This is a genomic window from Vibrio sp. 1562, from assembly GCF_033340155.1.
Taxonomy (GTDB): domain Bacteria; phylum Pseudomonadota; class Gammaproteobacteria; order Enterobacterales; family Vibrionaceae; genus Vibrio; species Vibrio alginolyticus.
Genome location: NZ_JAWOVY010000013.1, coordinates 2,707 through 60,377 on the forward strand (window position 1 = coordinate 2,707; position 57,671 = coordinate 60,377).

General features: G+C 44.7%; 46 protein-coding genes, 4 tRNA genes, 1 pseudogene and 1 other annotated feature (1 of these 52 running past the window's edge). Of the genes and pseudogenes, 22 read left to right on the forward strand and 29 right to left on the reverse strand.

Translation table 11 applies throughout. The features are described 5' to 3' along the window. Window positions 1-354: 354 nt before the first annotated feature. Window positions 355-1,373: pseudogene (locus tag R7Z49_RS14430) on the reverse strand (DUF2955 domain-containing protein). A 9-nt stretch (window positions 1,374-1,382) separates the two neighbouring features. Further along, entirely contained in the window at window positions 1,383-2,447 is a 1,065-nt protein-coding gene (locus R7Z49_RS14435) for an HlyD family secretion protein (protein WP_186584828.1), read from the reverse strand. Window positions 2,448-2,546: 99 nt separating this feature from the next. Between R7Z49_RS14435 and R7Z49_RS14440 the strand changes: the two genes are divergently transcribed. Both R7Z49_RS14440 and R7Z49_RS14445 read left to right on the forward strand, forming a co-directional pair. Continuing rightward, entirely contained in the window at window positions 2,547-3,407 is an 861-nt protein-coding gene (locus tag R7Z49_RS14440; RefSeq protein WP_017634710.1) for a LysR family transcriptional regulator, read from the forward strand. A 150-nt stretch (window positions 3,408-3,557) separates the two neighbouring features. Then, window positions 3,558-4,100, forward strand: a complete 543-nt coding sequence (locus tag R7Z49_RS14445) for a hydrolase (RefSeq protein WP_005457944.1) — start codon at window positions 3,558-3,560, stop codon at window positions 4,098-4,100. 39 nt (window positions 4,101-4,139) lie between these two features. Here R7Z49_RS14445 and R7Z49_RS14450 read toward each other — a convergent pair whose 3' ends face one another. The 3 genes from R7Z49_RS14450 to R7Z49_RS14460 form a co-directional block, all read right to left on the reverse strand. Continuing rightward, window positions 4,140-5,036 (reverse strand): 1-aminocyclopropane-1-carboxylate deaminase/D-cysteine desulfhydrase, encoded by an 897-nt coding sequence (locus R7Z49_RS14450; RefSeq protein WP_086046917.1) that lies wholly within the window; start codon window positions 5,034-5,036, stop codon window positions 4,140-4,142. Between the two features lie 107 nt (window positions 5,037-5,143). After that, the gene (locus R7Z49_RS14455) at window positions 5,144-6,430 is read right to left on the reverse strand and encodes a sensor histidine kinase (protein ID WP_186584830.1); all 1,287 of its coding nucleotides are present in this window, start codon (window positions 6,428-6,430) and stop codon (window positions 5,144-5,146) included. After that, window positions 6,427-7,104 carry a response regulator transcription factor gene (locus R7Z49_RS14460; RefSeq protein ID WP_020197905.1) on the reverse strand — a complete coding sequence of 226 codons (678 nt, stop codon included), beginning with the start codon at window positions 7,102-7,104 and terminating at the stop codon, window positions 6,427-6,429. Before R7Z49_RS14460 ends, R7Z49_RS14455 begins: the two co-directional genes overlap by 4 nt. A gap of 152 nt (window positions 7,105-7,256) precedes the next feature. Here R7Z49_RS14460 and R7Z49_RS14465 point away from each other — a divergent pair, with 152 nt between their 5' ends. From R7Z49_RS14465 to R7Z49_RS14475, 3 genes are read left to right on the forward strand one after another with little or no spacing between them, the layout of a single operon-like run. Next, window positions 7,257-8,297, forward strand: a complete 1,041-nt coding sequence (locus R7Z49_RS14465) for a glycosyltransferase family 2 protein (protein ID WP_318111772.1) — start codon at window positions 7,257-7,259, stop codon at window positions 8,295-8,297. 2 nt (window positions 8,298-8,299) lie between these two features. Continuing rightward, complete coding sequence (locus tag R7Z49_RS14470) at window positions 8,300-9,706, forward strand: ArnT family glycosyltransferase (RefSeq protein WP_186584834.1); 1,407 nt, start codon at window positions 8,300-8,302, stop codon at window positions 9,704-9,706. Between the two features lie 4 nt (window positions 9,707-9,710). Beyond that, window positions 9,711-10,133, forward strand: coding sequence for a GtrA family protein (locus R7Z49_RS14475; RefSeq protein WP_186584836.1), 423 nt, complete (start codon window positions 9,711-9,713; stop codon window positions 10,131-10,133). A gap of 128 nt (window positions 10,134-10,261) precedes the next feature. Here the strand turns inward: R7Z49_RS14475 and R7Z49_RS14480 are convergent, their stop codons facing one another. The 3 genes from R7Z49_RS14480 to R7Z49_RS14490 form a co-directional block, all read right to left on the reverse strand. Beyond that, a complete protein-coding gene (locus R7Z49_RS14480; protein ID WP_054574767.1) occupies window positions 10,262-11,206 on the reverse strand; it encodes a hypothetical protein in 945 nt (314 codons plus the stop codon). A gap of 3 nt (window positions 11,207-11,209) precedes the next feature. Continuing rightward, entirely contained in the window at window positions 11,210-14,707 is a 3,498-nt protein-coding gene (locus R7Z49_RS14485; RefSeq protein ID WP_186584838.1) for a T6SS effector BTH_I2691 family protein, read from the reverse strand. 262 nt (window positions 14,708-14,969) lie between these two features. Further along, window positions 14,970-17,303, reverse strand: coding sequence for a YgiQ family radical SAM protein (locus R7Z49_RS14490; RefSeq protein ID WP_132936814.1), 2,334 nt, complete (start codon window positions 17,301-17,303; stop codon window positions 14,970-14,972). Window positions 17,304-17,728: 425 nt separating this feature from the next. Here R7Z49_RS14490 and R7Z49_RS14495 point away from each other — a divergent pair, with 425 nt between their 5' ends. The 3 genes from R7Z49_RS14495 to R7Z49_RS14505 all read left to right on the forward strand — a co-directional run bounded on the left by R7Z49_RS14495 (window position 17,729) and on the right by R7Z49_RS14505 (window position 21,335). Beyond that, window positions 17,729-20,185: an EAL domain-containing protein gene (locus tag R7Z49_RS14495; protein WP_151514980.1), complete on the forward strand. Its 2,457-nt coding sequence runs from the start codon at window positions 17,729-17,731 to the stop codon at window positions 20,183-20,185. An 86-nt stretch (window positions 20,186-20,271) separates the two neighbouring features. Further along, window positions 20,272-20,982 (forward strand): hypothetical protein, encoded by a 711-nt coding sequence (locus R7Z49_RS14500; protein ID WP_005389354.1) that lies wholly within the window; start codon window positions 20,272-20,274, stop codon window positions 20,980-20,982. A gap of 152 nt (window positions 20,983-21,134) precedes the next feature. Beyond that, window positions 21,135-21,335 carry a DUF4250 domain-containing protein gene (locus R7Z49_RS14505; protein WP_005376762.1) on the forward strand — a complete coding sequence of 67 codons (201 nt, stop codon included), beginning with the start codon at window positions 21,135-21,137 and terminating at the stop codon, window positions 21,333-21,335. Between the two features lie 21 nt (window positions 21,336-21,356). Here the strand turns inward: R7Z49_RS14505 and metR are convergent, their stop codons facing one another. Further along, the gene (gene metR, locus R7Z49_RS14510) at window positions 21,357-22,268 is read right to left on the reverse strand and encodes an HTH-type transcriptional regulator MetR (protein ID WP_005386724.1); all 912 of its coding nucleotides are present in this window, start codon (window positions 22,266-22,268) and stop codon (window positions 21,357-21,359) included. 281 nt (window positions 22,269-22,549) lie between these two features. Here metR and metE point away from each other — a divergent pair, with 281 nt between their 5' ends. Continuing rightward, complete coding sequence (gene metE, locus R7Z49_RS14515; protein ID WP_318111776.1) at window positions 22,550-24,832, forward strand: 5-methyltetrahydropteroyltriglutamate--homocysteine S-methyltransferase; 2,283 nt, start codon at window positions 22,550-22,552, stop codon at window positions 24,830-24,832. A gap of 133 nt (window positions 24,833-24,965) precedes the next feature. Here metE and R7Z49_RS14520 read toward each other — a convergent pair whose 3' ends face one another. The 8 genes from R7Z49_RS14520 to R7Z49_RS14555 form a co-directional block, all read right to left on the reverse strand. After that, window positions 24,966-25,358, reverse strand: coding sequence for a GspS/AspS pilotin family protein (locus tag R7Z49_RS14520; RefSeq protein WP_005386726.1), 393 nt, complete (start codon window positions 25,356-25,358; stop codon window positions 24,966-24,968). Window positions 25,359-25,361: 3 nt separating this feature from the next. Then, window positions 25,362-25,658 (reverse strand): YciI family protein, encoded by a 297-nt coding sequence (locus R7Z49_RS14525; protein ID WP_005386727.1) that lies wholly within the window; start codon window positions 25,656-25,658, stop codon window positions 25,362-25,364. 115 nt (window positions 25,659-25,773) lie between these two features. Next, entirely contained in the window at window positions 25,774-26,169 is a 396-nt protein-coding gene (gene yciA / locus R7Z49_RS14530) for an acyl-CoA thioester hydrolase YciA (protein WP_005376768.1), read from the reverse strand. A 225-nt stretch (window positions 26,170-26,394) separates the two neighbouring features. Further along, window positions 26,395-26,958: a septation protein A gene (locus R7Z49_RS14535; protein WP_318111778.1), complete on the reverse strand. Its 564-nt coding sequence runs from the start codon at window positions 26,956-26,958 to the stop codon at window positions 26,395-26,397. A gap of 198 nt (window positions 26,959-27,156) precedes the next feature. Further along, window positions 27,157-27,399, reverse strand: coding sequence for a hypothetical protein (locus tag R7Z49_RS14540; RefSeq protein ID WP_005376770.1), 243 nt, complete (start codon window positions 27,397-27,399; stop codon window positions 27,157-27,159). Between the two features lie 111 nt (window positions 27,400-27,510). After that, the gene (locus tag R7Z49_RS14545) at window positions 27,511-30,051 is read right to left on the reverse strand and encodes a hybrid sensor histidine kinase/response regulator (RefSeq protein WP_318111780.1); all 2,541 of its coding nucleotides are present in this window, start codon (window positions 30,049-30,051) and stop codon (window positions 27,511-27,513) included. Beyond that, window positions 30,044-31,228: an acyl-homoserine-lactone synthase gene (locus R7Z49_RS14550; protein ID WP_318111781.1), complete on the reverse strand. Its 1,185-nt coding sequence runs from the start codon at window positions 31,226-31,228 to the stop codon at window positions 30,044-30,046. The genes R7Z49_RS14545 and R7Z49_RS14550 overlap by 8 nt, the downstream gene beginning before the upstream one ends. A 156-nt stretch (window positions 31,229-31,384) precedes the next feature. After that, window positions 31,385-32,644, reverse strand: a complete 1,260-nt coding sequence (locus R7Z49_RS14555) for a dicarboxylate/amino acid:cation symporter (RefSeq protein ID WP_170897281.1) — start codon at window positions 32,642-32,644, stop codon at window positions 31,385-31,387. 543 nt (window positions 32,645-33,187) lie between these two features. On the opposite strand from R7Z49_RS14555, the gene R7Z49_RS14560 reads away from it, so the two are divergent. After that, window positions 33,188-34,729, forward strand: a complete 1,542-nt coding sequence (locus R7Z49_RS14560) for a long-chain-fatty-acid--CoA ligase (protein WP_115386163.1) — start codon at window positions 33,188-33,190, stop codon at window positions 34,727-34,729. Window positions 34,730-34,855: 126 nt separating this feature from the next. Here R7Z49_RS14560 and R7Z49_RS14565 read toward each other — a convergent pair whose 3' ends face one another. The 8 genes from R7Z49_RS14565 to R7Z49_RS14600 all read right to left on the reverse strand — a co-directional run bounded on the left by R7Z49_RS14565 (window position 34,856) and on the right by R7Z49_RS14600 (window position 42,802). After that, window positions 34,856-35,551, reverse strand: coding sequence for a Crp/Fnr family transcriptional regulator (locus tag R7Z49_RS14565; protein WP_005376777.1), 696 nt, complete (start codon window positions 35,549-35,551; stop codon window positions 34,856-34,858). A 196-nt stretch (window positions 35,552-35,747) separates the two neighbouring features. Then, the gene (gene trpA, locus R7Z49_RS14570) at window positions 35,748-36,554 is read right to left on the reverse strand and encodes a tryptophan synthase subunit alpha (protein WP_318111782.1); all 807 of its coding nucleotides are present in this window, start codon (window positions 36,552-36,554) and stop codon (window positions 35,748-35,750) included. Next, a complete protein-coding gene (trpB, locus tag R7Z49_RS14575) occupies window positions 36,554-37,744 on the reverse strand; it encodes a tryptophan synthase subunit beta (RefSeq protein ID WP_017820482.1) in 1,191 nt (396 codons plus the stop codon). Before trpB ends, trpA begins: the two co-directional genes overlap by 1 nt. Before the next feature lie 64 nt (window positions 37,745-37,808). Further along, a complete protein-coding gene (gene trpCF, locus R7Z49_RS14580) occupies window positions 37,809-39,248 on the reverse strand; it encodes a bifunctional indole-3-glycerol-phosphate synthase TrpC/phosphoribosylanthranilate isomerase TrpF (RefSeq protein WP_318111783.1) in 1,440 nt (479 codons plus the stop codon). A gap of 13 nt (window positions 39,249-39,261) precedes the next feature. After that, complete coding sequence (gene trpD / locus R7Z49_RS14585; protein ID WP_186584854.1) at window positions 39,262-40,272, reverse strand: anthranilate phosphoribosyltransferase; 1,011 nt, start codon at window positions 40,270-40,272, stop codon at window positions 39,262-39,264. Window positions 40,273-40,309: 37 nt separating this feature from the next. Continuing rightward, window positions 40,310-40,918 carry an aminodeoxychorismate/anthranilate synthase component II gene (locus R7Z49_RS14590; RefSeq protein WP_005434961.1) on the reverse strand — a complete coding sequence of 203 codons (609 nt, stop codon included), beginning with the start codon at window positions 40,916-40,918 and terminating at the stop codon, window positions 40,310-40,312. A 16-nt stretch (window positions 40,919-40,934) separates the two neighbouring features. After that, window positions 40,935-42,500, reverse strand: a complete 1,566-nt coding sequence (locus R7Z49_RS14595; RefSeq protein ID WP_258489726.1) for an anthranilate synthase component 1 — start codon at window positions 42,498-42,500, stop codon at window positions 40,935-40,937. Between the two features lie 126 nt (window positions 42,501-42,626). Next, window positions 42,627-42,730: a sequence feature (Trp leader region), on the reverse strand. After that, entirely contained in the window at window positions 42,677-42,802 is a 126-nt protein-coding gene (locus R7Z49_RS14600) for a Trp operon leader peptide (protein ID WP_132936804.1), read from the reverse strand. It overlaps the preceding feature by 54 nt. Before the next feature lie 95 nt (window positions 42,803-42,897). Here R7Z49_RS14600 and rnm point away from each other — a divergent pair, with 95 nt between their 5' ends. Together rnm and R7Z49_RS14610 are read left to right on the forward strand one after the other, a co-directional pair. Beyond that, window positions 42,898-43,755, forward strand: a complete 858-nt coding sequence (gene rnm / locus R7Z49_RS14605) for an RNase RNM (RefSeq protein ID WP_005386777.1) — start codon at window positions 42,898-42,900, stop codon at window positions 43,753-43,755. 59 nt (window positions 43,756-43,814) lie between these two features. Next, the gene (locus R7Z49_RS14610) at window positions 43,815-44,435 is read left to right on the forward strand and encodes an L-threonylcarbamoyladenylate synthase (RefSeq protein ID WP_005376791.1); all 621 of its coding nucleotides are present in this window, start codon (window positions 43,815-43,817) and stop codon (window positions 44,433-44,435) included. Between the two features lie 93 nt (window positions 44,436-44,528). On the opposite strand, the gene R7Z49_RS14615 is transcribed toward R7Z49_RS14610, so the two are convergent. Then, window positions 44,529-45,239, reverse strand: a complete 711-nt coding sequence (locus R7Z49_RS14615) for a calcium-binding protein (RefSeq protein ID WP_005376796.1) — start codon at window positions 45,237-45,239, stop codon at window positions 44,529-44,531. Between the two features lie 565 nt (window positions 45,240-45,804). Between R7Z49_RS14615 and rluB the strand changes: the two genes are divergently transcribed. After that, the gene (rluB, locus tag R7Z49_RS14620; RefSeq protein WP_005376798.1) at window positions 45,805-46,743 is read left to right on the forward strand and encodes a 23S rRNA pseudouridine(2605) synthase RluB; all 939 of its coding nucleotides are present in this window, start codon (window positions 45,805-45,807) and stop codon (window positions 46,741-46,743) included. Between the two features lie 187 nt (window positions 46,744-46,930). On the opposite strand, the gene R7Z49_RS14625 is transcribed toward rluB, so the two are convergent. Further along, the gene (locus tag R7Z49_RS14625; protein WP_005376800.1) at window positions 46,931-47,251 is read right to left on the reverse strand and encodes an HI1450 family dsDNA-mimic protein; all 321 of its coding nucleotides are present in this window, start codon (window positions 47,249-47,251) and stop codon (window positions 46,931-46,933) included. 2 nt (window positions 47,252-47,253) lie between these two features. After that, a complete protein-coding gene (gene yeiP / locus R7Z49_RS14630) occupies window positions 47,254-47,820 on the reverse strand; it encodes an elongation factor P-like protein YeiP (protein ID WP_005376801.1) in 567 nt (188 codons plus the stop codon). Window positions 47,821-48,014: 194 nt separating this feature from the next. On the opposite strand from yeiP, the gene R7Z49_RS14635 reads away from it, so the two are divergent. Next, complete coding sequence (locus tag R7Z49_RS14635; protein ID WP_258489724.1) at window positions 48,015-48,782, forward strand: nucleotidyltransferase domain-containing protein; 768 nt, start codon at window positions 48,015-48,017, stop codon at window positions 48,780-48,782. On the opposite strand, the gene R7Z49_RS14640 is transcribed toward R7Z49_RS14635, so the two are convergent. Then, the gene (locus tag R7Z49_RS14640) at window positions 48,779-51,142 is read right to left on the reverse strand and encodes a DNA polymerase II (protein WP_318111786.1); all 2,364 of its coding nucleotides are present in this window, start codon (window positions 51,140-51,142) and stop codon (window positions 48,779-48,781) included. The two genes, R7Z49_RS14635 and R7Z49_RS14640, sit on opposite strands and share 4 nt — an antisense overlap. 427 nt (window positions 51,143-51,569) lie before the next feature. Here R7Z49_RS14640 and uvrY point away from each other — a divergent pair, with 427 nt between their 5' ends. The 8 genes from uvrY to R7Z49_RS14680 all read left to right on the forward strand — a co-directional run. Next, window positions 51,570-52,214, forward strand: a complete 645-nt coding sequence (gene uvrY / locus R7Z49_RS14645) for a UvrY/SirA/GacA family response regulator transcription factor (RefSeq protein WP_005386783.1) — start codon at window positions 51,570-51,572, stop codon at window positions 52,212-52,214. A gap of 1 nt (window position 52,215) precedes the next feature. After that, window positions 52,216-54,048, forward strand: a complete 1,833-nt coding sequence (gene uvrC / locus R7Z49_RS14650) for an excinuclease ABC subunit UvrC (RefSeq protein ID WP_132936801.1) — start codon at window positions 52,216-52,218, stop codon at window positions 54,046-54,048. Between the two features lie 46 nt (window positions 54,049-54,094). Further along, window positions 54,095-54,652, forward strand: a complete 558-nt coding sequence (pgsA, locus tag R7Z49_RS14655) for a CDP-diacylglycerol--glycerol-3-phosphate 3-phosphatidyltransferase (protein ID WP_005394805.1) — start codon at window positions 54,095-54,097, stop codon at window positions 54,650-54,652. Window positions 54,653-55,115: 463 nt separating this feature from the next. Further along, window positions 55,116-55,189: transfer RNA gene (locus R7Z49_RS14660), tRNA-Cys, on the forward strand. Window positions 55,190-55,226: 37 nt separating this feature from the next. After that, window positions 55,227-55,302: transfer RNA gene (locus R7Z49_RS14665), tRNA-Gly, on the forward strand. A gap of 77 nt (window positions 55,303-55,379) precedes the next feature. Continuing rightward, window positions 55,380-55,466 (forward strand) — tRNA-Leu (locus R7Z49_RS14670). A gap of 13 nt (window positions 55,467-55,479) precedes the next feature. Continuing rightward, window positions 55,480-55,555: transfer RNA gene (locus R7Z49_RS14675), tRNA-Gly, on the forward strand. Between the two features lie 897 nt (window positions 55,556-56,452). After that, window positions 56,453-57,671, forward strand: partial view of a pyridoxal phosphate-dependent class III aminotransferase gene (locus tag R7Z49_RS14680; RefSeq protein WP_318111787.1) — the start only. 1,658 nt of this gene lie beyond the right edge of the window; the window shows 1,219 of its 2,877 coding nt (coding positions 1-1,219); its start codon is at window positions 56,453-56,455; its stop codon lies beyond the right edge, outside the window.

Genomic DNA, 57,671 nt, shown 5'->3' on the forward strand with positions numbered 1-57,671 from the left:
AGCTCGCTAGGAAATGACGATAACTTTCGCACTTCAAAGCACTCGGTGGGTAGATCCTGAATCACGCTCGTCCCTCGCTGTTCAGGATGACGGATGTTGGAAGATACATTGCTCGCCACAACCCTAGGTATTGGATCTGCTCCAAGAGAGGGTCATTCCAGCGAGTCTAGACGAGACTAGGAATCTGATTACAGCTCGCTAGGAAATGACGATAACTTTCGCACTTCAAAGCACTCGGTGGGTAGATCCTGAATCACGCTCGTCCCTCGATGTTCAGGGTGACCGTTTTAAATAAAAATGCCGCTCACAGTAAAGTGAGCGGCATACATTTCCCGTTTCCAGCCTCGGTCAGGTTTAATTCAACTCCACGTTCTTCATCTCAGGATGCTTTAGCAACATCACACGAATCCAGTGATGCACTACCCACATCACCATCGCGGTGAGTAGAACCGCGACGAAAATCGAACTGAAACGGTACAAGATCGAAAAGAACGCGTCTTTTTGTTCTGGCACCAATGAGGTCGTCAGCGGAACCGATAGGGCAGACATGGCAGAAAACGCGATAGCAGCTTTAATTTGCCCCTTGGTGAGCCACAAGCAGAATGGCCCCATGCAATGGTAAAGGCGAGCCAAAAGAGTAGCCCATGCCCATACCAACTGCCCAATATGAGCTGAACAGCCATTCCTGCGATGCAGCCTAGTGCGGTGCCGATGATGCGAATTTTTGCCATGGCGAGCGAGCCTGCTAAAGTCATTGGGGTTAGGATGATCAAAATGGAAGCTTGTGCGGATAGCGAGTCATATAAGTCCGCTACTTGGAATACGATAAATGCCGCCATCGCCACTACCCAACCCATGGCAACTTGGCTGATGTAGTCAATATCGCTTTTCACTGGAGTCGACATCTCAATGTGCTCGGCGGGGGATTTTGGCTCCGGGAACAACCAATACGCGAATGCGCAAACAAAAATATTGCTGAACGCCATCACCCACATGTTGACGTTGAACTCTTCAATATCCATGAAGTTATAGCTGGCAAAGTTCAACACAATTGAACCCACCAACAACCCCATGTAACCAAACAAATAGGTTTTCTGGTTCATCATTGCAATGCACTTGAACAGCATCATAATTCCGACGGCTACGGTCATTAATGTTGGATGAAACTGCAAGTATTCCAGCAAAAATGTGGCTTGTATGGTTGTCCACACCGCAGAGAAAAATACGGTCAATAGAGCCGAAAGATTAAAGTGGTCCATTCTGCCTAATATAAACAACGGCATCATGATGGCAAAAAATCCGTAAGACCAACCAAAGACCATGCTTAGCGCGAGCCCTAAAGAGCAGCCGAACCAAATTCGTAAGGTTTTCATTGTCGCCGCCTAGTAAATGAAGTGGAACCAGCTTGCGAGGTGAATCTGTGCTTGCGCCATCCACTGCCAGAAAATGCTGTTGTCTGGGTATAAAACAATGGTAGCGCGAGAGCCGACAAACAGTGCTGGTGGTAACTCTTCACTGCTGGTTAGGTTCACTCGTGTACGCTGTGCATCACGTACCCAGCGGTTGTTCACTTCTACTTTGGTTAGTGCGCCATTAGGCGTTTGTTGTGCGGCTGCTACACCGTAATCGCGGCTAGCTAAATCAAAGTCGTACACTGAACCTGGGTTGGCATCAAATGTGACCAAGGCGTGGAAAGTCTTGTCTACGTTCGCGACGGATTTTTCACGAAAATCAGCGGCTACCCAAAGTGATCCTGTTGGTACAAATGTCAGCAATGGCATGTTGGTGTTTGCCATCGTGCCAACTTCTAGTTGCAGGTTGGTCACGACACCATCACTGGGAGCGAGTACCGCGGTATTTGCCAAATCAAGTTGCGCCTTTTCGATGCCGTTTTTGGCAATTCGAACGGCGGTGCTTTGACCTTTTTGGTCGCCTAATTGCGCCTCAATGACTTTTAAGTTTTGTCGTTCCGCTTTAAGCGCTGCACGTGATACCTGATTTTGGGCAAAGGCATTATCGAGTGTCGATTGAGAGATGACTTTCTGCTTCGATAGTGTCAGTAAGCGGTTGTACTCGCGGTGTGCATTATCAAATGTCGCTCGTGCGCGGGCAATATTGGCAAGAGCGGCTTCGCGTTGAGAATACAGCGTTGCTTCTTTTTCATAGGCGGATTGCAGAGACAGCTCCGCCTGTTCAAGCGCTATCTTGTATTTACGATCATCAATCGTAAACAACACATCGCCTTTTTGAACGGACTGGTTATTCTCGATGAGAACGTCGGTCACTTTACCAGATACCTCGGGTGCGACTTGGACAACGTATCCTTGCACTCGTCCTTCGGTCGTTAAGGGGGCGTGGCGGTCAGCAATGATAATGTACAAAAATAGTACGATGAACAGGACAATCAAAGTTCGCATCCAGTGTTTGAATTTTTGGTCAGCCGTCATTACAAGCTCCGTTAAACATATTGGATAGCGGATTATAGAGAAGTCACTCACAATTCAGTAGAATGATAATACGAACATAAATGACCTAAAAATAGGACAATGAACGTTAATTTTGATGATATTTACCTATTCACTCAGACAGTGGTTCACGGCGGTATAAGTGCAGCGGCAGAGGCGAATCAACTACAACGCTCAAAAGTGAGTCGTCGTCTGCAAGAATTAGAGAAATCGCTCGGGGTACAGCTTTTGATTCGCACAACACGCAGCATTGAGTTGACGGAGCACGGGAAACGCTTGTTTGAGTTGGTGGGGCAGCCTATTGACCATATTCAGCAAGGTTTAAATGCCATGCACGAATATCAACAAGAGCTGACGGGCAAGGTGCGTTTAGCCATTCCTTCCGCATTGATGAGCTCTGCCGCGTTTAACGCGATCATCACCGAGTACACAACGCGGTATCCGGAGATTTCGGTCGAGATTGAAAACCATCAAGAGAGTGTCGATCTCAAGCGTCAATCGTTTGATTTACAGCTTCTTCCGAGCGTGGTCAAAGTCACCGATGACAGCTATGTGCAGTTCAGTCTTTTGCCTTATCGTAGTCACTTTGTTGCGTCAAAAGCCTATCTAGAATCGCATCCGCCAGTAAAAACGGTGGAAGATCTTAAGCAGCATCGCCTTTTAACTAATCGTTACAATGCCGATTTGCTCGATTCAGATCTGCATGTGGCGTTGCGTTCGGATGACCTCAACTTGCTGCGCTCGATGGCGATAGCAGGAAACGGCATCGCGTTTATTCCTCAAATTCATTCCAAGCCTGCACTGAGAGACGGTTTGTTGGTCGAGGTGCTGCCTCAATTCGCGCATCCGAAGCAGCATCTTACTCTGATTTATCCCTCGGCCTTATTTCTGCCCAATAAAGTCAAAGCCTTGATTGAACTAATTCGAGAGAAATTTAAATAGTCAGTTCAAACCACTCTTACCTAAGGGCAAATGTGTGAGCGAAGGTCATCTTTCTAGGTTTTATTGCTCTAACATGAAAGGGTTCTGATACATTAACTGTTGCTCAACTTGTTGAGTATGGTTTGTGGTCGCACAAGATAGGAGATGGAAATGTTATCGAAAGGAAACACGGGCCTGATTGTGGTGGATGTTCAGGGCAAACTCGCTACATTAATGCATGAAAGCGACGCACTGATTGAAAATATCACGAAACTGGTAAAGGGCGCCAAAGCACTAGATTTGCCTATTCTGTGGCTAGAACAGAATCCAGAAAGGTTGGGCCCAACCGCGGAGCCGATTCGTGAAGTGCTTGAAAGCACGCATTTACCTATTACCAAGTACACGTTTGATGGTTGCAAAGAGGCGACGTTTAAGGTCGCGGTGGAGAACGCGAAAGTTGATACCTGGTTGGTTTGCGGTATTGAATCCCACATTTGCGTCTATCAAACCGCGGTTTCTCTGCGCCAGTCCGGTTATCGCGTTGAATTAGTCACGGATTGTGTCTCTTCCCGAACCGCTGCCAATAAAGCGCTCGCTCTTGCGAAGTTAACCGCTAACGGTGTGGTGCTCACTGGGTTAGAAATGTGTTTGTATGAAATGGTCGAAGATTGCCGAGCACCTGAATTCAAAGAAATTCTGGCGCTCATCAAATAGTGGAATCACTGTAATCAGCAACAACTTTATTTGAACACGCTATTCAAATTCTCGTTGATATCTTGGCAACATCGACTCGTTGCCAAGTAACCCGCCTTGGTGAATATAAATCACCGTTTTATCTGTGTTCTCTTCCAACCAAGGGGTGAGGCATTGCCACATATACGGGTCGTATAACAGGTCAAATTCGAGGTCGGTTTGCTCAAAGAGTGCTTTCCATGTGATGTAATCTTCTTCGTACAAGCGACCAAAATGGTGTTTGTTGCGCACGGTTAAAATGGTTGGGTGGCTGTTTTCACCGAGCTGGTTGAACTGCTCAGTTAAGTAATCTGCATCGCCTACGCAAGGGCAAGTTAGCACTTCTATGCCGTGTGGGCTTAAATGTTTATGAAGATATAAAGCCGTCGTGCCAGTACCTGATGGCAGGGCGACCGTAAACTGCTCTTTACCTCTCAATCGCGTCCAATCAAGAATTTCTCGTGCTAACTGTTTGATGCCAGCTTCAGCGAGGTGGGAACGTCCACCCTCTGGAATCAGCAATGTCGACTCATCTACTCTTCGTACCTGGTGGATGTATTCACTAGGGTGAAGTTCGCTACCGATGTCTTGCATGGCGGTGATTTTCATACCCAAATCGAGAGCGCCGCGATAGTTTCCGATGGGGGAGCTTTTTAGCCAAGATGGAATGTGATGAACATAAAACTCAAATGCCCAACCTTTAATCTGGGCGAGAGCCGCTAGCGAGTACATGGCATTAGATTGAGCGGAGCCAAAGCTTATTAACGTGGTGATGTCGGGATTTTGCTCTTCCATTAACGTCATAAACTTACGTGCTTTGTTCCCAGAAAAGTGAGAATGCAGCATGTCATCACGCTTAAGAAAAAACGTATGACCGTTGAAGTTGTGTTGAGTTATCGGGCTTTCAGAGAGTTTCATGTGACTGCTGACGTGTCCAACCACGCGACCTTGCCGTTAAAAAGGGCGCGTAGTGTAACGCCATTAAACCCAGATAAAAAGTCTGTGTTTCAGTACAACCATTTCGGTTATTCCTGATGCTCTGACGCAAGATCAATTACTGCCTCACAACCACCTTCTGGATGTGTACCAATCTTAAATTGCCAGCCATAGCGTTGACACAAATCATCCACAATCATCAAACCTAATCCGTGCCCATCAGAATGTGGAATGGTTGAAAAGCCTTCACCTTCATCGCGCACCGAGATGGTGTTTTCATCCATGCTGATATGAATTGATCCCGATGGTGTCGCGGCGATGCCGTTGCGAATCAGGTTGCCAAGAATAATGGTCAACACGGCATTCGTCGCGCGCGTTCTTGGGTTGCCGTCTATCTGTACATTAAAGCTGAGTGCTTTCTCATCCGCCTGAGCTTGGCTTTGGAAGATGATTTGGTTGAGTTCTTCTTCGGTGATGCTGCGTACTGGTGAATCATCTGCATTACGCTCGTAACGCACTAAGCCGAGTAGGGCATCCACCATGGTCGACATCTGCTGCGTTGCATCCTGAATTCGGTTCACTTGGCGGTTTTGGAAATCCGTGTTCGCACTTCTCGCCAGTAAGCTGCTTGAGCCTTTCATCACGGTTAACGGTGTACGCAGTTCATGGCTTGCGTATCGTGCAAAGGCTTGCTCGCGCTTGATGACTTGGTTGATTTTGTGGCGGTACTCATTCAACTCATCCGCAAGGGTTTGGAACTCTTTGGCCGAGCCCTCAGGCACACTAAAGGTCTGCGTGGCATCGCCTTGGTGATGATCGAGTTGGGTTTTAAGCGCATTGACGGGTTCAATTAAGCGCTGCGATAAGCGCAGCAGCAGGCTACCAAACAGGAACACCAGCACGGCGACAATGGACAGCACCATAGCGACGACGAGAATGAATTCCTCTGAGGTGATCTCGATTTCATCAATCAAGGAAACCAGAATAACGGGATGTTCAACGCCTTTGTAGGTGTAAGTACTCATGTAAACCATGCGCGAGTATTCACCATCTTCTACTTCATCAAGAAAGTGCTTTTGACCTATTAGGTATTTTTGGTAGCGCTCGGCAACCAATGAGATGTCGTTGTATGCGGTGGTGAGCAGGTCAAGCTGAATACTGCCTTGCTCTGGGTGGGACTGGAAATGTTCAATCGCTTCTTTTTTGTCGACCATAATACGACGCTCGCCCACGCGGTCTTCAGACCAAAGCAGGGAGCCGGTAATCAACAAAAAACAGAAGATGCCAATCACGACCGACACAAAAGAGAAAAACAGAGCGAGCCGCCCTGTCATACTTTGTGTGCTTTGCGTGCTAGCAAGTAAGCGATTGATCATGCAACTGTCTCCAAGCGGAAGCCAACTTTCGGCACGGTGATCAGCACATGTTGTTCAAATGGCTTATCAAGTTGGTTGCGAAGTTGGTAAATGTGGCTTCGCAGAACGTCGTTGTTCGGCTCGTTCTCTTGCCATAGTTGGAAGGCGATTTCTTCACGTGTTACTACGTCTGGCGCGCTTTTCACAAGCATTTCCAGAATGGTGTAAGTGGTTGGGTTTAGCGCCAACAGTTTATCTTGGCGGTAAGCTTTACGCGTTTTTTGGTCGATAGAGACTTCGCCATATTCCAACTTGCTCGACGCGACAGTGCCGCGGTAACGGCGGATCAGTGCCATCATGCGCGCTTCAAGAATATCAAGATCGAAGGGTTTGGTCAGATAGTCATCCGCACCGTGTTGGAAGCCTTTGAGCATATCGTCACGGCTATCGAGTGCAGTCAGCATAAGCACTGGTGTGTTGTTGCCCGCATCGCGAAGTTTATTACACATGGTCAGGCCATCCATGCGTGGCAGCATGAGGTCGAGCAAGATGATGTCGAAGGTGTTTTCCATCGCCAGTTTCAGGCCGAGCTCGCCGTTGTCTGCATAATCGAGTTCCATACCTGCACACTCAAAATAATCGAACAGCATGCCTGCGATTTCTCGATTATCTTCGACTAAAAGTACGCGTTTCATGTATTTCTCTCCAAGTGGGCAGGTGCTCGAAAATAAGATTTCGTCTTAACCGAACATTATTCACTAAGGACGTGAAAAAGATGTCAATAACATCTCTTTCACGTTGATGTTTGTAGACTGGATTCATTCATCGGATTTAGTGGAAGAGTAGCATGTCAACCTTCAACATTCACGCTGCAACCTTTTCAAAGGTGAGCCAACACACTGAGCCTAAAACAGTTTTGTCTGTTGTGGTGCCATTCTTTAACGAGCAAGAAGTCTTACCTGAATTTCATCGTCGTTTAGCCGCCGTTTTGGATGAAATGCCAGAACGCTGTGAAATCGTTTATGTCGACGATGGCAGCAAAGATGACAGCCTAATGATCGCGCAAAACTTTTCTCAATCTTCTAGCGACGTTCGTTGTATTGCACTAAGCCGTAACTTTGGCAAAGAGTCCGCCATGAGTGCGGGTCTGGAACACTGCCAAGGTGAAGCGGTGATTGTGATTGATGCCGACTTGCAAGACCCACCGGAGTTGATCCCGCAAATGGTATCAAAATGGCGTGAAGGTTATGACGTGGTGAACATGCAGCGCAGTGAACGCCACGGTGAAACTTGGTTCAAACGCTTCTCGGCCGCTTGCTTTTACAAAGTGCTTAATAGCATGGCGAAATTGGATGTGCCGGAGAACGTGGGCGATTTCCGTCTACTGAGCGCAAAAGTGGTTAAACACATCAATGCGTTGCCAGAGCGTAACCGATACATGAAAGGCATCTTTTCTTGGCCGGGTTTCAAGCAAGTGACGGTTCAGTTTGAGCGTGACGCTCGTTTCTGTGGTGAAACCAAATGGAACTACCTCAAGCTGATTGGCCTTGCAATGGACGGCATCACCTCGTTTTCCATTCGTCCTTTGCGTTTAGCGACACTTGCTGGTGCATTGGTGGCGTTCAGTGCCTTTATCTATTGCGCATTCATAGTGATGAAAACTGTTGCGTTTGGTGAGCCTGTCACTGGCTACCCATCCATGATGGTCGTCCAACTTGCCTTGGGCGGTGTGCAACTGCTGTCGATTGGCCTTTTGGGCGAATACATTGGCCGCATTTTTGTCGAGACCAAGCAACGCCCTCTTTATCTTGTTCAGTCTGTTTACGAGCAGCCTGCAAAACATCAATCCATCCAAACCATGAAGTTTAAACTGGGAGAAACCGCGTAATCATGAGTATTAATAAAACCCATCTGTGGTTGTTGTTGGCGTTTGCTCTTTTACTCCGTCTTATTTCACTTGCCGCATACCCTTTGATGGACACCACAGAAGCCCGCTATGGCGAAATGGCGCGCTTAATGGTGGAAACAGGCAATTGGCTTACCCCACAGTTTGATTACGGCGTGCCTTTTTGGGGGAAACCACCCCTGTTCACGTGGATGAGTGCTTATGGCATTGAGTTGTTTGGATTGAATGAATTCGCAGTGCGCGCGCCTCATTGGTTGGCGGGTGTCGCGACTATTATTTTTGTTGCAGCCATGGCGCATCGCGCTGGCTTTAATGCAGTCATCGCAGCGTTGGTATTGGCGACGTGTGGCATCTTTTCAATTGCGGCGGGTGCAGTGATGACAGACATGGCACTGACATTGGCAATGACCATGGCGATGGTCGGCTTTTACTACTGCTGGCTTGGCAAAGACAAACACAGCCGATTGTGGGGTTATCTCGGTTTCTTTGGCTTGGCTTGCGGGCTGTTAGCAAAAGGTCCGGTGGCGATCGTGATCATGGGCATCGCAGTGTTTCCTTGGCTTGTGATTCAGCATGGTTTCTTCGGTGCCTTCAAAGCCTTGTGGCAGCGTTTTCCAATTGTGTTGGGGTTGGCGCTCATGCTGGCGATTGCTCTACCTTGGTACATCATGGCTGAAATGGCGACGCCTGGATTTATTGATTACTTTATTGTTGGCGAGCACTTTAAGCGTTTTGTTGTCAGCGGTTGGGAAGGAGACCTGTATGGCTCTGCTCATGATCAACCACGTGGGATGATCTGGGTATTCTGGCTGCAATCGGCTGCGCCTTGGTCAATTGTATTGCCTATCTTGGCGTGGAAACGTCGTAAAGTACTCAAAGCCATTGAAACTGATCATCAAGGCCTATTTAGCTTCCTGATGTGTTGGCTGATTTCACCAATGATCTTGTTCACCATGGCTGGGAATATTTTGCCTGCTTACGTGCTACCGGGTGTGCCTGCATTGGGTATCTTGATTGCGATGCTGGTGGATAAACACGATTTCAAATGGCTGACCGGAACGGCAGCGGTGTTGCCAGCGCTGCTTATGATTGCGATGTTGGTTTTGAATATGGGCAAAGCAGATAGCCGCAGCGACCGCATCATCTTCGCGCAAATTAATGACAACGCTCCAGTCTTCTACATTGGTAAGCGCCCGTTCTCAGGCCAGTTCTATAGTCATGGTCAGGCGAAAAAGCTTGAAGATAAGAATGACTTAAACAATCTGAAGAAATTCCACCTGATTGGTAAATCGCAGCAAGTGGATAGCATGATTCATGAAAATGCGTTGAGTTGTACCAACGAGTTCACAGCAAAATCGAAACGCTCACTCTACACCTGTGTGGTTGGGTAACGGAATGCGCAAATTACCAAGATTTGCTTCTTTAGAAAGGTTTGCTTCGTTAACAAGGTTTGCTCTGGTAGGTGGTGTCGGCTTTATGGTCGACACTCTTATCTTTTCTGTGTTGTTCCATTGGTTTGGTCTGGAGTTGATGCTGGCTCGTGGGATAGCATTTTTGTTTGCAGCAACCACGACTTGGCTTGGCAATCGCTGGCTGACTTTCTCTCAAGCAGAAAAAACCAACCCTTTCGCTCAATGGCAAAAATTTATGGCGAGTGCCTGTATCAGTGCTTTGCCGAATTTTATTGTGTTCAAAGGCGTAACGCTCGCGCTTGGAACGCAAGGAGTGATGGTCTATTTGGCTTTGATCTTAGGCATATTGGCAGGCATGGTGAGTAACTATTTACTCAGTGCAAAATGGGTGTTTAGTAGAGGATAGAAAGGTTCGGGCTTACTATCCTATCCTCGAGTTAAAAAATTCGTTATTTGAACCAATTTTTCTTTTTGTACATCAGAGTAAACCTAAAGCTTTTCATGGGGGATGTAAAAAGGTAAATAAGCCAAGGTTTATACCTTGGCTGCCGTTAGTTCAGATTTTGATTGTTCGATTTCAGACTCGGTTTGCCACTTACCGTTGTAAAGGTATTCACGCTCAGGAAGCGGGGCATTTGACGCTCTTAAATCAAATACCTCATCGGCTTTATATTCTCTATTACAAACAGGAATGTTAAACAGTCTAGCTTCTGGCTTCGATTCAAACAGCTTTTTGTGGTCATCTACCTCTGTACAATCCAGCTTATATTCCGTCGCTAACTGATTTACCATCGATTCTAAGTCCGTTTCAGTTTTGAAAAATACGTAGCAATCAGATCTACTATGTGAACGGACAATAGTGTTGTGTTCCATATCGATATATTCACACTTATCCTGCTTAAAGTAGAACTGGATCACTTTGCGCTTTTTGTTGTAGTCGGCAAACAACCAATCTTCACGCTCTCCAATTCTCACTTCTGTTGGTTCATCGGGCTTGCGTTTTAACATACCAAATGAGAATAAAATAAGAGCGCCCGCTCCAGCTAACGCCATCGGGCCAACTACCGCTACCATCAAAACGCAAACTACCGCACCGATCCAGCCAACGGCTTGTGTGGCGGTATTCGCCCACTTAGGCATGTTGCGACGCTTCTTCATCACAAAGCCTTTGTCAGAAAAGATATAGTCATAGCGATAGTCGAGGCCAATCGTAAGATAAAAGATCCCGGCCATCATTACTGACAAGATAAGGCCAAAAAAGGTCACGACAAGCGTATCACTTGAGTGTGTCAAAAATACAATTACAAATAAGAAGCTCATAAATGGCAAAGCCGTTAACTTGTAATGGTAGCGAAATGGCTCTTCTACATCATACTTATGCCATGTTGTTAAATTGTCCCCTTTGAGAATCTCTTGCTCTTGTGCTTCTTGATAAACCGCCAATTCTTCTGGGGTGATATAAAACGGTGAATATGCCAAGGGTTACTCCTGAAAACCTAGTGTGCCAACAGCGGGGGTGAGTGTTTTTTTAATTATGTCTTGTTTGATATTGTCTGAAATAATGCCATAAGTTGCACTCTGTTTTATGCCGTTTTGGAACCAATACTCACGCTTAGCAGGGGCATCATCTTCCACATCGTAAGCTACTTGCATTGCAAGGTAATGATCTGCTTCTTCAATTGGCAAGGTTACTTTGTACACCAGTGATTCTTTGCTCGCTTGATCTTGAGTTTGTAGCGTGACTAAATCTGCGTTTTGATGCCACGAGCCTGACATCAAATCATCTTCTGTTGCCTTGCTGTTAGTTCTCAACGTAATACCATTCGTTGCAGCACGCCTTGGCAGTTGAATATGCACTTCCAAACCGATTAACTCACGATGTGTGTAACCTGGGTAAGCTTGTACTTTTTCAATAGGTTGATGGTATACCGTAGGCTGTTGAATAATAGATTGTAAGTCAAACAGCGCTTGCTGAACCAATGCTGAATTATGCTTCTCTCTTTCGGGTAAGCTCGAAGATTGGCTCCACTGAGTGCGAGTCGGGTGATAACCCCAAGGCAGTTTATCTAACCATTTTTGGAAATCATCTTGTTTCAGTTTATTCAACTTATAATTGATGGCTAGGTATGCAATCGTGAGAATAACCAGGCCGGCCGTTATAGGCCCGCCAAAGGATAAGTTTAATGCAAATTGTCCAGTTAACCCTCCGTATACTTGGAATATACCGACAGCTGACATTGCTGTTAATACTAGGGAATTTGCTACATGCAGATATTTTTCTTGACCATAAACTTTGTCAGCACTCTGCCAAGAACGGTAAGCCTCAATACCCGAAGCTAACGCACCTAAAGCCCCTGTGATTGCTAGCCATTTATTGAATACCTTTAGGTCATCAAGGTTTAAGTTTTTAAAGGTATCTTCGTTTCTATTCACTAACTTTTTTAAGACATTATATGAATGTGACCTTAACCTAGGTTCACCCTTCACTTTCTCCCATAACTTACCTGTACGAACACCTGTCCAAGCGTTGACTGTGTAAAATAACTTTTGCTGGATATCCAAAAATTCATCTGAGGACATTAACCCCGTGTCTTGAATACTGCTCATGGCATCACCAAGCGCGATGCAGTTAAATATTAATGCCAGAAAGCCTAGACCACCGGCATTCTCGAACAGTTTATTCAAATCATTGAGCTTATTCATCACGATCCGCGTTCTAAGCTCGATGGTTCTTTGAGGTAGATCATCAGGTAACTCAATGTACTGCGGGTACTCCAATGTAGCTACAGCGAGAGCCTTCTTAATAGTCTTTTTATTTTTTAAAGCTGTTGTGTATTTAGAGTCAGCTTTGCGGTTATTTTTCTGGAAGTCAGCAATGATTGCATCGTTTTTTTCGAGCTTAATCAGATAATCATTTACGCGTGTTTTCCATTTTTTAAAATCGTGAGCGTAACCTTCTTTTATTGTTACGGGCATATTGTGTGCCATATGTTCTGCAATAACGGCAAATAAATAATAGCTATGACGGTTCAGAGGTTTAGCGAAAACAGGCATCAGCGAAATTGATACTTGTGAGGTCATGCTAACACCAAACTCTACAACGCCTTTTGCAAGCGCACCTATTGCAGATTTAAAAATAATATCCAGCTCTTGGAAACCTTTGGCGATATCTTTGAGAAAGGCTGTTTCCGCAGTGTTTGGGTTGGAAACAAAGTCCATGATCTTAGAGTACATATTCACGCGGTTGCTTGTATCAGATATCTGGTCCATCAACTGATTATCAGGTTCAGGATTGTCTGAGACGATCGACTGTTCATCAAGCGCCTCTGTAATATTCTTCTCCATCACTTTAAATAAACTACGACTAAACCCTGAGGCATAGAGAGCAAGTAAACTGGTTGGTTTTTCCCATTGGCTTTCAGCCCACTGTCGGTCTTCTTCTTGCATCACCAGAGTAAATGACTCAACGGCTTGCTTGTGCAGTTGATACAAGCTGTACTGCGTGTCTTCGCTGTATAGGTCGAAGGTTCTCTCAAGATGATGAGGTGTCAAAGATTCCATTACAGCAATAAAGTCGCGTTTGACCGAAACCACTTGGGCTATCATGGTTTCTTTTTGTTCTGACAGCTCTTGCATCTCGCTCAGCATTTGCTTCCAGTTGAGCTGCTGACGCCAGCGTTCAGTCGCTATCCATTGTTCGTATTTACCAAAACGGCTCGCAGAAATTCGATATTTGTCCTGTATCGCTTTAGCAATGTCACTTTGGGTATGTTGGTGTGATTCAATCGCTCCAGCGGAAAATTTAGCAGGATAGCCGGACTGAACTGAGCTTTTGTTCTGCTCTGCCAAATCAAGTTGGTGAGAGGAGTCATAATAGTCAGCCATGTCGGTATAAAACGACAGCTCTTCGCCGTTACGCTTAACGCTAGCTGGCATGTCTACCTCGTCACTTGCACCAAACATACACAGTTGCATGGCGGTCTGCATCAAGTTCCACTGGTTTGAAAACTGGTCAGTGAAAAGGCGGTAAGGGCTTGCGGCACCAACAAAATGCAGTGACATATCTTGAATGTCTGCGGCGTAATCTTTTATCGCGGCGAAGTAGCCTGATTCTTCTTCTGGAATCGCAGAGGTTAAATCGCTTTCGACTGCGACAGGTTTAAAGACAGAACCATCTTCATCTGCTTTGGTGGCGATGCCAGAATCCGCAAAGCGACCATCATCGACGGCAGAAGATTCAATATCAGCGACTTGGGTTAACTTATCTATTGGTGCAATGTTGTGCTGATTCTCGTTTGAGGACAGAACAATGGTTTGCATGCGATCGATATGATTACTCGGATTGTTAAGTACGCGCATGAACGTGTGCCATGTCCAGCGGTGCTCAGAGAAGCAAATCGATAGTACGCTTCCGTTGACGTAAGTAAGGAAGGCCTTTGCATCTTGTGGTGTCCCTCGCTGCTCTGATTTTGGGCTTTCTGATTCTCCCAACTTATAGAGCGTGAATTGCGTTCCTTTGATTTCGTATTCGTCTAAGCTTTTGTTGATTGCATCATAGACATACAGCCAACCGTCGCGCAGTTGACGCAGGGTGTAACCAACGGTATTGAGTTTGGCTGGGCCTTGGCCTTTCCATTCTTCAGGCAAACCAAAAGGTTGTGTCTCTTCTGTTTCTAGCTGATCGATGGCATAGCGGACTGGGATAAAGTGCGCAGGTGATGCTTCCGTTGCTTCCTTCTCAGTTTTTAAATTGAGAGGCTCTGGTTCAGACGGCGGTGGCGGATCGATTTTTTTTGTTTCTCCCTCCCAAAACATACTGCGCTCTGGGGGTGAGCCAGCAAGATCATCGGATTCCGTGGTTGGAACGATATTCAGCGATTTCAGTGTACCATCGCTTTCAAATGCCTGAACGGCCTCCTCATAGGTATAGCTGTTGTCATACCAGAACATAGAAGTTTTTGGGGGAAGTGGATTATTCATCGTTAGCCCATGTTTAAGAGTTTTATTCTATTACGCAAATATCGCACCAAAATAAAGCAATTAAAAATCAATGAGTTAGATTTTTATGGTTTTGCTTCAATCAAATAATTGTTTGTTTTTCCAATAAGTTGGTTGGTGTTTACCATTTTTTGTATTGATTGAATCAAAGTTTGAGTTGTGAGTGATGCCTCAATGAGCCGACAAAACAAAAGGGCTCCAGAGTTAACTCTGGAGCCCTTTCTAGTATTTAAGCTCTAAATAATTAGCGACGCTTTGGTTTACGTTGACCAGCTGGTTTGCCTTGTCCTTGCGGGCGACCTTGGCCTTGCGGCTTGCTACCTGCCGGGCGGTTTGCACCGTTGCCGCTAGGACGTTGGCCGTTGCTTGCAGGGCGTTGACCACCTGTAGCTTTGCCAGAACCGTTACGGTTACCAGATGGCTTACCATCTTTTGAACCGCTTTCAGAGCGTTTGTTCAAATGACCACCGAAGCCTGGTTGATTTTTGGTATGTTTGGTTGCAAAGCGGTTTGCCCCGTGACGACCAGATTTACGACGTTGCGCAGGTGTTTGTGCTTCAATGTCTTCTGCAGGAACGAGACAGCCTTGTTTGTCACCAATCAAATGTTTTTTACCCATACTGACTAGGGCTTCACGGATCATTGGCCAGTTTGCTGGATCGTGGTAACGCAACAGCGCTTTATGTAGGCGACGTTGACGTTCACCTTTTGCTACAGGTACATCTTCACGTTTTTTGTACTTCACGCGTTTCAGAGGGTTTGTCTCTGAGTAGTACATCGACGTTGCGTTACACATTGGCGAAGGGTAGAAGTTTTGTACTTGGTCACATTCGAAGTTGTTCTTTTTCAGCCACAGAGCAAGGTTCAGCATGTCTTCGTCTTCTGTGCCTGGGTGCGCAGAGATAAAATAAGGGATTAAGTACTGCTTCTTGCCTGCTTCTGCACTGTATTTCTCGAACATCTCTTTAAAGCGATCGTACGTACCCATGCCTGGCTTCATCATTAGATCAAGAGGACCTTTCTCTGTATGTTCCGGTGCAATCTTCAAGTAACCGCCTACGTGGTGAGTCACGAGCTCTTTCACGTATTCTGGTGATTCAATCGCAAGGTCGTAACGTACGCCAGATGCAACCATCACTTTCTTCACGCCTTCAACTTTACGCGCTTCGCGGTATAAATCGATCGTGTGTTTGTGGTCTGTGTTTAGCTTGTTACAGATGCCCGGGAATACACAAGAAGGACGACGACAGTTCGCTTCCGCTTTTGGATCTTTACAGCCCAGGCGGTACATGTTTGCAGTCGGGCCACCAAGATCGGAAATTGTGCCGGTAAAGCCCGGAACTTTGTCGCGAATTTCTTCAATCTCGTTGATGATAGACTCTTTCGAACGGTTTTGAATGATTCGACCTTCATGCTCGGTAATCGAACAGAAAGAACAGCCACCAAAGCAACCACGCATGATGTTCACAGACGTCTTGATCATGTCGTACGCAGGAATTTTTGCTTTCCCGTACATAGGGTGAGGGACACGCGCGTAAGGCAGGCCAAACACAAAGTCCATCTCTTCGGTCGTCAATGGAATTGGAGCTTGGTTTACCCAAAGTTCACGATCACCATGGCTTTGAAGTAACGCTCGACCAGAGTACGGGTTCGTTTCTAGATGCAATACACGGCTTGCATGCGCATAAAGAATGCGATCGTTTCTTAGCTTTTCAAACGAAGGTAAACGGACCGCAGTCGTCGCAGCATCGTGGCGTGATGGGCGAATCGTGATTGGTTGTGCAACTGGCTCGTCTTTTTTAGTTTCACACTGAGTTTCTACTTCGTATGGGTTCTTTGGTACGAACGCTTCTTTACGAGGTTTTTCAATGCGAGAAGAATCAATAACCGTGTAGCCTTCTGGCGCCGCTGGCAAGTTCACGGCAGTACCACGAATATTGGTCATGGTGCTGATGTCTTCGCCGTTTGCGATGCGATGTGCTACTTCGACAAGTGCGCGCTCTGCGTTACCAAAAAGTAGGATGTCTGCTTTTGCATCAAACAGTACAGAACGGCGAACTTTATCTGACCAGTAATCGTAGTGCGCCACACGGCGTAGGCTAGCTTCGATACCACCTAAAACAATAGGTACTTCTTTGTATGCCTCACGACAACGCTGAGAGTAAACCAAAGTCGCGCGGTCTGGGCGTTTACCACCTTCGTTATTCGGTGTGTACGCGTCATCGTGACGAAGCTTTTTATCCGCGGTGTAACGGTTGATCATGGAGTCCATGTTACCCGCAGTGATCCCGAAGAACAGATTTGGCTTACCAAGTTGCATGAACTCATCTTTATTTTGCCATTCTGGTTGAGCAATGATACCGACACGGAAACCTTGTGCTTCTAGCAGGCGGCCAATGATAGCCATACCAAAGCTTGGGTGATCCACATAAGCGTCACCGGTTACAATGATAATGTCACAGCTATCCCATCCTAGGGCATCCATTTCTTTGCGACTGGTCGGCAAGAAAGGTGCCGTACCAAAACACTCTGCCCAGTATTTTTTGTACTCATGAATAGGAGTGATGTTATTGGTCATATTTTGCTCTCTGTTCCAGGGAGCGCGAATTATAGCGATTTGATTATCAGGTATCTATAACAAACTCATCTATTCCAGCTTAGTTCATCGAGTTTTATTTGGTTTGTAAAAATATCAATGCTCTATCGGCGATTTTCTGTCTAATTTCACCTTGAAAGCCTCATGGTTATAGATCGGTTCATGAAAAATGTCGCAATCTTAATACAAAGTATAAGCAATGGTGTGCTTATATGGGGTAAAGCCTATAATCAAATTGGTGCATATTAAATGCAAAAGGCTGAGCTGCTCTGGAAATAGTTCTAAGTCGATAGGCTTATCGTTGACACAATCCATCTATAAAGAGGATCGGCAGGTCCCAACTGGAATGTCGCGAATTGACTGTGAATTTTGAGCCTTGGGCTAATTACAAAAAAAGGGGCTAGGGTATGAGTGAATCTACGACAACAGTGCATCCAAAAATGCAAACGACTTCCAGTCTAACTCCTGTTATAGAGTGGTCTTACGATATTGATACTCGCGAGTTCGAATGTGATCAGCAAGGAATGGCAAAGGCATTTGGGATAAGTACGCCAGTAACCAGCCTAAATAACTTGTTTGATCATATGCTGATGGGGCAACAAGAAACGCTAAAACAACGAATTCTAGAGGTGGAACTCTTTGGCGGACGGGGGCGGTTTTCTTGTTGCATGATGCTAAAAAACGTTAACTTAGTGCACGTTACTATTAGTTTTGAAAGGCTCAATAAGCGCATTATCCAAGGCACTATCATTCCACAATTAACAATCACTGGTTGCGAGGAGTTAGCGAAAATCCTCGAAACGATTTTTGATTTGCCAAATGTAGGCGTTTTAGTTGCCGATGAAGATACGCGCATCTTAGGTTGTAACCGTGCCTTTGAGTTACAAATGGGCTATCAAAACCGAGATCTGGTTGGGCTTAAAACTCATATATTCAGTACCTCTCACCATAGCCAAGCGTTTTATGATCAGCTGTGGCAGCAAATTAATGATGAAGGATGTTGGTGTGGTAACTTGCTGAGCAAAACAGCAAACGGTAGCAACCAAGCTCATCATCTTTGTATTTACCGACTTACGTTTCACTCTGGACGAATTCTTTATCTCGGATTTTCTACGGATATTTCTGCTTCGTTGTTGTGGATGAAAAATCGTTGTGAACAACAGCATGATTGGGCTGCCTTTTTACCGACGAGGAAAGAATTTGAACTCCAATTAGCTACCTTAGCGAATGAAAGCAGAAATAAAGAACTCAACATTGTTATGACACTCAGACCCAAGTTTTCGGAGAGATACTTGCTTGAACAGCAATTAGGTTTTGCAGATTTTATTATGCGAAGTCGCTACACCAGTATTGCGGGGCAGTTATCTCGGGATGTGTTTGTCGTATGCTTGCAGACCCCTCATTGTCAATGGTTGAGCCCGGTTCGTTTGATCCAAATTGCCATGAAAGGGTTCTTTAATGAGCTTAGAAATGAAATGGGCACAAAAATGCATGCCACTATCGTTAAAGGCCAAACTGGTGTGTCAATCCTTGGCTATGATACGAACCGACCAAGACAAGCGCTAGCACATGCAGCGCAAGCAATGTTGTCCTCTATTTCCGGTGAAGGTAGCTATTTCAACTTTTACGACAGTGAACTTCACTCTGAATTAGTGAAGCGCCAACATCTCGAGGCGTTTTTGGAGGCGCAAATAGAGAGTGGGCTAGTGGACGTTTACTTTCAACCGATTATCGACGTTCAAACCGGAAGCGTGGTTAAGTTCGAGGCTCTCGCACGCTTCTATGATGAAAATGATGCGTATTGTACGCAGAAGATGATCGCTATTATTGAAGATCTAGAACTCATAGCGGCACTTGATGATGTGGTCTGCCAAGCTGCGTTGAAGCACTTTCCGCGCTTACAAGAAATTTATGGCGAGGAAGTGGGCGTGACCATCAATCGCTCCCTCAATACGAAATTGGATTCTCTTCAGATCCTTCAGCGGTCGCATGATTTGATTAAAGCCAGTGGTGTAGACCCTAAGCGAGTAACTATCGAGCTAACAGAAACCGCGTATTTTGAACAAGATGAGGAGCATACTCGAGCTCTAGAGGAAGTGCGGAAAGAGGGCATTGAGATCGCGATTGATGACTTCGGTACTGGGTATTCTTCTTTTTCTTATCTAGAAAAAGGGCAGTTTGATTTACTGAAAATAGACCGAAAATTCATCAAGAACATTCATAAAGGGAGCACCAGCTATAACATTGTGAAAATGGTCACCGAGCTTGCACAGCAAATGAATGTAAAAGTGGTTGCTGAAGGCGTGGAATCTAAGCAAGAACTTCAAGTATTGGCAGAAATCGGTGTCGATTACATGCAGGGCTTTCTATTTTCTGCTGCCGTGCCTGTCGATTTGATGGATAAAGCGGACAGTTATGAGCATCTGTTCTCTGACATCGCGATTGAGTCTAAGCAAAGTGATGTGCTGCAATCTTTGAGCCATGAACAAGTCAGGTCTATGGACCCTGGAGAACCGCTCTCCTTGGCAGTGGAGTACATGAATTTGAATCCAAGCTTGCCTTTAGTTGTTCTCAATGAAAATCGTTGTGTTGGGTTAATTACGAAAGAGACGGTGAATTTACACCTAACGCCCTCGATGGGCACAGAGCGAGAAACTGAACGAGAAAGCAGAATTTGGAAACGTCCTGTTAATCAGATAATGAGCACCGAATTTGTGTTGGTTGATGAGGATTTACCTGTCTCTGTTATTCGAGAGTTGGTTAAAACCGGCATTCGTTTCCCTTGGGTATTGTGTAATACCAAAGAAGAGTACCGTGGAGTTTTAACGCAGGAAGACGCGTTGAAGTATCTTGCTTCTCTGTGAATAAAATTGTCTTACCGTTTTAGCTCATTTGGGGGCCGACTTTCGGTGGTTTGGCGATAGTTGATTTGATATTATCGCCCCCCAAAATGACTTTTGAGCGTGCATTCAACATGATTCAACAATTGCTGGTTACTTTCCCTCCGATGCTATTTGGCGCACAAGCGCTACTGACTTTGCTTCTAATCAAGGGCGATATTTGTCCTGGTCAGCGAGGACGTCTTCATAAAATGTTGCCTGCAGTAGCTGTATTGTGGCTCGCTGTTGCGTCACTTCGCATTGAAGCATTTATGATCGTGTTTGCTATTTTCTACTTCTATTCTCAGGTTCAAACCAAGAAAACGCGTGAAAAAGGGCCACTATGGGCGATGCATTTAGCGAATGGTTTGGCCTTTGCGTATGTGAGTATTCAAGTATTTGAGCAATCAAGCTGGCCAGCATCGATAGCGATGGCGCTAATGATATTTTTCCTTGGGGCGTCATTTTCTCAATTGCTGCTTACGATAGCTCGCAGCAGATTACAGGCATTTCACCGTATTTTACCAGTTACGGGCATTGTGTCTGGAATGCTATTAGTCATCGCAACGTTGTTTGCTTCTTATCAGTTAAATGAAGCCACACTAAACGCTGCGACACAGCCGATCTTGCTGTCTTTAGCTATGCTAATTTCTTCAATTATTGTGTGGTGTTGGCATATTTTTACGCATAAGAAACCAGAAAAGGTGCAACTGAGCGTTGCCTTGTTGCTAGCACTCGCGTCGATGACGAGCCTGCAAGGTTTATTCTCTCTCGCGGCTTAACCTCTATTCTAAAGACAAAGCTAGACAGCTTATATCCAAGTGCTTTCTTGGTGCTTGGGTATAAGGTGATCACGTTTTAGATCGCACTCACTTTAAATTCGCGTGATTACTACTACGCTTGTTTATATACCTTGTCGAAGAGGAGAGTCGCGATGGATTTAAGCAATGTAGGTAATCTGGACAGCACTATTTTGCTAGGTATCGTCAACGAAAAGCTACGTTTAGAGTGCGACAGTTTTGACGAGTTAGTATCAGTGTATGAGATGGATGTAGAGTCTGTAGTCGGCAAGCTTGATATGCTCGGTTATCAGTACGATCCATTGACCAACCAATTTAAAGCATATCAACGCTAAGCCTTTCATAACCCAAATCTTTTAAGCCACCTTGATTCCGTCAAGGTGGCTTTTACATTGTAGCCTCGCGGTTGCGAAAAAAGCTTGTAAGTAACGCTTTTCTTTCTCTGAGTGACGCGTTGCAGCAAACAAGCGACGCCATAAGCCTTGGCCGAAAGGTTTACTGGTAATAAGACCTTGGCGAGAAAATTCAGAAATCGCCCAATTGGGTAGTGCCGCCACCCCTAATCCAGCAGAGACCATCTGAACTAACATGAGAGTGTTGTCGGCTTGCTTCCATTTCGCAGGTTCTATTCCTGCTGGCTGAAGAAAGTGTTTTACGACGTCTAGCCTTTGTTTTTGAACAGGATAAGAGAGCATGGTTTGATCTGCGAGATCTTGCGGCTCAATAATTTCTTTTTCCGCCAATGGGTGGTTGGTTGCGGTAATTAAACGCATTTCAAAGTCGAATAGAGGCTCGTAGTGGACTTCGGATCGAGGTTGGATATCGGAAGTAATAACGAGATCGAGTTCGCCTGCCAATAGAGCTGGGAGTGGTTCAAAGCCAAAACCAGAGGAAAAGTCCAATGTTACGCTAGGCCAAGCAAGTTGGTACTCCCTAAGTGCAGGCATTAGCCATTGGAAGCAAGAGTGACATTCAATGGCCATATGTAATCGGCCATTGACGTCCTCTTTCAAGCTCGCTAAATCATTTTCTGCTCTTGCGAGTTTCGGAAGGATATCTTCTGCAAGACGCAATAGGATTTCTCCCTCTGAAGTGAACTTCACCGGACGAGTCTTTCTCAGGAACAGTTGCCCTCCAATTCGCGCCTCCAAATCTTTGATCTGATGAGACAGTGCCGACTGAGTGAGATGCAAAGCGGTCGCTGTCGCCGTTAGAGAGCCAGTGTCTCGAAGCGAAGTGAGTGTCCGCAAATGTTTTAGCTCTATCATGAATTCCTTTCATCCTTTGTTGCTCGCTATGAACAGAATAGCAATCGTGTAAATAACTTAACGACAAAAAATGGATATGTAAACGTCTAGACGTCTATTTGTTGTTTTTATTTGCGAATCATGTCGCTTCATGATGAATTTTTTTAATAAACAAGTTGAATAAATGGACGTTGTTCTAATATCAGATGAGAGCGATAGTTTAGCCATCCAGACATCTTATTCTTTACCGAAAGATGCTCTGATCCAAACAAATTGAACAAAATTGAGAAAGGAATAGGGACATGGCGACAACGACTCACATACTAGGTTATCCACGCATTGGTGAAAAAAGAGAATTAAAATTCGCTCAGGAGAAATACTGGCGAGGAGAAATTGATCAAGCTGAGCTTAAAAAGGTTGGGGCAGATCTACGCGCCAAAAACTGGCAAACACAAACGGATGCTGGTCTGAGTTTTGCCACCGCTGGCGACTTCGCTTGGTACGATCATGTACTGACGACCACGTTGCTATTGGGTCATGTGCCAAAGCGTCACGCTGATGGTTTCCCTAACCTGGATACGTTGTTCAAAGTGGGTCGCGGTCAATCTCAGGCGGGTTGCAGCTGTGCGGGCGCTGCGGCATCGGATATGACCAAATGGTTCAACACAAACTACCATTACATTGTCCCTGAATTCAGCAAGGACGATACGTTTGAAGTGAGCTGGCCGCAACTGTTTGAAGAAGTCAACGAAGCGCTTCAAGCTGGCCACCAAGTGAAGCCTGTTTTGCTTGGTCCAGTCAGTTACCTTTACTTGGGCAAAGAGGTCGAAGAAGGGTTTGACCGCTTAACCCTGCTACCACGCTTACTTACTGCTTACCAAGCTATTTTGGCAAAGCTCGCAAGTCAAGGTGTTGAGTGGGTTCAGATTGATGAGCCAATTTTGTCACTGGAGCTAGAAAGCAAATGGGCTGATTCGTTTAAGCTAGCCTACCAAGTGATTCGAAGCGATGTAAAAGTGCTGCTAACGACGTACTTTGACTCCGTAAGCGATACGCTAGACAAAATTGTAGAGCTACCGGTAGATGGTTTGCATATCGATTTATCTACCGTCCCTAAGCAGCTTGACGATGTGGTTGCCAAGTTACCGGAGGGGTGGGTGCTTTCTGCTGGCGTTGTGAATGGTCGTAACGTGTGGCGTTCAGATTTAAGTGCCCAACTCGAGCGTCTACAGCCAGTCAAAGAGAAACTGGGCGACAAACTTTGGGTTGCCAGTTCATGCTCTTTGCTACATAGCCCGGTTGATCTGGAACAGGAAACAGAACTCAGTGAGGAAGTGAAAAGCTGGTTTGCGTTCGCAAAACAAAAAGTAACAGAAGTCGCCTTGCTTGGCCGCGCACTCGATGGTGATCAAGATGCGATTCTCGCTTGTGATACCTACAGCCAGCCAATCAAAGCACGTAAAACGGCAACGCATGTGAATAAGCCACAAGTTCAAGCACGTTTAAACAGTATTACTGCGTCACTTGCCGAGCGCAGCGCACCTTACGCGGAGCGTGCTGCGCATCAAGCTGAAGTATTGGGCTTGCCTTTGTTGCCAACCACGACAATCGGCTCTTTTCCTCAAACGGGTGAAATCCGGGTGCAGCGCAGCGCTTATCGTACAGGTCAATTATCTGAGTCTGAATATATCCAAGCACTTAAAGGACATATTGCTGACGCAGTAAAACGTCAAGAGGCGCTCGACCTAGATGTGCTAGTTCATGGTGAAGCAGAGCGTAACGACATGGTGGAATACTTCGCTGAGAACTTGGCGGGTTTTCAAACGACCAAATTTGGTTGGGTACAGAGTTATGGTTCTCGCTGTGTGAAACCTGCCATTGTAGTTGCTGACATTGAACGTGAAAAACCGATCACAGTTGAATGGTCGACGTACGCACAATCGCTAACCAGCAAACAGATGAAAGGCATGTTGACTGGACCAGTAACGATTTTATGTTGGACGTTCCCACGTGAAGACATCACACGTCAAGAAATTGCGCAGCAACTTGCTTTGGCACTACGTGATGAGGTGTCTGACCTGCAAGATGCAGGCATCAATATCATTCAAATTGACGAGCCAGCCATTCGAGAAGGTTTACCACTCAAAAAACGCGATCACAAAGCGTACTTAGAATGGGCCGTAAATGCGTTTAAGGTCTCTGCGGCAAGTGCAAAACCAGAAACTCAGATTCACACTCATATGTGTTACAGCGAGTTCAATGAAATCATTGATTCGGTTGCGGCACTCGATGCGGACGTCATTACCATTGAAACATCTCGCTCAAATATGGAGCTGCTGAAAGCATTTGAAGAGTTCAATTACCCGAACGAAATTGGCCCTGGTGTTTATGACATTCACTCACCAAACATTCCTACGGAAGAATGGATTGAAGGTTTAATCAAGAAAGCGGCAGAAAAAATTCCGGCTCAACGTTTGTGGGTAAACCCAGATTGTGGTCTGAAAACACGAAACTGGAAGGAGACAGAAGCGGCATTGGCGAATCTGGTTTCAGCGGCGAAGAAGCTCCGTGCTGAGCTGGCGTAATACATCGTTGCAGCAAATAAAAACGGAGACTGTGGTCTCCGTTTTTCTATTCTTAATTGTTAACTTTCGTTTTCAGATTATCCAATAATAGCGAATCATCGTCTCATGCCGAAAGCAACAAAAATTACTGTAGCTACTTCACCTGAGTACAAGTTTGTGCGGAAACCAACTCATCTGCCATCAACTGACCGCGAGAATTACGTACCTTAATACGATACATCAAGCCCATATCAATTTGCTTGCGAACTTCTGGGTTGCTGCAGTAGGTATAGATACTGGTATTCAGTACTTGATTTAACGGCTTTGCACCGAGTGCGCCATCGTTATAAATCATCATCATCTCTACAACATTTTTGTTGGATGAGACACGCATTATTTGCAGTGGACCGTACTCTAAAGGGAGGCCCGCAGACAAGACTCCTGCTCGGTTTGATGCCATAAGCTCAAGTTGGCGCTGATTATCATCGGTTGATGAACAGCCAGCCAGAGCACCAAATACCAAGAAAAGACACAGTAATTTTTTCATAAATTAAAACACTTTTTTGAACGGTTTCACGATTACATGATCGTAAACACCAGCCGCTACATAAGGATCGGCTTCTGCCCACGCTTTAGCATCCTCTAGAGAGGCGAATTCAGCGATGACAGTTGAGCCCGTAAATCCAGCTTCACCAGGATTGTCAGAATCTATCGCAGGCATCGGACCAGCTGTAAGAAGGCGGCCTTCGTCTTGTAGCTTTTGTAAGCGATCCAAGTGTTGTGGGCGAACGCTCATGCGTTTTTCCAACGAGTTCTCAACGTCCTGTGAAAAGATGACATACCACATAGCATAGTTCCTTAATTGGTAGGGTAAAGTGTTAATTTAACGCCTTTTTTGTGTCTCTCACAAGTGAACAACAGAAAATGTGAGATCCTTTCTAACTGTTAGCGTTGTAGGTTGACTAATTCTGAACCGGACGTGGTTTACCTTCACTGTCAATGGCTACGTAGTTGAAGGTCGCATCACAAACCATGAAGCGTTCGCCAACACCGTGAGCTTTGACGGGTTTGACCCATACTTCCAAATCGACACTCATGGATGTGCGGCCGATCTTAGTGCATTCGCCGTAGCAGCATACGACATCGCCCACACCAACAGGTTTTTTGAACGTAATGCTTGATACCGAAACGGTGACAACGCGACCACAAGAGATCTCTTTTGCCAGAATCGCGCCCGCTAAGTCGAGCTGAGACATTATCCAACCGCCAAAAATATCGCCATTGGCGTTTGTATCTGCAGGCATTGCAAGGGTACGAAGCAGCATTTGACCTTTCGGAGAGCTAATTTCTTGACTCATTGTGACATCCTAAATCTTAAAGGCGCTCAAACTAAGCGCCAACATAGTAAATACCTAGAACCAAAGGTCCTTAAAAAACCGCAGATACCGGACCAGAGAAAGTTGGTTTACAGCAGCAAGAATGGTCTGAAAACGGTACGTTGTTTGAGCGGTTTACTGATACATGGAGCAAAACAGCGACCCGAAGGCCGCTGTGAAGTCGCGGATTATAGCAAAACTGAGTTTTTAATCATCAGTGGACACATCGGATGAGTTATTTTTTTGTTCTTTTGGCATGTGTTTATAAATGTAAAAGCCAGTCGCAAACATGTAGGCAAATGTCGCGATCAACATTCCAAATACTTTGAAGTTAACCCAAACATCCAACGGCAATTCGTAAGCAATATAAATGTTTAGGCCAGCGAAGAATGAGAAGAAGCCAACCCAAGCCCAGTTAATCTTTGCCCAAACAGCGTCAGGTAACGTAATTTCCTTGCCTAGCATACCTTTGATGGCTGATTTTCCCAATGCGTGGCTCACTGTTAAGCCAATCGCCAGAATCGCGTAAATGATGGTGACTTTCCACTTTATAAAATTGTCGTCGTGGAAGAAAAGGGTCATGCCGCCGAAGATAGTGACGATAACAAATGTTATTAGCTGCATCTTTTCGACTTTCTTATACAGCGCATAGGTGACGACAAGCTGAATGCCTGTTGCTGCGATCAGTGCACCTGTCGCCACATAGATGTCGTACAGCTTGTATAAAGCGAAGAAAACGATGAGTGGTATAAAGTCTAGGATCTGCTTCATGATGGCAAAATCTACCTAATTGTTGAATTGAAGACAGTCTAACGGAATCTGACAAGATGTGAATACTGGGGAAGTTAAGGTAAGAATAGTAACGCTTAGTATATCGTACAGCCCGCAAGCTTCTTCCACGTCGAAACAGCAAATGGAAAGAATAAAAATTGCCGCGTGAAGCGGCAATAAAGTTGAGAGTTTTAAACCTTAAGCAACACGTTGATATTGGGAAATAAGCGTTTTTACATCTTCTAAATAGCCTTCCCGTAGTAAGTTATCGACCGTTGCTTCTAGCTCTTCGAGAGACATCGTGAAGCAAGTGGATTTACCAGTCATCAGGCTCAGATATTGATGATACTCTTCTTCTGTATAGTGGCCTAAGCGATCAAGTAACAGTGTTTTGATTCCATGATGAATCAAGCCGTAGTATGTATGTCGATGAAGTAACATGGCGATCTCCTTATCAAGCTCATACGCTACTCATTTGCAGCCTGCTTGACCTTCTGGATAATTCGATTTACCCCAATAATGCACATCTAGTGCCAATTCTATATTTGCAAATTAAAAAGTGTTGGAAGGTGCAAAATTCTCGTTCTGTAGCCATCTTTGGATGACGACTTGAAGTGCATTTAACGTGGTGGGCTTTTCGAGCCTGTCATCCATGAGTGTCGAAATTAGCTCCAACTCTCTAGCTCCAGACTCACCAGATAAGGCAATGATTGGAACGGAGGATGTGATTTGCTTAATCCGTTGGCTTGCGTCAAATCCATTCATTACCGGCATTTGGACATCCATAAGAACGAGATCAATCTTGTGAGAGTGGAATAGTTCTACCGCAGAGGCTCCATTATTTGCTTGTAAGCTGTTGACTCCCAATCTTTTTAAATACATCTGTACCAAGGTGCGTTGCACCTCTTTGTCATCTACAATGAGCACTGTTGGTGCATCTTTACATACTTGTACGTGTTGAGCTGAATGATTTTCAGAATGTGATGCAGTTGCTTTCCAGCTATCAAAGTCCGGTGCTCTTAATGTCTCTGGTTTTGGTGCGTTTGGTACGACTGGGAAATACAAGTAGAATTCTGTGAACTCGTTCAATTCAGACTGGCACTCTATTCGTCCTCCGAAGGAGCGCATAACACGTTGGCAATAGCCCAAACCTAAGCCACTGCCTCCGCTTTTTTGATACGAGAAAAAGTCATCAAATATCTTGTGTAAGATACTGCGATCTATACCTGGCCCACTATCTCGGAAGATCAGAATGTTTTCGTAAGCCCCCGTCTGGGTACGAATCTCAATTTGACTGTCGGGATAAGAATCAAAATAGTAGATAGCGTTACGAATCAAATTGAAAATGACAAAGTTAAACAGGGTCTCATTTAACTTCGCGACAAAATCGTGTGCCTGTGGCAGGTTAATTCTCTCTATTATTTGATCGTTTTCAAAACCATAACGGCTTACTGCTTGGTCGATGGCTTTATGTATGGAAGTGAGAGCTAAAGGCTCATGCTCTGGTGAACTGTCGCTAACTTCTCGTAAAATAATATCGATAAGTTGTCGACCGCGTTGTATAGCGGCTTCACCTTTATCAATTTCTCTTTTTAGCGTATCCAGTGAGGCGTTTGACTCTATATGCTGTTTTAAAGCTTCAAATTGTAATTGTACTTGAGCGAGAGGGTTACGCATTTCATGTGCAATGGAGTTAGCCAGCGCACGGCTTTGGCGTACCTTTCTATCGGCTTCAATGGTGCTCTGGATGCGAACTAATAACGTTTGCAGAGCTGAGATTTCTTCATTAGAAAACAGCTTATTATCTATTTTATGTGAAGAAATCAGCAAGTGAGTAACAGATTTTCCACGACCGAAGAGAGGCATAACGAGCGCAGTATTGCTTGAGCGCATGCGCTCGTAGAGCTTTCTCATCGACCCTTTAGAAGAGGAGGCATAATCAATTTCTTCAGACAACTCATCAAGCACGAGAACTGACTTGCTTGACGGCAGGTACTCTTCGTAAAACGTTTCTGTGTAATTGCTAGTGACTAGCTGTAGCTTGTTGTTTGGTATGTTAAGTAACGATGCCAACTGACGCATAGCATCATCTATTGAGCGTTTAAACTCTTCCTCTAACCCAAGGATTTGCTGAACGGGAGTGTGTCGTTTCCCATAAATAAAATACGAAGCGAAACGACTGACTCGCTTAAAAAGCAAGTGCCAAGTGATACCGATAAGCGCGCATAAAGGTACCGCAACAAGCCATTGGTTATCTTCAGAGATAGGAATAAATATCGCCCCTAGCGGCAGAACAAAAATGGCGCAGACTAAGAGCGCGCTTACCGTTAAGTACGTGAGATATTTAGCGCTGTAGAAGCGAGAGGTAAGTAGGGCATAGCCCACAAACAACATTTCGCTGATTGAAAGTGCTGGTGGTAACCAAGTTAGGGAGAAGTCGCCAAGGAAATACGTCATTCCAAGGTGTATCACTGCCGTAGATAACATGAATACCAAAATGCCAGCGATCATATAGTTGCTTTTTGCTAGCGTGAGCTTGCTGCTGTTCGCGCGCATGGCAATCAAGTTAAGCAGCGTTAGTACCACGAAAGCTAGCAAACTAATGAAAAAATATGAGGTATGTGGGCCAAATTCAATGACGAACTGGCTTGGACCACTAATGGTGACATTTTCGACAGTAAGATTCGGCACTAAGTTGATGTACAGTGAATACGTTGCTAGTGCGACAAAGACGACTTTTTGCCAGACTTTGACCGCTGTTTTTTTAACATCTGCGGTTAACTGGCAAGAAAAATAGAATGCAAACGCAAAGGCGAAAAAAGACGCTAAGTTCGCTAACTTAGCCATAAAAATGCCACCAACAGAGCCTAATTCTGGCAATAAATCGGTATGGAAATAGGCGTTGCTGCTTATCCAAACAATGATACAGCTGGAATAAGCGATGTAAGGCGCGTGATGCGAGCCTAAGATTGATTCACTCTTCTGTTTTAGGCGATAGCAGTAATACAGTAGCCAAGCGAATACTATTAGTACAGTCGCGTACAATGCCATTGCTTTTGGGTAAAAGAGACCGTGCAAATGAACATCAAGCATGCTCATTCACCTTTTTATCCATTCTTTTTGTTCGTACGCAATGTTTGTAGTCGCGAAATTGTATGTCTTGAAATGCTTCAACCATCATACCTAAATTCCAGAAACCGCGGTATGTCTTGGTACCGTCACCGTTAATGTCGCGGTATCCTGAGTGAAAGTAGGCACTTAAATCAATAGATTGATAGAAATTTAACATAAATACTTGCTCAATAATGGTAAAGCCGAGCTTATAGCCTGCTTTATAGAGCTCGCTCATCATAGTTTTTTGCGCCAGATACAAAAAATACAGCTTTTGTTGGATGTTGCCTTCCACCGTAAGGCGCAGCACTTCGCAAACCGCTTCAGTGTTCTTTACACGAGATTGAAACTGAGCATCAAACTCAATAAGAGTGTGCTCATGAGTTAGAGCACGACACTCCAAAATACCCAGTTGATTGAGAACACTGTACCCATGATTAGGAAAGCAAAACTGCCATTGTTCGTTACTAAACTGTGGTGAGTAACTGAGCCAGTTATTTCGTTGATGCCAGCTTTGCACTAAAGCGGAGGAGACCATGATTGGTGAAGATGACGATTTGAACAAGAGCGCAAAGTGCTGCCCTTTTTGCGAGAGTGATAAAAGAGGCAAGATTTCAAACCATTGTTCAGTTTGGACGAAAAGCTCAAGATTACTCAGTGTGACCGCTTCGGAAATCGGCATTAACGCTGCATGATTTGGCAGCATTACCTCAAGATCGCAATCTGCGATATCTTCAATTAACACGCTAGTATAGCTGTGGTCGTCAAACGGAAGCGGAGTAGGAATCGCAGCTTCGTTTGAAGGATATTTTTGCTTGATTGCTTCGATCTCGCATTGACACCAGAAAACCATCCAATGCGGGTAACAATCTGCGGCAAGTTGTTCAAGTAAACGAATCTCTTCGGAGAAACCTGTCGGATACTGTTGCACTAAATCTCGATAATCCATTAACTCAAATAGTGCAGAAAGACTTTTTGATGCGTGTTTAGGAAAGAGAGATTTAAGCAGTTTTATTCGATACAGAGCAACCTGTTGAAAAAGAGCATCTCGTTTTTGTTTCGTTAGGGTAAGAATAACTGAGTCAACCAGTGCCTGCTGCTTTGATTCGATCGGCAAATTTGTTTTGGTGAGATATTCCAAAGATTGCTCAAGACTCATGATATAACCTAGCTCTAACGTTTTGTTATATTTTGTAATGGTTTATATCATTTTGAAAAATTTATGCCATCGGTTTCTATTTGTATAGTTACGTAATGCAAGAAAAGACAAAAAAACCGCTCATAATGAGCGGTTTTTGGTCTATTCAAGAAAGGGTTAGGCTTCTTGCTTTTTTAGCTCAGCTTCTGCCGTTTCTTCTTCAATTAGCGCATCAACGATAACTGCACATGCAGCATCACCTGTGATGTTCAGTGCTGTACGAATCATATCGAAAATACGGTCAAGAGCGAATAGCAGCGGTAGACCTTCAATTGGAATACCAGCGGCAAGAAGCACGGCAACCACTAGGAAAGAAGGGCCAGGAACACCCGCTTGACCAACCGCACCCAATGTAGACGTTACGATAATTGCAATGTAAGCGCCCATGCCTAGATCGATATTGAACAGTTGAGCAAAGAAGATAGCAACCAAGCCATAGTAAATCGCATTACCTGACATGTTGATCGTTGCGCCTAGAGGCAGAACAAATGATGCAGTTGAATTTTTTACGCCCAGCTCTTTTTCACAGGTGTCCATTGTGACAGGCAGTGTTGCCATAGAAGACGCTGTTGAAAGCGCAACTGCTTGCGGTTTCTTCATTGAAGACAGGAATTTCTTCGCAGATGTCTTCGTTAAAACATGCACCATTGCTGGGTAAACAACGAAACCGAAGATTAGGATGGCGGCAACGTAAACAACGAACAGTTTAAACACCACCATTAGCGCACCAAAACCGAACGTACCGACGGCTTCTGCCATCAGACCAAATACACCGATAGGTGCAATGATCATTACTTTGTTGATCATCCAAACCATTGCGTCAACGATGCAGTTAACACCATTGATGATTGGTTCACGACGTTCTTTTGCTTGCTTAGAAATCGCAATACCAAAGAACATACAGAAAACGAGGATCTGTAGGATGTTTGCTTCATTTAGTGATTGGAAAACGTTGGTTGGGATCATACCAGTGATGGTTGCCCAGAAAGTAGGTAGTTCACCTTTTGAAGCGTATTCTGCTGAGAACATGCCTTCAACGCCAGAGACGTCGATACCCATGCCTGGTTGGAATACTTCACCCATAAATAGTGCAAGCGCAACGGCTAGGGCGGATGTTAAACCAAAATAACCTAGAGTGACGATGCCAACTTTACCTGCTGACTGGCTGTTCCCAAGACCAGCGGCGCCAGAAATCAAGGCTACAGCGACCAAAGGAATAACCAACATTTTGATTAAGTTGATAAAGATAGCACCTAAAGGAGCGAACACCGTCGCATCATGACCCATCATGGCACCAACGGCTGTGCCCACGATCATGGCGATTACGACTTGTACGCCAATGTTGTTTAGCAAACTCTTTTCTTTTAACACTTCCATAACCTCTGTGCTAATAAAATGTAAAATCCTAAAATTACCCACTAACCATAAATGGATTTACGGATAATTATCTCGCCTTGCTTTTTACACTTATCGTTTACAATTGGCAATATGCAGCAAGGTATTATTGATGGATTAATCGATATTTTGTTGACGAACGATAAAGTTTTGTTCAATAGCAAACGTTTGCCATTGATTTTTCTTATAAGTGTTACGCTTGGGATTGTTCAAGTTTATTTTTCTTTATTTGTTTTCTTTTTGTTAATTTTAACCGCTTTTGTATTTGCTATTGCAGTCAGAGTTTTTAGTGACTTGGGTTGATATTTATAACAATTCATCTCTTTCAAGCTCACACTTTTATTAATTTGCCTTCTGAAATGTTAATTGCTTTACATTCTTAGTCCTGATTGCATTGTAAACATAATGTTAAATTGTAATGACTGGTGAGACTCAAATGCTGACGATCCAGTGTTAGAGATAACTTGCTTAGTTAATGCTCCTGAGCTGATTAGACGAGAAAGACAAGTAAGAGGTAAAGATACTATGATGAATCTTGCTGCTGCGTTACAAAGAAATGCTGCGAGTAAACCAGATAAAACGGCGTTGATATGTGGCGCTGAAAAGATAAATTATGCTCAATTTGATGCGATCGCCGGCAAGATCGCAGCGTCTTTAATCAATAAAGGCGTAAAGCCAGGTGACCGCGTTGCGATTTCATGCCCAAACATTCCTTTTTTCGCGTTTGTTTATTATGCAATACAAAAAGCCGGCGCGGTTGCAGTCCCATTAAATGTGCTTTTGAAAGCGCGAGAAATTAAGTATCACTTAGAAGATTCAAAAGCGAAGTTTTATTTCTGCTTTGAAGGAACGAAAGAACTGCCAATGGCAAAAGAGGGCGTCAAAGCCTTTGAACAAGTCGATACATGCGAAGGCATAGTCGTACTGACTCAATCTCAAGATGAAAGCTATTGGAATGGTGTAATAACTCTCAATGCGTTTATAGCCGATGTCCAACCGTTGCCGGATTATATACCGCGTAATGCGGATGATACTTGTGTGATTTTGTATACATCAGGGACGACAGGCTTACCAAAAGGCGCTGAGTTGACCCAGCAGAACATTATAATGAACGCTCTGGTGGCACAAAATATTATGGGCAGCCAGGCCGATGATATTCACTTAGTAACTTTGCCTTTATTTCATACATTTGGTCAAACCGTCCACTTAAATGCTAGTGTTTTGGGCGGGGCAACATTGGTGTTAGTGCCTAGGTTTGAGCCTAAACATGTTCTTGAGCTGGTGGAAAAACATAGGGTGACGATATTTGCTGGTGTGCCAACGATGTACATCGGTCTGCTTCATGTGCAGCATCAATTTGATACCTCGTCATTGCGTGTTGCAGTAAGCGGTGGTGCGTCATTGCCAACCGAAATCTTTCGAACCTTTGAAGAAACATTTAATGTGCCGATCTTAGAAGGATACGGGTTGTCGGAGACAAGTCCTATTGCATGTTTTAATCATTTGGATCAGGAGCGCATACCAGGCTCGGTAGGTCAACCGGTTCAAGGTGTCGAAGTAAAAGTTATCGATATTGAAGGTAATGCACTACCGATAGGCGAAGAAGGTGAGATTGTTGTGCGTGGTCATAATGTTATGAAGGGATATCTTGACCGCCCAGAAGTTACTGAATCTGCGCTACAAAATGGTTGGTTCCATACTGGTGATGTGGGCCGCTTTGACAGTTCAGGTAATTTATTTATTGTCGATAGAATGAAAGATCTGATCATTCGAGGTGGATTTAATGTTTATCCCAGAGAAATTGAAGAAGTTTTCATGACTCATCCTGCAGTTTCAATGGTAGCGGTGATAGGGATTCCAAATGAAGAGTATGGCGAAGAGATAAAAGCTTACGTTGTACTTAAACCAAAAGAATATATTGACGCCGATTCATTACAAAAGTGGGGTAAAGAGCAATTAGCCTCGTTTAAATATCCTCGTTATGTCGAAATTCGTGAACACCTCCCGATGAGTGCGACAGGAAAGATTTTGAAACGTGAGTTGAAATCTGAATTGAATATAGCTTAGTCAATTCAATGGTTTTTGTGTCACAGCGCCACTTGCCTAAGCGCAAATGGTGTTGTGCTCTTGACCAATTAGATGCATAAGTTTTTTAGCTATCGTTAGACAATACTTAGCGTTTGTTGAATGGATCTATTGCTCGAGTTCTTTAAAGTATTCTTCTAAGCGTTTCGGATTGGTAATGGTTACTGAGCCATAGTTTAGCTCTAGCATCCCGATACTTTCTAGTCGTTTTAGTATCTTGTGTACGCTCTGACGAGTTAGCCCCATCATGTTAGCGATATGTTCTCTTGTTACCCTGACAACGCATGGTCGAGTATCGATCGCTTGATTAAGTTGGTATTCAGCAAGTAGCAGCAACCTTTTGGCGACTCGTTCTTCAATTCCTCTAATCGCGTCATCTTCGATAACAGAAATAGCAGACCACAAGCGGCGGCTAAGTAAGTCTAGTATAGTGGGGTAACTTTGAGGGTATTTGGCGAGTAATTGGCGAAATTTATCTCCAGGAAGCTCCATTACAGTCACGTCCGAATGCGCGGTCGCACCAAAAATACGAGGCATACCGGGAGAAAAAACATTGTCTCCAAACCAGCCACCAGCTTCGAAAATCATCAGTGTGACTTCTTTGCCTTTTGAACTAATTGAGTTCACTCTCACTGCACCTTGAGCTATGACCATAAGAGAAGATTGAAGCGCACCTTTATTGCAAATCAGTGCTTTTTCGTCGAAGCAGCGAACCTTAGTCATTTGCGCTGCTTCACTAAGCCCTTTATCTGGCAGCCCTGATAGTACAGGACATTTGGCTAGCAGTGTTTTGACTTCTTCCATGTAGCAACCTTACTGCACATTGCTTTATTGAGTTAGTTAAGTTACCCAAGCTTAACACTCTTGGAGTGCTCTGCTTGAGATAGATTTGGAAAGTGCGGGCGTTGAACAAAAAATGACGTGGTATAAACGCGATAGTAAGAAAACGCCCACTAAACATAATGTTAAGCGGGCGTTGTTGTGTCATATCAAACTGAAATTATTTTTGAGTGGCAGCTTTCATTGCAGAAACGAATTCACCTAGCTTGTCGAGCATAATTTGTGGCTGCTCAACGTTCGCTTCAATGATTTTGACCACGGCTGAACCAGAAATTGCACCAGCGGCGCCAGATTCTAGTGCTTGTTTCACCTGTGCTGGCTCAGAGATGCCAAAACCAAGTAGCGCTGGTGGTGCATCAAATTGGTTCAGTCTATCGAGCATATGACCTACAGGCATGTTTGCTTTGGTTTCTGAGCCAGTAACACCTGCACGAGAGAGTAGGTAAGTGTATCCGCCACCCAACTCTGATACTTGCTTCAGTGTTTCATCACTTGCCGTTGGTGGTGCGATGAAGATTGGGTGAATACCAAACTTTTCTGCAGCAGCAACAAATTCGGCACTTTCATTAGTTGGCACATCTGCAATCAAAACAGAATCGATGCCTGCTTTTGCACAACGCTCATAGAAGTTCTCGATACCACGAGAGTAAACAAGGTTCGCGTACATCAGAAGACCAATAGGCAACTCTGGGTACTTAGCTCGGATCTTACCGATTTGCTCGAAGCAGATATCTGGTGTTGCACCTGACTCTAACGCGCGAATGTTAGCGCCTTGGATGGTTGGGCCATCGGCTAGTGGATCTGAGAATGGAATACCAAGTTCAAGGGCATCTGCGCCAGACTCAACCAGTGTTTCCATGATTTTGTAAGATTGCTCTGCGTTTGGATCGCAAACCGTTACGAACGGTACAAATGCGCCTTGGCTCTTTTCGTTTAGGCGCGCAAACATCTTCTCATAACGGCTCATTAGATTGCTCCTTTTTCTTCTAGGATGGCATGTACAGTGAAGATATCTTTATCACCACGACCTGATAGGTTAACAACCAACAATTGCTCTTTTTCTGGATTCTCACGTGCCATACTTAGTGCGTGTGCCACGGCGTGAGAAGATTCAAGAGCAGGGATGATACCTTCGTGACGTGCAATCTCTTGGAATGCTTCTAGCGCTTCATCGTCTGTCACGTTGTCGTATTCAGCACGGCCAATTGCGTTTAGGTGTGCGTGTTGTGGGCCAACTGAAGGGAAATCAAGGCCAGCAGATACCGAGTAAGACTCTTCTACTTGACCGTTTGGATCTTGCATCAATGGCGCTTTCATACCGAAGAAGATGCCTGTTTTACCATGCTTAAGTGGTGCACCGTGCTGGTCAGTATCGATACCTTTACCTGCTGGTTCAACACCAATTAGGCGAACACTTTCTTCTTCGATGAAGTCAGCAAACATGCCGATAGCGTTTGAACCACCGCCCACACATGCGATAACCGCATCAGGAAGACGACCTTCACGTGCCAAAATCTGATTCTTCGTTTCTTCACCAATCATGCGTTGGAAGTCACGCACGATGGTTGGGAATGGGTGAGGACCTGCCGCTGTACCTAGTAGGTAGTGCGCGTCTTCATAAGTTGCAGACCAGTCGCGTAGCGCTTCGTTACATGCGTCTTTAAGCGTTGCTGAACCCGAGTGGACAGGAATGACTTCTGCACCCATTAGCTTCATACGGAACACGTTCGGACTTTGACGCTCAACGTCTTTTGCACCCATGTAAACCCGGCACTTAAGGCCAAGCAGTGCACATGCTAGTGCGGTTGCAACACCGTGTTGGCCTGCGCCAGTTTCAGCGATGATTTCGTTTTTGCCCATGCGTTTCGCAAGTAGCGCTTGACCTAACACTTGGTTGGTCTTGTGCGCACCACCGTGAAGCAGGTCTTCACGTTTTAGGTACAATTTGGTTTTCGTACCTTTGGTTAGGTTACGAGTTAGAGTCAAAGCCGTTGGGCGGCCCGCGTACTCTTGAAGAAGGGTCATGAACTCACTGCGGAATTCTGGATCTTCTTGCGCGTCGATAAACGCTTGCTCTAGTTGCTCCAGTGCTGGAACTAGAATTTGCGGAACGTACTGACCGCCGTATTCGCCAAAGTAGGCATTCAGTTTTGCCATCGTTATATTCCTTCTCGTATTTTTCGCTACGAATAGCTTTAAATTTTTTAGCTGATATCCAGCTTTAGTAGCTGCGAATAGCGGTGAATGCCGCGAGCAACTTCTGTGAATCTTTTTTGCCTGGTGCGCTTTCTACACCAGAGTTTAAATCTAATCCCAAGCAACCGAGTGTCGCTGCTTGTTGAGCATTTTCTGGCGACAGTCCGCCCGCTAGCATAATTTGACTTGGGTCGCCGATCAGTGACCAGTCGAACACTTGACCAGTTCCGCCAGTTTGAGTGCCAACTTGCGCATCTAATAAATGGCGATCAATGTTGTCTGCTAGCAGTTCTGGCTTGGCATCAGTCACGCCGTAAGCTTTCCAAATTTCTACCGTTGCTGGCAGTTCGGCTTTGAGTTGGTTTACGTAAGCTTGGTCTTCTTGACCGTGCAGTTGCACCGCTTTTAAACCCAAAGAGGTGACGAAAGAAGCAACAAAATCGATGTCGTGATTTTGGAAAACGCCGACATAGTTCAGTGGAGCACCGCTCATGGTTAAGCGAGCACCTTCAAGGTCAACCGCACGCTTCGACTTCTCGACAAAAATCAGGCCACCAAATACTGCGCCAGATTGATACGCTTTTGCTGCGTCATCTGGATGCGTTAAGCCACACACTTTGTTTTCGCCTAACGTCACTTTACGTACAGCAAGTTCTAGGTTGTCTTCCGCCATCAGTGAACTACCAATCAAGAAGCCGTCTGCGTATTCCGCTAAATCACGAACTTGTTGATGTGTATAAATGCCAGATTCTGAGATTACTGTTGCATTAGGAGCCAGTTCCCGAATTGTCGGTGCCAGTTCTTTCGTACGATTCAAATCAGTACTTAGGTCGCGAAGGTTACGGTTATTGATGCCGATAACGCGTGCGCCTAGCTTAACAGCACGATGAAGCTCTTCTTCGTTGCTGACTTCGGTCAGGATACCCATGTTCAGGCTGTGTGCTGCTTCTTCTAGCGCTTTGTACTCTTCGTCATTTAGGACAGAAAGCATCAGTAGCACGGCATCAGCACTGTAATGACGTGCTAGGTAAACTTGGTAGGTATCTACCATGAAGTCTTTGCACAGAACCGGTTGTTTGACTTGACCGCGCACTTGAGGAAGGAAGTCAAAGTTGCCTTGGAAGTACTTTTCGTCTGTCAGTACCGAAATCGCGTCAGCATGGTTGTTGTAAACTGATGCAATGTAATCCAAGTCGAAGTGATCACGAATCAAACCTTTAGAAGGAGATGCCTTCTTACACTCGGTGATGAAGGCCGTCTTTTCGCCACTCAGAGCATCGTAGAAACTGCGATCCGATGGCAGCAAATCAGACTGAAATGTGCTTAGCGGTTGAGAAACTTTACGGTCTGCTACCCACTGATATTTGTCGCGGACAATTTTCGCCAGTACTTCTGCCATTTCTGCTTCTTTTTTAGAAACGTGTTCAGACAGGTTGTCAGCTTGCTGAGTGTTGAAGTCAGTCATCTTCTTCAATTCCTTAAGCGTGTGCGGCAAGTTGTTGTACCAAATGGTACGCCTTGCCTGAATTCATTGCCTCAATCGCTTGTTGCGTGTTGGCTTTTAAATCTTCGTGGCCGAATAGACGCATTAGCAGAGCAACGTTCACTGCCACTGCGCCCAATTGTGCGTCTGTACCTTTACCCGTCAGAATGTTGGTAATGATCGCTTTGTTTTCTTCAGGATCGCCACCTTTGATTGCTTCTAGTGGGTGCGCGTCTAGACCGAAGTCTGCTGGTGTTAGCGTGTACTCAGTGATTTTACCGTCTTTGATTTCGGCAACCGTTGTTTCACCGTGAATCGCCACTTCATCCAAACCACTACCGTGTACTACTGCTGCGCGCTTCATACCCATTTGTAGCATGGTTTCTGCGATAGGACGAACCAGTTCTTCACTGTAAACGCCCATCAATTCGATGTTAGGACGAGCAGGGTTAATCAGTGGGCCAAGAATGTTAAAGATGGTGCGTGTTTTCATGGTTTGACGCACTGGCATCGCATGGCGCACACCACCGTGGTATTGAGGTGCAAATAGGAAAGCAACACCGATATCGTCTACCGCTTTGCGCGTATCTTCTGCGCTCATAGCTAGGTTGATACCAAATGAATCAAGAAGGTCAGAAGAACCCGATTTGCTGGAAACGCTGCGGTTACCGTGTTTCGCTACTTTTAGACCACATGCTGCAGCAACAAACGCCGCAGTGGTTGAAATGTTGATGGTGTTGTGACCGTCACCGCCAGTACCTACGATATCTGCGAAATCGTAATCTGGGCGAGGGAATGGATTTGCGTTTGCCAGCAGTGCTTTGGCCGCGCCTGCAATTTCGTCTGGCGTTTCGCCTTTGATTTTTAGTGCAGTCAGTGCTGATGCCATCAAAATTGGATCTAGTTCACCACGGATAATGATGTCGAATAGCTGTTGGCTCTCTTCCTGAGTAAGCGATTCTTGCTCGTACAGTTTGGTAATAATAGGGTTGATGATTGTTTCCATATTTCCTCTCCTAAATTTCTTATGTGCCAAGTGCTTATTAAGCAGTGAGTGGGTTCGCTGAAGTTTGTTCTTCAAGTGCCCATTCAATGGCATTGGCCAACAGTGTTGCTCCGTAGGTCGTCATAATAGATTCCGGGTGGAACTGGAACCCGCAAACTTTATCTTCTTCATGTACAACAGACATTACCAAGTCATCCACTTCTGCTGTGATGGTTAGGCTCTCAGGAACCTTGGTCGCAACCAGCGAGTGGTAACGTGCAATTGCAAGTGGTGATGGTAGGTTTTGGTAAATCGCATGGTTTTGGTGCTCCATCATAGAGACCTTACCGTGAATGATTTCGCCCGCGCCAGCAACAGTACCGCCGTACGCTTCAACAATCGCTTGGTGACCAAGACAAATGCCGATCATCGGCACTTTGCCTTTCATACGTTGGATAAGCTCTGGCATTGAGCCTGCCTCTGACGGTGCACCAGGACCTGGTGATAGCAGAACCACTGGGTTTTCAAGCTCATTTACCGCTTGTTCAATGGTTTCTGCTGGGATGTTGTTTCGGTAAATCTTGACTGAGTGACCTAGCGAGCGGAATTGATCCACAAGGTTGTAGGTGAACGAGTCAAAGTTGTCGATAAAAATGATATTAGCCATCTCTGAACCCTATTCCTTATTGTGAATTATGCGCTGCTTGGATAGCAGAGATTACCGCTTGTGCTTTGCCGCGCGTTTCGTCTGCTTCCGCTTGTGGATCAGAGTCGAACACCACGCCAGCACCAGCTTGAACTTGAGCAATGCCGTTCTCAACGTACGCTGAGCGAATCACGATACAGGTGTCGAGTGTGCCTTCACCAGTGAGGTAGCCAACAGCGCCGCCGTAGCTACCGCGTCGTGCGCCTTCTACATCGCGAATCAACTGCATGGCACGAATCTTAGGTGCGCCGGTGAGCGTACCCATGTTCATACATGCTTGGTATGCGTGCAGCGCGTCTAGGTCTTCACGCAGTTGACCAACCACACGAGACACCAAGTGCATTACGTGGCTGTAGCGGTCGACTTTTAGAAGGTCTGCTACGTGGCGAGTACCAGATTGAGCAATACGAGCGACGTCGTTACGTGCCAAGTCAACCAACATCATGTGTTCTGCGTTTTCTTTCATGTCGGTGCGCAGTTCAAGTTCGATGCGACTATCTAGGTCGAAATCAATCTCGCCGTTAGGGCGCTTACCACGGCGACGTGTGCCTGCGATTGGGTAGATTTCAATTTGGTTAGTGTCGGTTTCGTACTTAAGCGCGCTTTCTGGTGATGCGCCAAACAGAGTGAACAGCTCATCTTGCATGTAGAACATGTAAGGGCTTGGGTTACTTTGTTTCAGTTCTTTGTAAGCCGCTAGTGGAGAAGGGCAAGGTAGAGTGAATCGGCGAGATGGTACAACTTGGAATACATCGCCTTTCACTACGAACTCTTTTAAGTCGCGAACAGTTTGGCAGAAGTCTGCATCAGATACGCTAGGTTCTACCGTTACGTCAGCGATTTGTTTTGCGCTTGGCAGTAGTTTTGGCGCTGCACACTGAGCGCTGATTTCTGCAATACGAGTCTCTAACGCGGTTTTCTCTGAACCATCAACAAACAACGTCGCTTGAAGCTGGCAAGATTCCGTTTGATGGTCGACAACAAGTAGTGTTTCCGCTACGTAGAAAACGTAATCTGGACACTGATTTGTTGCTTTTGCATTACCAAGCGGCTCGAAGTTTGCGACTAAGTCGTAGGCAAACAGACCACCAAGGAAAATTGCGTGTTTGTCTTGCTGTGAAATATCAAAACTATGCTGAACCAAACGCAGCGCATCGAAAGAAGAGGCTTCACGTAGGCGAGAGTCTTCATCTAACGTGTCGCATGGCTGGTTAAACTGCAAAGTTAGCGTTTCGCCATCGAACTTGCTCTCAACGTCACCACGGATGTTCTGGTTTAGGTGAGACAGTAAGTTTTTACCGTTATTGGTCAAGGCGTGCATGCTAACGGTATGGCCGAAGCAAACAATGCGAACCGCTGAATCTACGATCAGCAGGGATTTTAAATTTTGCTTTGAATCGATCTCAGCAGATTCCAGCAATAGGCTGTCAGTTTTGTTCTCACATAGTGTGTGGAACAAGCGAGTCGGGTCTTGAGTATAAGGGACGGAAGCCGTTAGCACTTCAAGCTGTCCAAGTTTCTTAATTTCAATGGCCTTGTTCACAAGACCTCCTTGTAGCTGTTTAAATCTTCCTGCCGTACATAGTCGCATAAAGCAAACGTTCTCCCAATCTAGACTTGGCTATATTCGATTAATGTTTAGGCAGTTGAATGTGAAATGAGCAACAAAACAAAAAAGCCCGCTTAAGTAGCGGGCTTTACAACGTTTGGTTCTATAAACTAGAAGTATACGTTTGCCCACCAAGAACTAGTCCAAGTGCGCCACCAAGCAAGATCTGATGAGTTTGCCTTATTAAGACAAACCGTAACTTTCGCTTTTTGGTTTTGGTTAAATTCTTGTAACATGGTGAACCTTAAATTACGTACTTTGTATTTGTGTACTAGTTAACTAGTGCGAGAGTAAAAAGTCAACCCCAAAACGGCATTAAAACGATAAAAATATGAGAATTGATTTACATAGTCACACCACTGCATCGGACGGTCGGTTAGAACCTAAAGATTTAGTGGAAAGGGCGCTGAGTTTTGATATCGAGGTTTTGGCGATCACTGATCACGATACGGTTGACGGTTTGGCGTTAGCTAAGCAATACGTTCAAGATAATAATTTGCCGATAAAAATCATCAATGGCATTGAGATATCGACCGTCTGGCAAAACAAAGACATTCATATTGTCGGCCTGAATATCGATCCGGAAAATGAACAATTATCTGCCCTCATAGAACAACAGAAGCAGCATCGCATAACACGATCTGAGTTAATTGCAGAGCGACTACAAAAAGCAACTCGAGTAGGTGTGCTTGAAGAGGTAAGACAAATCGCCGGTGATGCTCCAGTGACAAGAGCGCATTTCGCGAAATGGTTGGTAGATAATGGTTACGCAAAAACCATGCAAATGGTGTTTAAAAAATACCTAACGCGTAATAACCCAGGTTATGTACCACCGAATTGGTGTTCGATGAAGGATGCGGTTGATGCTATCCATGCGGCTGGTGGAATGGCGGTATTAGCGCATCCTGGTAGATATAAGTTGACAGCGAAGTGGATTAAGCGTCTTCTAGCAGCGTTTGTCGAAGCGGGTGGTGATGCGATGGAAGTTGCACAGCCACAGCAAGCGCAACAAGAAAGGCGCAACTTGGCTGATTATGCTATACAATACAAACTATTAGCCTCTCAAGGCAGTGATTTTCACTACCCATCACCGTGGATGGAGCTAGGAAGGAACCTATGGTTGCCTGCTGGCGTCGAACCAGTTTGGAAAGATTGGGGAATAGATCCTTCGTTGAATAATACTCAGTAATACGAAGTCGAGAACCCATAAAAATATAGAGCCGAGAGGCTCGATAATGAGGAATTACAATGAGCCAGTTTTTTTACGTTCACCCAGAAAACCCACAGGCTCGCTTGATTAATCAAGCAGTAGCAATCATTCGTAACGGCGGCGTTGTGGTTTACCCTACTGATTCAGGGTATGCACTTGGCTGTCAGTTGGAGAACAAACAGGCACTGGAACGAATCTGTCAGATTCGTCGTCTGGATGATAAGCATAACTTTACTTTACTGTGTCGTGATTTGTCGGAGCTCTCTCTCTATGCGCGAGTGGATAACTCTGCATTCCGACTGCTGAAAAATAACACACCAGGTCCTTACACCTTCATCTTCAAAGGCACAAAAGAGGTGCCGCGTCGTTTGATGAATGCAAAACGTAAGACCATCGGTATCCGTGTTCCAGACAATCAAATTGCCTTGGACTTGTTGGAAGCATTAGGTGAGCCGATGATGTCTACGTCGTTGATTCTACCTGGCAGTGACGTAACAGAATCTGATCCAGAGGATATTCGCGATAAACTAGAACATGCGGTTGATGTGATTCTTAATGGCGGTTACTTAGGTGAACAACCTACGACTGTAATTGACTTTAGCGAAGGTGAACCTGTTGTGGTTCGTTTGGGATCTGGTGACCCTGCACCATTCGAATAGTAGACGCACACCACCGTCAAACAAAATAGGAGGCATCGCGCCTCCTATTTTAGTTGTCATATCGAATATCTCATTGAACTTAACTGATTGAGGTTAAGCGAAATCGAAAATGTCGATACCATTTTGTTCTGCATAGTTGATGTATGCAGAGCTCACACCGTTTAGTGTCACTTCAACATTGTATTCATCACTTGAGAATACTGCCCAGCCACATTCATTGTAAGATAAAGTCAGATCATCCGCTGAATCCAAGAACGTATCTCGAATGCCATCGTTATCAGTGTCTCGGCCCATATCAAAGACAAGTTTGTCATGGAAAATATTAAAATCGACAATGTCGGCTTTGACATCAATATCGTTGGAAGATACTGGCTGATCAGGTACACCAATAGCCAGGCGGTTTGTAAGCACGAAGGTGTCGTCTCCACAGCCACCGCTCAGTACTGATTCACCATCACCAACAACGAGGGTGTCGTTACCCCAGCCACCACTCAAGTAGTTGTTGCCTGAATAATCAAAAATTGTGTCGTCGCCACAGCCACCAAAGAGTTTGTCGTTTCCTAATCCTCCGGATAGGAAATCGTTTCCAAAGCCGCCAGAAACAAAGTCGTTACCTCGGCCACCAAGCAAGGTATCATCTCCCCAGCCACCGAAGACAATATCATTACCTCCGTATCCTACAAACTTATCATCACCACAGAAGCCGAAGAAAATATCGGTTGTTTCAGAGCCTTTTGTGCCTGTCATATCGTCATCTTGAGATGTCCCAAAAATCCAATTTAGGTCGAGATTTAGCATAGACATTGTTCTATTCCTTTTTGTCTGATTTATGCCAATCGCCGAGAGTGCAGAGCGAACCTAGAGAGTCAGAGTACACGATAGCATTAGTGTTATTTTTGATGTGAACTAATGACTTAAAGACAATTTTTGTCTTGTTACCCACGACCTTGTTTTGCTATGAGCGCTCATTGTCTGCGGTGATTGGTATTACTTAGCAGCAAACCGGGACGGCTTATTCTTCGTTGCTTTCTAGCAATACGAACAGTAAACACACCCCAAGTGGTTATTGTTGTAACCCTGACAATTTTATCAGGTACAGCGTGGTTAAAGTGGTTCAGGAAGACCGATATTAGTGGGATTCTCGTTGATCAATGCCTGCATTAAGTAGTAAAAAAGTTGCAGAATAGGACAAATATTTCGGTCATTTTTGAAGTGAATTTTGGTGTGGAGAATGGCGCCGATTTAGCTTACATTAACTAAGAAAGTTACGTATAATGTCCGACCGAAAAATCCCACTGAAATGGGTAAATAGCAAAATGCAGACCAATCCTGGTCTAGACGTCTGTGAAGACGACACATAGGTAGATAAATGAGCGAAAAGTTACAAAAAGTATTAGCACGTGCTGGTCACGGTTCTCGTCGTGAGATTGAATCGTTAATTAAATCTGGTCGCGTTAGCGTGAACGGTGTAGTCGCTAAGCTTGGTGAAAGACTTGAAGACGAGAGCAGCGTAGTTCGTATCGATGGTCACATTGTCTCTGCAAAGATTCAAGAAGAAGTGATTTGTCGTGTACTTGCGTACTACAAACCTGAGGGTGAACTGTGTACTCGTCACGATCCAGAAGGTCGTCGTACTGTTTTTGATCGTCTGCCAAAAATTCGTGGCTCTCGTTGGATTTCAGTTGGTCGTCTGGATGCGAACACTTCTGGTCTTCTACTTTTCACAACGGATGGTGAACTGGCGAACCGCTTAATGCACCCAAGCCGCCAAGTTGAACGTGAATACCTAGTACGTGTGTTCGGTGAAGTAACTGAACAGAAAGTTCGTAATCTAGTAAAAGGTGTTGAACTGGAAGACGGTTTAGCTCGCTTTGAAGATGTTGTTTACGCGGGTGGTGAAGGCATGAACCACACGTTTTACGTTGTTATCAATGAAGGTCGTAACCGCGAAGTTCGTCGACTATGGGAATCGCAAGAGTGTACCGTTAGCCGTCTGAAACGTGTTCGTTACGGCGACATCTTCTTAGACAAGAAACTGCCTCGTGGCGGTTGGATGGAGCTTGACCTGAAAGAAGTAAACTACTTGCGTGAGCTTGTAGAGCTTCGTCCAGAGAAAGAAACCATGCTTGATCTGAACAAAGACAACACGTCACGCAAACGTGAGCGTGCACGCAGCCAAAAAATTCGTCGCGCAGTTAAGCGCCATGAAGAGCGTGTTAACACACCAAAAGGTCGCAGCAACAACCCTTCTCGTCGTAAGCCGAAGAAGACTGCTGGTGACCAAGGCGCACGCAACAAGCATCGTTAATCGATAGCAAAACATCAGAAAGGCTTGCCAATTCGGCAAGCCTTTTTCTTATCTGTTACATAACAAAAGGATCTAAAGCCGATATAGAGCAGGGTGCTTTGGATAAACAAATATCTCAGCTAAACAAAAACAACAGATAAAAAAATACCAGCACTAGGCTGGTATTTTTGTTCATGATGAAGAAACGTTAATCGCGTTTCCAAAGCATATGGCAGAACTTATGTTCAGGGTCTCGGCTGATTAGCATACGAGCAAATACGTCATCAAGAACGTCATTTTCCTCATTTACTAGGCCGATACGAACCTCTGCATATACTTCTTTGTCGATCTCGAAGCCAACATGTTCAACCCAGTCATCACCGGTTTCAACAAGTTCTGCGGCACCACGATCTTCAAATTGCGCAGTAAACAGAATCACGTCAGCAGGCTCTAGGTTATCTGGAGCCATCTCAAGGAAAATGTCGTACGCTGCGTCGATGACGTCGTCGTAAGAAATCAAATCAGACATGCTTATGCTCGGCTCATGTATTTACGTTCAGCTGTGTTAATGATAACACGGTCACCAGTTGCAATGTACTCAGGAACCTGGATGACAAGACCTGAAGCGAAGCGTGCTGGTTTAGTACGAGCAGATGCAGAAGCACCTTTGATTGAAGGGTCAGTTTCTTCAATCACTAGCTCAACAGAAGATGGTAGCTCAATACCCACTGCAGCACCGTTAACAAGGATAATGTGGATACCTTGTGTATCTTCGTTGATGAACAGCATGTCGTCTTCAACTTCATTGTGCTTGAATGTGTATTGTGAGTAGTCTTCGTTATCCATGAAGATGTGCTCATCGCCGTCAGCGTATGAGTACACAACTGCACGTTTGTTCATTTCTACCGTTTCAACAACGTCATCAGACTTGTAACGCTCATCTACACGTGCGCCCGTGTTTAGATCTGTACAACGCATTTTGTAGATTTTAGCGCCGCCACGACCGCCAGGAGTCGTTACTTCGATGTCTTTAACTAGAAGAGTTTTACCATTAGACTCGATTGCGAAGCCTTTTTTGATTTCACTTGCCTTTGGCATTGTATATTCCTATTCATACTTATTAAGCAAAACTCGGTGATTATAGCGCTAAGTTAGCCGCCTAGCATTAAAATTCATTGCAGAAATTTGTTGTTACTCCCATGACTAAACACCTGAATGGACTTGATTCGGTGAGTCGGCTAAGAGAACATATAGCCCAACTTCTTGAACCATCTGAGAACACGTTTTAAGTCATGTCTCTGCCTGTTATCGATCCTAAACAACCATTTCAACCAGAGTTTGCGCCTTTAATTAGGGAAGTCATCGCTTGTCTCAAAGGTGGACTGGGGCAAAACTTACACAGCGTTTATGTATACGGTAGTGTTGCTCGTAAAACAGCGATCGTTGGGAAGTCGAACTTAGACCTGGTTGTCGTTACTCAATCATCCTTTGAGCACAATCGCGCGACTTTGCTCAACACAATTAAGTGGCGTGCGCAGCAGAGTTACCCTCACGTTAATGGTGTATCGGTCCGTACAGCCTTAGTGAGTGAAGTAGCTAATTTAGACAGTATTTTCACTTGGGGCTTTATGCTTAAGCATTGCTGTGTCTGTGTTTATGGTGATGATCTAGCAGACTGCTTCGGTGATTACGTCCCAAGTTGGGAAATTGCTAAGCACTGGAATATGGATGTGGAAGATTGGATTACGGTGTATCGCAAAAAAATCGTACAAGCGAAGACGATAGAAGAGCAGGTGGCCGCCCAGCGCGTGATTGCTAAAAAGTTACTAAGAGCGTCATACTCTTTGGTGATGTATCGAGATAAACGTTGGTTTGATGACCCTATACAATGTGGCAAGGTATTCTTAACTTATCATACTGAAAAGCAGCTTGAGATCGAGCGGCTAGAAATTTTACTTTCTGGCCGGGGTATTCCCAAGCGTTCTGTTATCGGGCTAATTGATGCGTTTGGTGATTGGTTAGTCAAACAGTACCAGAAAACAGAGTTTCGTATCGGCTAAAACAACCCCATTTGTGGCGCTGAAAGCCTGTCAAAGTCCGTCCCAATGAAAGGGAGAATCGCATCCGCAACAGGTTTGAGTTGTTTATCAATGTAATGTTGATAATCAATAGGGCTATTGAGGTACTCATAAGGTTCAGGGCCGTTCACGGTAATAATGTATTCAATTCGCCCTTTGTTTTGATACTGTAATGGGCGGCCAAGCTTGGCATTTATCTCATCCGCTAAACGAGCTGCACGCACTTGTGGCGGGACGTTCTTCTGATACTCATGCAGTTTTCTGCGCAGTCGCTTTTGATACACCAACTGTTCATCAAATTCACCGTTGTTAGTTTTCTCAACCATCTCTCGGACATAGTCGCTTGGATCTTCACCATGGAAAATCATGCTATAGAGTGTATTTTGAAATTTCTGTGCTAACGAGGTCCAGTCAGTACGGGCACTTTCTAACCCTTTAAATACAATCCGTTCTTGCTCTCCTTCACCGATTAAACCCGCATAGCGCTTTTTCGAGCCAGTTTCTGCGCCACGAATCGTTGGCATAAGGAATCTGCGATAATGGGTTTCATACTCGATTTCCAACATAGATGTTAGGTTGTACTCAGAACGCAGGTGTTCTTGCCACCAAGAGTTGATGTAATCAACTAATTGATTTCCAACAGCGTCAGCTTCTACTTGACTGTATGGTCGATTCAACGACACGAATGTGGAATCCGTATCGCCGTAAATCACTTGATATCCTTGCTCCTCAATCAGCACCTTAGTTTGCTTCATGATTTCATGTCCGCGCATGGTAATACTAGAAGCTAACTGAGTATCAAAGAAACGACATCCCGATGAGCCCAGTACGCCATAAAAGGAGTTCATGATGATTTTGATTGCCTGAGAAAAAGCTTTTTCATTGTTCTTCTTTGCAACATCACGTGCTGCCCAAAGCTTTTCAATCATTTCTGGTAAAAAGTGTTTCGTACGATGGAACTGCCCACCGCGAAAGCCAGGTACAGCCTGATTTTCTTCTTTTCCAATATCGAGCAATAACCCCTCAACTAAACCCATAGGATCAATCAAGAAAGAGCGAATAATCGATGGATATAGACTCTTAAAATCCAATACTAAAACAGAATCATATAGGTTAGGGATGGAGTCCATCACGTAACCTCCGGGGCTGGCAATCCAATTTTCAGGGTGTAGGTTTGGGGCGACGTAGCCTGCTCGGTGTATCTGAGGCATGTATAGGTTTGTGAATGCTGCAACCGAACCGCCAACACGATCCAGTTCGACACCAGTGAGACGAGAGCGCTCTATTGCAAAGTCTAGTAGGTGAGTGTGATTGAAAATCTTATTCACTAACACGCAGTCTTGTAAATTATATTTAGCCAGCGATGGTTTGTCGGAGCGGTACATACGATTGATCTCATCCATGCGGTCATGCACGTTGTGGATTTCTTTCCCTTCCCCCAAGAGTTCTTGAGATACAGACTCTAATGACCAAGATCGAAAGTGGTAAGTAGCCGTTTTTAGCGTATCGATACCATCCATCACAACTAGCCCGGGAATGGAGATAAACCCTTGTTGGCTTTGAGATGAACTTCTAAAAAAGCTGGCTTGGTCTGCTCTGCCAAGCATTAGCTTCATGTTGTGCCATTCTGCTCGTTTGTGTAGCAGACGAAAGTCAAAATCAATGACATTCCAACCGACAATGACATCGGGGTCGAATTTTTTAAACCAATCGATGAGTGCTTCTAGAAGCGCTTTTTCATCCTTAACCCATTGTATCGGTGTCTCCGAAGGTTCTGGCTCTCCGATCATGATAACGCGGGAATCCATGACGCTGTCTAATCCGATTGAGTAAAGAATGCCTTTCTCAGAGCATTCTAGATCTAACGAGACAACGTTTAACTTCGGCTCATATTGCCCCGCACGGCATTTTGCGCTCTGGACGCGTTGGTAGCCATTGGTGCGAGTCACATTGCCTGTAAACTCGATACTGCCTTTGATAAAACGCTCCATTAGGTAGCGATCGGCGAGGCGAATATCACTTTCATACGTAGTGATATCTTTTTGAGCGAATGTGTCTTTGAGTGCGAGAGCGTCTCTGGTTACATTGGTATAGCAGGCAGCAAGAGGCGTATGTTCAAACGTTTTGAGATCCAAAAGGCGGATGTCGACGAATATGTTTTTTTCTCGTGCGAGTGTCTTTGCTTGCTCTGAGTGTTTCTGAGCGATGAAAAATACTGGCTTCTCACCATTAATAAGTAACTGAGTAGGACCTGCTTCTGTCGAAAGCCACAGCTCGATTTGAGTTTGACCTTTGATGTCTCGTGCCTGTCGAGTTAGCAGGAAGCCTTGTTGAATATTCAAATGTGAGAAACCTTAGAAAACTTGAAGAACGTTAGTTTAACACTAAGAACTGTAAAAATAACCAGTAAAGAAAGCGTCTCAAATTTTTGCTGGAATTAGTGATTACAAGTTAGTCTTTGGTGCAAGAGGGACAGTGTCATTTTAAGTTATAGCGTGTTTCTCTGGGCAATATGAAACCTAGTTACTTGATTTATTGTACTTAATGTTGTTAATTGTCTTTTCTTAGATTTCGGTTCTGCTCATCACGCTCTAAAATAATAGAGTGGTTTATGAATAAGTTCTTGCTAAAGTTTGCGTTTCAGCACATATTCATAGAAAGCAATTTTTTGTCGATTACGTTAGTATATAGGCAGTCATACTGATATCCACATTTAACAAATAATGGTTATGTGGGTGCAGAACCAATACAAAGTGTGGAGATACAAGTTTGATAAATGTTTTCCTTGTAGATGATCACGAGCTGGTTCGCACAGGGATACGACGTATTATTGAAGACGTCCGTGGAATGAACGTAGCAGGAGAAGCTGACAGCGGTGAAGATGCAGTAAAATGGTGTCGCAGTAATCATGCTGACGTCGTTTTAATGGACATGAACATGCCAGGAATTGGCGGCTTGGAAGCCACTAAAAAAATTCTTCGCGTGAATCCTGATGTGAAAATCATCGTACTTACCGTTCATACAGAAAACCCGTTTCCAACCAAGGTGATGCAGGCAGGTGCGTCTGGTTATTTAACCAAAGGTGCTGGCCCTGACGAAATGGTGAATGCGATTCGTGTAGTTAATAGTGGGCAGCGTTACATCTCGCCAGAGATTGCGCAGCAGATGGCATTGAGTCAATTTTCTCCAGCCTCTGAGAACCCTTTTAAAGACTTATCCGAACGTGAATTGCAGATCATGCTTATGATCACCAAAGGCCAAAAGGTAACGGATATTTCTGAGCAACTTAATTTAAGTCCAAAGACAGTCAACAGCTATCGCTACCGACTCTTTAGTAAATTGGACATTAATGGTGACGTTGAGTTAACTCACTTAGCGATTCGCCACGGAATGCTGGACACCGAGACCCTTTAGCGTGAATCCTCCTTTCGATTCGGCTTCCTTTCTCAAGACAGTAACTCATCAGCCCGGCGTTTACAGAATGTACAACGCCGAAGCTGTTGTAATCTACGTAGGTAAAGCCAAAGACCTTAAAAAGCGCCTTTCAAGCTACTTTCGGAAAAAAGTAGACAGTGAGAAAACTCGCGCGCTTGTCAGTAATATCGCCAAAATAGACGTCACGGTGACTCACACTGAGACAGAAGCGCTGATCTTAGAGCATAACTACATCAAGCAGTATTTGCCGAAATACAATGTGTTGCTGCGAGATGATAAGTCTTACCCTTATATCTTTATTAGCGGTCATAAGCACCCACGGCTTTCTATCCACCGTGGCGCCAAGAAGCGCAAAGGTGAATATTTTGGCCCCTACCCAGATTCTGGTGCAGTAAGAGAAACATTGCATTTGCTGCAAAAGATATTTCCTGTGCGCCAGTGTGAAGACACTGTCTATTCCAACCGAACGCGCCCATGTTTGATGTACCAAATTGGTCGTTGTGCAGGACCATGCGTTAATACCATCATTTCTGATGAAGAATATGCAGAGTTGGTTGGCTTTGTGCGCATGTTTTTGCAAGGCAAAGATCAGCAAGTACTCAAACAACTGATCGAGAAAATGGAAGTTGCCAGTCAGCAATTGCGCTTTGAAGATGCCGCTAAATTTCGCGATCAAATCCAAGCGATTAGGCGTGTTCAAGAGCAGCAGTACGTCTCAGAAGACAGCATGGATGATATGGATGTACTCGGGTTTGCTCAGGAGAATGGTATCGCGTGTATCCATATCCTGATGATACGTCAAGGCAAAGTGCTTGGTAGCCGTAGTCATTTTCCGAAAATACCACAAAATACAAGCCAGCAGGAAGTGTTCGATAGTTTTCTGACTCAATACTATTTGAGCCATAACGAAGCACGTACAATTCCTTCTCGTATTATTTTGAATCAAGAGTTGGCAGAAGATATTGCGCCAATACAGAAAGCGTTAAGTGAAGTGGCAGGCCGTAAGGTTCATTTTCATACGTCGCCAACTGGCTCTCGAGCAAGGTATCTCAAGCTTTCGAACACGAATGCACTAACGGCGATTACCACCAAAATCAATCACAAAATGACGATTAATCAGCGTTTTCATGCGCTTCGCGAAACATTGAATTTGGAGTCTATAGCTCGAATGGAATGTTTTGATATCTCCCATACGATGGGGGAAAGCACGATTGCGTCATGTGTGGTGTTCAACAATGAAGGCCCCGTTAAGCAAGAGTATCGTCGCTACAACATTACTGGGATTACCGGTGGTGATGATTACGCAGCAATGGGACAAGCGTTGGAGCGCCGTTATTCGAAGCAATTGGACGTAGAGAAAATTCCCGACATCATCTTTATCGATGGCGGTAAAGGTCAGTTAAATCGTGCGCATGACATCATTTCGCAGTACTGGGGGGATTGGCCAAAGTGTCCTATCATGATTGGTATTGCAAAAGGCGTTACTCGCAAACCAGGTTTAGAAACGCTGATTACAGTCGATGGGGACGAGTTTCATTTACCAAGCGATGCTCCTGCGCTGCATCTTATTCAACATATTCGTGATGAAAGCCATAACCATGCTATAGCGGGGCACCGTGCTAAGCGAGGTAAAACCAGACGTACGAGTGCACTCGAAGGGATTGAGGGAATCGGCCCTAAACGACGTCAGGCGTTACTCAAGTACATGGGTGGGTTACAAGAACTTAAACGTGCAAGTGTCGAAGAAATCGCCAAAGTACCGGGAATAAGTCACTCTTTAGCAGAAATTATTTTCCAAGCATTGAAACAATAAGGAAAATCGCGCAACATTAAGCCGCAATGTGTAAGAGAATAATAAAATGCGTTTGAATATCCCGAACATTCTGTCTCTTCTTAGACTGTTCCTAATCCCTGTTTTTGTGGTTGTCTTTTATCTACCTTATTCATGGGCACCGTTTGCAGCAGCAATGGTGTTTTGGGTAGCGGGTTTTACTGACTGGCTTGACGGCATGTTGGCCCGTAAACTTGGCCAAACTTCTCGTTTTGGCGCGTTTATTGATCCTGTCGCTGATAAAGTGCTAGTGGCAACGGCATTGATTCTAATCACGGAACATTATCATTCAATTTGGGTGACCATTCCTGCGGTAACGATGATTGCGCGAGAAATCATTATCTCAGCATTGCGAGAATGGATGGCTGAAATCGGTAAGCGAGCGAGTGTTGCGGTATCTTGGGTTGGCAAAGTAAAAACTGTTTCGCAAATGTTCGCCTTATGGGTGTTGATATGGCGTTACGATGAATGGATGGTTTGGCTAGGCTTTGCGGCCTTGTATGTGGCAACTTTCTTGACATATTGGTCAATGATTCAATATTTAGCTGCTGCGAAAGACGATCTGTTGAATGAAGAGCACCATTAAATACTGATGTTAGAAAGCAGGCTTAGTAGCCTGCTTTTTTGTATCTAAGGCAATCTACAGCATTTTTTTGCTTCTCTCGCTTTTCAATGCTTGTTAACGGCCATGCTTGCAATTTGTATCTGGGGCTTTTGCTTCGATAGAGTTCTATTTGTGATCTAAGTCTTGTTTTTGTCCTTGGAGAGTCTTAGAGAGGCGAGTCTTCTGATTATTAATACTTCAATGCACGCAACGCACGGCCAGCAGTGTAAGGCGTAGCCAAAGTTTTATGATAAACAAGTGTATTTAAGCGATTTTTAGTATTAAAACTAAGCAATCCATCGTCTTTCGCACAAATTCTAGTCAAACGATTTAAAAAAATAAAAATAGTGTTGACTCGATCGCTCGAATCCGTAGAATGCATCCCGTACCCAAGAGAGCACGGCTCAAAAGGGTTGTGAAAAAGCTTAGCTTTATTCACAAATGAGGCGCCTTGGCAGAGTGGCTATGCAGCGGATTGCAAATCCGTGGACCTCGGTTCGACTCCGGGAGGCGCCTCCATTATTCTTTTGAGAGCGAATGGCTTTCGAGAATAAATGCGACACTAGCTCAGTTGGTAGAGCGCAACCTTGCCAAGGTTGAGGTCACGAGTTCGAACCTCGTGTGTCGCTCCAAGTTTTATTGATATGGCATTAGCGGTATCAGATGGTGTTTTACTTTTCTGTAAAGGCATCACAAAGAATATTTGTGTGCCCTGGTGGTGGAATTGGTAGACACAAGGGATTTAAAATCCCTCGACGTTCGCGTTGTGCCGGTTCAAGTCCGGCCCGGGGCACCATCTCATATTAAATGCGACACTAGCTCAGTTGGTAGAGCGCAACCTTGCCAAGGTTGAGGTCACGAGTTCGAACCTCGTGTGTCGCTCCAGATTTAAGGCCTAACATGAAAATGTTAGGCCTTTTTCGTATTTTTTGAAAATCTCAAACTTCTTTTCTGTCACAGACTTCGTTAAGTAACGAACCCTTTGTCTCATTGACTCAAGTGATTGTTCATTCTGCCATTGCAAAGCATCTTAGCCATTCCTACTAGTCTATGTTTAAACCATCACTTGTGGAGAATAACCACTCTTGAACCAGGCAAAGCTGTGACGAGAATGCTATCTTTTTAAATGTTCCGGATATAGAAAGGAATGTTTTACGATTAAGCAGCACAACCTTAAACCTCTGTTGGGTGAGGTGATGATATCTCAAGAATATTTGTTTAAATAACAGCTGTTTGAGAGAAGCAGAAAAGCATAGCTCATGAATATGAACATGCGAGTTACGATGGGGTATGTTTTGTTGTGATTTACATCACTGTTACTAATATGAAAAATCGTTGCCAGAAGATTTTATTTTGTGATAAATTCGCGCGCAATCTCGGAGCGTAATTAACAACGTTTGATCTCTGGGGGATACGCGTAGTGACCATTCAAGCTGATTGTGACACTGCGTAGGGTAGGTATCGGCAAAGCCTTTTGTCGATAGACGGGATACTAATGCTGTAAACGCGGCATATTAATGGGAAACCCAACATTGAAACCTTTGAATAAACACACACTAATCAGCTTCATACTGCCGAAATGTCCTGTTTTACAAAACGGGTGCATTACAGAACCTTGATTAATCCCTTTTACATATAAAGTCGCGAGTATCGTGGCGGATGATCTGTATTTGTCATTTATGCACTGACAAATGCGGAGGGGTATTCACACCTCCTGTAATTTCATTCTAATGATTATTAATACAGGATACAGAATTATTATAATTCAAGGGATTATGTAGTATGAGCACTGCCTTTGAAGTCGATAGCAATATCGCAAACATTTTTTCGTCTCAGGTTCCTATCGTTGAGGGAACGTATGACTTAACGCCAGATCAAGTATTGATTGATCAGGCTGAGCATGAATCTGAAGTACGTTCTTATCCACGTCGTTTGCCGATCGCAATTAAACAAGCCTTTGGGTGCTTGGTTGAAGATACGCGTGGACAGATCTTTCTAGACTGCCTTGCTGGGGCAGGCACTCTAGCTTTGGGGTATAACCATCCTGAAATAAACCAAGCTCTGAAAGAGCAATTAGATTCAGGACTGCCATATCAGACGCTAGATATTGCAACATCAGCAAAAACGACGTTTATTCAATCTGTTAAGTCTTTTCTTCCTCAAGAGTTAAGCGAGAACAGCGTTATCCAATTTTGTGGCCCGTCTGGAGCTGATGCGGTTGAAGCTGCTATCAAGCTCGCGAAACAGACTACCGGTCGCAACACTATGTTTGCCTTCCGTGGCGCATACCATGGTATGACTAATGGTACGATGGGGATGATGGGTAACTTAGGCACGAAAGCTCGTCGAACCGGTTTGATGTCGGATGTGCACTTTATGCCTTTCCCATACAACCTGCGTTGTCCTTTTGGGCTTGGCGGTGACGAAGGTGCGAAAGCAAGTATTCGCTATATCGATCGTCTTTTAAACGATGATGAGTCAGGCATTATGAAGCCTGCCGCGATTATCGTGGAGCCAGTGCAAGGTGAGGGTGGTGTTGTTCCTGCGCCAGCATTCTGGCTACGAGAGTTACGTCGTATTTGTGATGAACACGGTATCTTACTGATCTTCGATGAGATCCAGTGTGGTGTTGGTAAAACTGGCTACAATTTCGCGTTCGAAGATTCGGGCATTGTTCCAGATATTCTGTGCTTATCAAAAGCAATTGGCGGTGGATTACCAATGTCGCTATTGGTTATCAACAAGCAACATGATACATGGAAGCCGGGCGAGCACACAGGTACATTTCGTGGTAACCAGTTAGCCATGGTCTCTGGTGCGAAAGCATTAGAAATTATCCAACGTGATAATCTTGTTGAGCATGCCAATATTGCGGGTCAGTACTTGCGCTACGGCCTTGAAAGTATTCAAAAGCGTGTGAACTGTATCGCAGAGGTTCGTGGCAAAGGTTTGATGCTAGGCGTGGAGATTAAAAATCCAAACGGTGAGCTCAATAAATTTG

What these genes read in the sequence shown, in the direction of transcription:
- R7Z49_RS14435 (WP_186584828.1), bottom strand. Translation starts at nt 2,447, where the DNA reads ATGACGGCTGACCAAAAATTCAAACACTGGATGCGAACTTTGATTGTC.
- R7Z49_RS14440 (WP_017634710.1), top strand. Translation starts at nt 2,547, where the DNA reads ATGAACGTTAATTTTGATGATATTTACCTATTCACTCAGACAGTGGTT.
- R7Z49_RS14445 (WP_005457944.1), top strand. Translation starts at nt 3,558, where the DNA reads ATGTTATCGAAAGGAAACACGGGCCTGATTGTGGTGGATGTTCAGGGC.
- R7Z49_RS14450 (WP_086046917.1), bottom strand. Translation starts at nt 5,036, where the DNA reads ATGAAACTCTCTGAAAGCCCGATAACTCAACACAACTTCAACGGTCAT.
- R7Z49_RS14455 (WP_186584830.1), bottom strand. Translation starts at nt 6,430, where the DNA reads ATGATCAATCGCTTACTTGCTAGCACGCAAAGCACACAAAGTATGACA.
- R7Z49_RS14460 (WP_020197905.1), bottom strand. Translation starts at nt 7,104, where the DNA reads ATGAAACGCGTACTTTTAGTCGAAGATAATCGAGAAATCGCAGGCATG.
- R7Z49_RS14465 (WP_318111772.1), top strand. Translation starts at nt 7,257, where the DNA reads ATGTCAACCTTCAACATTCACGCTGCAACCTTTTCAAAGGTGAGCCAA.
- R7Z49_RS14470 (WP_186584834.1), top strand. Translation starts at nt 8,300, where the DNA reads ATGAGTATTAATAAAACCCATCTGTGGTTGTTGTTGGCGTTTGCTCTT.
- R7Z49_RS14475 (WP_186584836.1), top strand. Translation starts at nt 9,711, where the DNA reads ATGCGCAAATTACCAAGATTTGCTTCTTTAGAAAGGTTTGCTTCGTTA.
- R7Z49_RS14485 (WP_186584838.1), bottom strand. Translation starts at nt 14,707, where the DNA reads ATGAATAATCCACTTCCCCCAAAAACTTCTATGTTCTGGTATGACAAC.
- R7Z49_RS14490 (WP_132936814.1), bottom strand. Translation starts at nt 17,303, where the DNA reads ATGACCAATAACATCACTCCTATTCATGAGTACAAAAAATACTGGGCA.
- R7Z49_RS14495 (WP_151514980.1), top strand. Translation starts at nt 17,729, where the DNA reads ATGAGTGAATCTACGACAACAGTGCATCCAAAAATGCAAACGACTTCC.
- R7Z49_RS14500 (WP_005389354.1), top strand. Translation starts at nt 20,272, where the DNA reads ATGACTTTTGAGCGTGCATTCAACATGATTCAACAATTGCTGGTTACT.
- R7Z49_RS14505 (WP_005376762.1), top strand. Translation starts at nt 21,135, where the DNA reads ATGGATTTAAGCAATGTAGGTAATCTGGACAGCACTATTTTGCTAGGT.
- metR (WP_005386724.1), bottom strand. Translation starts at nt 22,268, where the DNA reads ATGATAGAGCTAAAACATTTGCGGACACTCACTTCGCTTCGAGACACT.
- metE (WP_318111776.1), top strand. Translation starts at nt 22,550, where the DNA reads ATGGCGACAACGACTCACATACTAGGTTATCCACGCATTGGTGAAAAA.
- R7Z49_RS14520 (WP_005386726.1), bottom strand. Translation starts at nt 25,358, where the DNA reads ATGAAAAAATTACTGTGTCTTTTCTTGGTATTTGGTGCTCTGGCTGGC.
- R7Z49_RS14525 (WP_005386727.1), bottom strand. Translation starts at nt 25,658, where the DNA reads ATGTGGTATGTCATCTTTTCACAGGACGTTGAGAACTCGTTGGAAAAA.
- yciA (WP_005376768.1), bottom strand. Translation starts at nt 26,169, where the DNA reads ATGAGTCAAGAAATTAGCTCTCCGAAAGGTCAAATGCTGCTTCGTACC.
- R7Z49_RS14535 (WP_318111778.1), bottom strand. Translation starts at nt 26,958, where the DNA reads ATGAAGCAGATCCTAGACTTTATACCACTCATCGTTTTCTTCGCTTTA.
- R7Z49_RS14540 (WP_005376770.1), bottom strand. Translation starts at nt 27,399, where the DNA reads ATGTTACTTCATCGACATACATACTACGGCTTGATTCATCATGGAATC.
- R7Z49_RS14545 (WP_318111780.1), bottom strand. Translation starts at nt 30,051, where the DNA reads ATGCTTGATGTTCATTTGCACGGTCTCTTTTACCCAAAAGCAATGGCA.
- R7Z49_RS14550 (WP_318111781.1), bottom strand. Translation starts at nt 31,228, where the DNA reads ATGAGTCTTGAGCAATCTTTGGAATATCTCACCAAAACAAATTTGCCG.
- R7Z49_RS14555 (WP_170897281.1), bottom strand. Translation starts at nt 32,644, where the DNA reads ATGGAAGTGTTAAAAGAAAAGAGTTTGCTAAACAACATTGGCGTACAA.
- R7Z49_RS14560 (WP_115386163.1), top strand. Translation starts at nt 33,188, where the DNA reads ATGATGAATCTTGCTGCTGCGTTACAAAGAAATGCTGCGAGTAAACCA.
- R7Z49_RS14565 (WP_005376777.1), bottom strand. Translation starts at nt 35,551, where the DNA reads ATGGAAGAAGTCAAAACACTGCTAGCCAAATGTCCTGTACTATCAGGG.
- trpA (WP_318111782.1), bottom strand. Translation starts at nt 36,554, where the DNA reads ATGAGCCGTTATGAGAAGATGTTTGCGCGCCTAAACGAAAAGAGCCAA.
- trpB (WP_017820482.1), bottom strand. Translation starts at nt 37,744, where the DNA reads ATGGCAAAACTGAATGCCTACTTTGGCGAATACGGCGGTCAGTACGTT.
- trpCF (WP_318111783.1), bottom strand. Translation starts at nt 39,248, where the DNA reads ATGACTGACTTCAACACTCAGCAAGCTGACAACCTGTCTGAACACGTT.
- trpD (WP_186584854.1), bottom strand. Translation starts at nt 40,272, where the DNA reads ATGGAAACAATCATCAACCCTATTATTACCAAACTGTACGAGCAAGAA.
- R7Z49_RS14590 (WP_005434961.1), bottom strand. Translation starts at nt 40,918, where the DNA reads ATGGCTAATATCATTTTTATCGACAACTTTGACTCGTTCACCTACAAC.
- R7Z49_RS14600 (WP_132936804.1), bottom strand. Translation starts at nt 42,802, where the DNA reads ATGTTACAAGAATTTAACCAAAACCAAAAAGCGAAAGTTACGGTTTGT.
- rnm (WP_005386777.1), top strand. Translation starts at nt 42,898, where the DNA reads ATGAGAATTGATTTACATAGTCACACCACTGCATCGGACGGTCGGTTA.
- R7Z49_RS14610 (WP_005376791.1), top strand. Translation starts at nt 43,815, where the DNA reads ATGAGCCAGTTTTTTTACGTTCACCCAGAAAACCCACAGGCTCGCTTG.
- R7Z49_RS14615 (WP_005376796.1), bottom strand. Translation starts at nt 45,239, where the DNA reads ATGTCTATGCTAAATCTCGACCTAAATTGGATTTTTGGGACATCTCAA.
- rluB (WP_005376798.1), top strand. Translation starts at nt 45,805, where the DNA reads ATGAGCGAAAAGTTACAAAAAGTATTAGCACGTGCTGGTCACGGTTCT.
- R7Z49_RS14625 (WP_005376800.1), bottom strand. Translation starts at nt 47,251, where the DNA reads ATGTCTGATTTGATTTCTTACGACGACGTCATCGACGCAGCGTACGAC.
- yeiP (WP_005376801.1), bottom strand. Translation starts at nt 47,820, where the DNA reads ATGCCAAAGGCAAGTGAAATCAAAAAAGGCTTCGCAATCGAGTCTAAT.
- R7Z49_RS14635 (WP_258489724.1), top strand. Translation starts at nt 48,015, where the DNA reads ATGTCTCTGCCTGTTATCGATCCTAAACAACCATTTCAACCAGAGTTT.
- pgsA (WP_005394805.1), top strand. Translation starts at nt 54,095, where the DNA reads ATGCGTTTGAATATCCCGAACATTCTGTCTCTTCTTAGACTGTTCCTA.